The organism is Sporosarcina sp. resist, assembly GCF_014302295.1.
GTDB classification, from domain to species: domain Bacteria; phylum Bacillota; class Bacilli; order Bacillales_A; family Planococcaceae; genus Sporosarcina; species Sporosarcina psychrophila.
On record NZ_CP060287.1, the window covers coordinates 172282 to 229952 of the forward strand.

Genomic DNA, 57671 nt, shown 5'->3' on the forward strand with positions numbered 1-57671 from the left:
CTTTAACGCAATTAATCGGAAAGTATAAAAGTGAAGAATATATTTTAGGTGGTAAGGCACTGACTAAAGAAGATAGACGAGGAATTGAAAACGAGTTATTCAATGAATTTCATTACAACGGATATGATTACGACTTAAGTGAAGCGGACAATAAGCGCATCTTTAAAGAAGAATATGCAGATGACATCAATCGTAAAAAAGATGAACGCATGAAAGAACAGGTAAGAGAATTTTATCGGTTACTCAGCACACTAGAAGCATATGAAGGAAGCGTGTATTATGCGAGTGATGGTGAACATGTATTCTCCAATAGTGAACTAAATAAGAAAGAGCAATTTGAATCATTTGGTGCATATATGCTATTTGAGGATTATCAACAAAAGCTTTATCCAAATGAAGTGAAAGAAAGTCAATACCTCGATTACTTTACACACAATGTTGAAAAGTTGAATCCACAAAAAGACGTCATTTTTGTGGCGTTTAAAGAATCTTTCTTACAACAAAAAATGCAGGGATGGGAAAAAGACAAAGCGATTGCCAAAAGTTTTCTTAATGAATTAATTGTATTTCTAGCAGGATTTATTTTATCTTTTGTTTATCTAATCATGGTTATTGGAAGAACGTCATTTAAAGATAAAGAAATTCATTTTCATGTCATTGACAAACTATATAATGATCTCAATATTGTGATAGTCGTTTCTTTAACAGCGATGTGGATAGCGATGATTGTTGAAGTGTTGCACGATATGCACACGCTTCTCACGGCACCTATTTTTATCATTGCCTTACTGATGATTTTATCGCTCGTAAAGCATATCAAAAATAGATCATTACTTCAGCATACACTCATCTATCAAATTCTCAAAAAGGTTTTTCTTTCGGTGAAAAATGTATTTGATAGTGGCAGTATAGGTGTAAAAACTGTGCTGCTTGTCATCGGTTATCCAATAGTAGTTGCAGCAACGTTTTTCATGTTTCCCGTTACCATTGGTCTAGCTGCCTGGTTTGCGATGAAAAAGGTGAAGTCATTTAACCGCATTAAAGAGGGCGTAGAGCAAATTAAGAATGGGGATATTCATCATCGAATTGAAGTAGACGGAAAAGGGGAGTTTAGCCGACTCGCAGCGAATATTAATAGTATTAACGATGGGTTAAAAAAGTCAGTGGATAGTGAGATCAAGAGCGAGCGTTTAAAAACAGAGCTCATTACAAATGTTTCGCATGATATCAGAACGCCATTAACGTCAATCATTACGTATGTCGATTTATTAAAAATAGAAAACGACCCTGAAATAATTGCAGAATATGTAGACGTGTTGGATCAAAAATCGAAAAGACTTAAGATCTTAACGGATGATTTATTTGAAGCGGCTAAAGCGTCAAGCGGAAGTATGCCTGTTCAGTTAGAACGGATTGACATCGTATCATTACTAACGCAAGGAATAGGAGAAATGGATGAAAAAATTGAAGCGTCGTCATTAGATTTTAAGTTAGCTCACCCAACAGAAAAGGTGTATGTGAAGGCTGATGGTAAACTCCTATGGCGCTCCATCGAAAACTTATTCTCGAATATTTTTAAATACGCACAACCTGCATCAAGGGTTTATATTGATGTTGAAGATTTAGGGAATGAAATACTCGTGACATTTAAAAATATTTCAGCATATGAATTAAATATTTCAGTCGATGAACTAATGGAACGCTTTAAACGAGGGGATGAATCTAGATCAAGTCAAGGTAGCGGATTAGGGTTGTCGATTGCTGAAAGCCTGATTCACATCCAGCACGGACGGTTCTTAGTTCAAGTAGATGGCGATTTATTTAAGTCGATGATTTATCTACCGAAATTTCCAAATGAATAATGTAGCAAGGGAATAGGACATGTGAGTGTCCTATTCTTTTTCTGTGTATAGATGTAGCTAATAAAAGAGATAGAGATGTTGTTAAAGAGCTTCAACGTTCTTCAAGTTTAAAAAACATGCTTATGCTAGAGAATTAGAGAATTGCGGATATTTAGAAAGAATACTGAAGGTAAGTATTGATGTGCAAATCGAAAATAATAATCAAATTGTAAAAGTATCTTATTCATATGAAATGGACAAGGTACTTTTTCATAAAAAGCCGCACTTAGCCACATCACGGAGAGCAGTATCATAAGTAAGATAATTAAAAAATTACCCATTTCATTTGGCCGTCACTTGATTGAAGACATTCACACTGTCTATTTGACAGGGGGTAGCTCAAATGGAATCAACTTTTGAAATTTTTATATAACTATTTTTTCTTCGATTTCATGGATGTATGAATTTAAAATACCAATTTGCTCTTCTAATTTTTTCTTATGCTGAAATAAAATTGCTTTAGTATTCATATCTTCATATTCTAAATTTATATTTGAAATGCTTGCTCTTATATCTTCAATCGACATTCCTAGATGTCGGAAACATCTTATTAAATTAAGGATTTCAATGTCTTTATCATCAAAGGTACGATGTTCTTGTTTATTTCTTTTTATTGGAGGAATTAAATTTATTTTTTCATAATATCTAATAGTACTTGAAGGAATTTGAGCTAATAGGCTAGCTTTTTGAATAGAATACACAGCACGTCCTCCTTGACTTAAAGTATGGTTTAACCTTTAAGGTTCATAGTATCAAACAAAAAGGAGCATGTATAATGAAAAACATTTTAGTAGTTGTAACTAATATTTCTAAATATCCAAATCAGGAACGTGCAACAGGATTATGGTTAGGAGAAGCTGTTCACTTTGTAGATGAGATGGAAAAAGAGGGATATAAAATAGTTTACGTTAGCCCTAAAGGTGGATATACATCGATTGATCCACACAGCTTACAACCAGATCAAATGACTGAATTAGATTGGCAATATTATTCAAACGATGATTTTTTAAATAAGCTAGGTGCTACTTTATCGGCAGAAGATGTTAATCCTGAAGATTATGATGCCATCTATTATACAGGTGGACACGGTGTAATGTGGGATTTCCCTAATGATGAAAAGTTACAAAACATTGCTAGTAAAATATATGATAATGGCGGGATCGTCTCTGCTGTTTGTCATGGTACTGTTGGTTTATTAAATATTAAAAATGCGGTAGGTAACTATTTAATTGCCGGCAAAAAGGTTGCAGGTTTTGCAAACACTGAAGAAATCGCACTTGGATTAGATAAAATAGTTCCATTTTTAACAGAAGATGAACTTGTTAACAGAGGAGCCAATTACGTGAAAGGCGAAGACTGGGCAGCGTTCGCTGTAGTTAATGACCGTGTTGTCACTGGACAAAATCCAGCATCAGGTGGTGCAGTTGCCAAAGGGGTATTAAAATTATTGAAATCAGCACGATAATATAACACTCGAGCTTCTGAAAAAAGCACTTCCTTGATCATTGATTGATCAAGGAAGTGCTTATTTTTGCTTTCGAAACGGCGCTAAAATACTTCGGTTTAATGAAAGCTAGGGTGCTCGACTGTAATAGTAGATGCTTTAATTGGATTATATTCTAAGTAGTTGGTGTGATGTGTTTTCCAGTAACTGATTAATAGAAAACAATAAAAATCCGAGGTTTCTTTACGGTTGCTTTCATTTAATTTTCATATATAAAAATACACTCCGAGTGTATTGTGGAAATGAGCAACTTCTTCCCAATATACACTTTTTTATAATCAAAAAAGACGCATCTATGGCGCAATTTTGCGCATGAAACGTCTTTTGGATTCTTACCTGTTTAGTTTTTTTGATACACTGATCACTTTGGTGAAACTCTACTTAAATCTGCTCGTCAAAAGACGGGATTTGCAGAGATATCGTTCCTTCATGCTCTCTTTTTTATCCAGGAATGGCTTCACAACAAACCGTAAAGGTTTCTTTACGATCGGTTCCTGTTTAATATTGTATATAAAAATACACTCCAAGTGCATTGTAAAAATGCGCAAGTGTGCCTTTGGATTCGCCTTAAAAAAATTTTTTCAGTATGCCTGTTCTGCTCGTATGAATACGGGAATAGGCAATGCAAAATACTTCATGCCCTTTTTAATCTGCTCACGTCTCTACGTGGGATTTATAAGGACTCTCAAAAAATTAAATAACTACCTCTATTATACATAATTTTAGAAATAAAAGAAGCAGTAATATTTATTCCTACTTAAACGTTCCCTATTTATGAAATGAACGTTTAAAAATTAGTTGAGAACATCCTTCTTGATTTTTGTATGATATTCCGTATTGCGAATTTTGATAACTCGCCATGAATCGAATGAAGAAAGCCCCTGGTCCGATTTTTAATCACAGCAAAAAAAGAACTGTGTCTCAATCGGTCCAAAGACCTCTATTAGTCATCACCGATCCCGCATGGGTTCGGTATTAAAAGTTAAAGTAAGTTGATATGCAATAAGTTTATCATTTCATTTCGAAGTTTTCAATTGCTATATTGAATTGTTTTGAAATATAACAGCGACCCTGTTTTTGTTACCTTTTAACTCTCATATAGATGCGGTTGACATAACACCCGTTCACGGAAGTAGTTAACTTCATTTTTCAATAAGATAAAGCTGCCATGTAAAGGCAGCCGATTGTTGTAATTTAATTAATCCCGCAATTCATTTTTACTTTCTTTGTTCTTCCAAACAATAAAAACTAATATTCCAAAAAGAGTAACAGATGCCAAACTGAGGATCTTAACAAACCATATACTGTGACCGAATATTATTGCACAAACAAAATAAGCAATCCATATAATTACTGCTAATAACAGTAAACCTGGACGTCTTTCATTCATAATGTCCCCCTGCCCTTCTCAGTTAAAGAGTTTACCTACTAACGGTACGTGAAACCTCCGCAAACCTTCGAATTGATCGCTGAACAATTTTGTATAGTCCATACACAACAGGTTAACATAACACCAATTCTCGGCAGTTGTTTCCAACAGGCAACCCCTTGTCATGCCTCAGTTTCTCTCCTATAGCCCTTCCCTTTTTTATGCATCAAATTTTTATACATCGTTGAATTAACGGGCTTTCAGGTGGACGCTAGACGTGTCTAAACGAATAATTATACAAAATCCTTTCGCCATTTCCGCTGATCTTCTTCGGTTTTCTAAAAACGCTCACAGATAGTCTAGAATCATCCGTAAAAGAAGAGGTAAAGACATATACACCTATTTCCGTTTATCATTGGTCTATGAGCAACCTGTGCGTTTCTGTGGCTATATTTGATAGTCTGAGAGAGTAGGACTTGTCCTTTTTGAGGATTTATCCTCTTTTTTTCTAGTAAGATCCTATTGTGTCTAAGTGTAATAATTCGTCTTGATTTTTTATAGAAAAAGAGAAATGCATGTTAATTAGCGAATTCTATATAATGATTTTATTTAAAGACTTAATAGACTTAGTAACCTTTAACAGACTCATGAACCTAGAGCCACAAGGTATTGCGAGTTTAGGGTGGACCCTGCCGCAAGGGGGAAGTTTCGCTATTTGAGAAAACAGTAATATCCGAAAAAGCACATCAACGTATAAAGCTGATGTGCTTTTTCGGATAGCTTGCATTGATGTAATTGATTGTTACTCTATCTCCATTTGGTCAATGTCCTTTTTTACAACGAACCCCAAATGCCTCCCACATTGTCTATCCTCTCGATAAGAAAAACCATCTGGATCTACATACGTGCAAGTTCGATCAATCGCAATCCGCTCAGCTGGAATTCCCGCCAACTCACATTGCCTTTTCACGACGAGCTGATTATCGATGTGATATTTGTGAGTGTCGTCATTGTAATACATAAAATCATCCGCATAGCCAAGCGCTTTAAATTTTAAATAGACATCTTCATCGACTTCAAACTTTTCCTGGCTTAGCGCTGCACCAATCTGGACGTGAAAATCGCTCGGATTACAGCGTTCAACTTGTGTTAAATGTTCGAATAGTTTCGACGTGATTTCTTTGACTGTGCCTTGCCATCCAGAATGGATCACGCCGATGAGGCCGTTCACTTCATTGTAAAAAATCACGGGTACACAATCAGCAGTAAAGCTGCACAATACAAGATTGGGCTCATAGGTATACAGGGCGTCTGTGTCCGCAATGGCGGTGTCCATTCGCTCGGCACCTTGTCCTTTATCGTTGAGCGTCACGCGATAGAAATTGGCGCTGTGTGTTTGAGTGGCACAAACGAAGTCACTCAGCTCGAGTTGTAAGGAAACGGCTAATCTTTTGCGATTTTCGATTATATTATCGGTTTTTTTGCAGGCATGGAGCGCCATGTTGTTGTGTTCAAGTTCGGCTCCATCTTTCATGGTCATCCCTGCTATAAATTTGTCATTGTTTACGTAAATCTTTGTTTTCATATCATCACCTAGCTTTACTATACCTTACTATCTATTCAAAAAAAATCATGGCTATCGATAATGTTGATGAAGAAATTCACGAATTTTATGTTGCGGCTTACCGCTATAGACTAGGAACTTTAAATTTATAATTAGAATTCAATAGAAACTTTAATAATCTCCTTGTACGACGAAAGATTCTAGCGAAGGAGCGACAAGTGTGAGCCGAAGTAATGAGACTGACAGTGATCTTCTGGCGGGCTCATTACGGGAGGCCATCACCAAGCGACGAAGCGGTATTGGAAAATGCTCCCTAGTATTAAGCACAAAAAAACAACTTGCTTCCATTTTGTTAAGTACCGAGTATCTAGTTGCAAGAATGTGAAAATATGGTCACCCATTAAAGGATATAATTGTCCTTCAAATGGATGTCTGTTTACCTTGCGCTATCTGGTTGTCTTTAAAGGTGAATCTCAGTTAAATCACCTATATTGGTGACGAGTTCTCATTAAACTTCAAACTGTTCCAGAACCCCTACATTACCGAAAGCTTGTTTGGTATACTCAAGGTAATAAGCGAGAACCCGGAATCCGAAACGAGGGAGGAGGCAGACCAATGAATATAAAATTAAACCGAGAGTTAATTAAAGACAAGTGCGGTACAGTCTCCTTCAAAAGAGGTGAAGCTTTTTATCGGGCTAATAAAGTGACAGTTAAAAACTACGGTCCTAATGGTTGTGAAGCAACAGTTGCAGGAATGAATGATTTCCATGTCACCATTAAAAAGGATGAAAAAGGTGGTTTACTTACGAAATGTAGCTGTCCTGCACTAGCTTCCTTTCAAATGGATTGTCAGCATATTGCAGCCGTTTTACTATCGATTAATGCACTTCAGCGTCAGGAAATCCCCAATAGTCTAAGTGGATTCCAGTCTGATTCATTAACAAATCAAGAACTAACGGAAGGCTTACTGACACTTTTCAATGCCCAACCTAAACGCTCTAGCGGTCATCAGCTTCACTTTGAAAACAGGCAAGTGCTTGATGTGGAATTTACGTGCAAAGCCGTTACCCTAGGAGAGGGGCGGCATATATTTGGAATAAAGGTGAGGATTAGTCCGACTAATGTGCAGAATATCAGGGACTTTCTGAAGCATGTGAAAGACGGACATACTAGCGTGCTTTCTAATTCATTCACGTTTAACCCTAATCTTCATTGCTTTCAAAAAGAAACAAATGCTTTGATCCAGCAGCTTATCCAAGTAATTCATGATGAAGATGTATATGTTGATGAATTGTTGGGGAAATCAAATTATGTCAGCGATCATCATACACTACTGATTCCTCCATCTTCTTGGGACAGGCTATTTCCCATACTTGAGAGAGTACCATCGATTAAATTGGAATATGGCGGGAATATGTATGCCGGTCTTCGTGTATCGAACGAACCACTTTCTTTACAGTTTGACTTTGCTGAAGCTGAGGGCAAAGGCTATCAACTGAAGATCAAAGGGTTGAATCAAATGGTTGTGCTGAATTCATACAGCTCTGTCTTATCTGAAGGGAAACTAATCCAGCTGAAAAGTGAGGATTGTAAACGTCTCTCGGACCTAAAGGAGTTGCTTGATGGTTCAGGAACGAATCAAATTTCGATTCCTCAAGAGCAGGTTAGTTTTTTTCTAGAAAAAGTGGTGCCTGGTTTGAAGAAACTAGGCAATGTACAACTATCGGACAGTATGTATAAGCACCTTCTTAAGACACCGCTAATTGCTAAAGTGTACTTGGATCGTGTGAAAAACCGATTGCTCGTTGGGTTGGAGTTTCATTATGAAAATATTATGATCAATCCATTGGAACCTACTGGGGATATCCCGGCAAGCTCCACTTTTGTGAGGGATATGGATAAGGAAGAAGAGATCTTGCAGTTAATAGAAAAAAGCTTGTTTTCCAAGACAGACGGCGGTTATTTTTTGCACAATGAAGAATTGGAATATGAATTTTTGTATCATGTCGTTCCGAAGCTTAAAACGTTTGCGCAAATATATGCAACTACGGCTGTGAAAAATCGGATATTTAGAGGCAAAGCTCACCCGAAGATTACTGTGAAGATGAAAAAAGAGAGAACCAATTGGCTAGAATTCAAATTTGAGCTCGATGGTATCCCTGAAAAGCATATACGTGAAGTTCTATTGGCTCTAGAAGAAAAACGGAAGTACTATCGATTGGGTAATGGATCCATACTCTCATTGGAGACGAGAGAGTTTGAAGAAATGAACCGCTTCTTGAATGCACTTCCTGAACAGCATGAAGAATTGGAAAGCGGTTTGATATTACCATTTGCTCAAGGTCTTCAGCTTCTTGATTCAGTCGATAATCGTGATGTGTTCACGTTAGAGAAATCGTTCCTGCAATTTTTGGAGAACGTCCAAAATCCAGATAGTTTGGGGTTTGAAGTCCCAAAAAGTTTGGATCCAATATTACGGGACTACCAAAAAGATGGCTACAAATGGATGAAAACACTTGCTCATTACGGATTCGGTGGGATTCTTGCAGATGATATGGGGCTGGGTAAAACAGTGCAAAGCATCACGTTTATTTTATCCGAGCTTCCTAACATCCGTAAAAAGAAGCTCCCGGTTCTTATTGTCTGCCCATCATCTTTGACGTATAACTGGTTAAGTGAAATCATGAAGTTTTCTCCAGAGATTCAAGCTGTTGTGGTAGATGGTAATAAGACAGAGCGGAGCAATTTACAGAAGGATGTAATAGATATGGACGTTCTTATCACTTCCTATCCGTTGTTGCGCAGTGACATCATGTGGTACGAAAAACAGTTCTTTCATACCGTTTATTTTGATGAGGCACAGGCATTTAAAAATCCTGTGACACAAACAGCAAAAGCAGCGCGGAAGATACAGGCAGATAACCGCTTCGCCCTCACTGGTACACCGATAGAGAATTCATTAGAAGAGCTATGGTCCATTTACCGGGTTGTCTTTCCTGAATTATTTCAGGGTCTTAAGGAATTCAGTAATCTGCCAAGGAAAACGATTACTCGGAGGATTCGTCCATTTTTGCTTCGTAGGTTGAAAAAGGATGTCCTTGCGGAGCTTCCTGAAAAAGTCGAGTGGCTGGAATCGGTGGAGTTGCTACCTGATCAGAAGAAGCTATATGCTGCCTTTTTGGCTAAGCTCAGACACGACACACTGAAACATCTCGACAAGGATACACTCCGAAAAAACCGCATCAAAATTCTCGCTGGTTTGACTCGGTTAAGACAGATTTGCTGTCACCCAGCCTTATTTGTGGATGGCTATAAAGGGAGTTCGGGAAAATTTGAACAGCTAATGCAGATTATAGAGGAATCCAAGCTGTCGGGAAGAAGGGTGTTGATTTTTTCCCAATTCACGAAAATGCTTGGACTTATAGGTAGAGAGTTAGCGAATCAAGAACTGCCTTATTTCTACCTTGATGGACAAACGCCATCAGAGAAACGAGTGGAAATTTGTAATCGATTCAATGCAGGTGAACGTGATTTATTTCTCATTTCCTTGAAAGCAGGCGGTACAGGTCTCAATCTGACGGGAGCAGATACCGTTATTCTATATGACATTTGGTGGAATCCTGCGGTTGAGGAGCAAGCAGCTGATCGTGCGCATCGTATTGGCCAGACAAATGTTGTACAAGTCATCAAGCTTGTTGCCCGCGGTACAATCGAAGAAAAAATAAATGAATTGCAAGATAAGAAAAGGCATCTGATTGGAGAAATCATCGATTCTGAGGAGAAAGCGTCGTCTACTTTAACCGAAGAAGACATTCGGGAAATATTAATGTTATAAAGCAAGTTAAGAACAGTGTGAACTGGAAGATTGCGAGGTGGCAATTACTAGTGTTTACAAGGGAAAAGTCTTCAGTGACCTTTAAGATCTTAAAGAAAAGTAATGGTCGCAAACCCGTTTACTACAAATTAAAAAAGGTATCTGGTTCTGAAACAATTCTAAATCGCATCAGAACTAGGTACCTTTGTTTTTACTTCCATTATCTGAAGAACATGGTCAACGGTTACTGAAAATAGTGTGGGTATAAATTCTTGTGTGTCCAAATCCATTGTTTCATCTCTATGATCATATTTTCATAACTTGGTACTTTGAATGAAAAATCCTGTCGGTTATTTATCAATGTTTTATCAGCATTGACGGAATCGCTAGGCAAGATTGTTAACTCATCCGCTTTAAAATTTGCATTGAATTGATTTAATAAATCAAACTTACTTATACTCTGATTATTTACAAGGTGATATAACCCTGTTAAATCTTCGATTGCAGCCTTTTCCATAGCTTTTGCTAAAGTCAAAGTAGTGACGCCAGTCCAGATGGCTCCTGTAAATCCATTAATAGTTCCTTGTTGTTTCATAAACCAATCAAATAAACCAATTCCATTCCTTTTCATATCCGGACCAATAATTGAATTTCTAAAGGTTAAATTTTTATTATCATTAACTTCGCCCAAAGCTTTCGTTCTATCATAAAAAGTTTCACCATCACGAATGCTAGCTTCACAATAGGGTCCTGATTTACCTGAGAAAACACAATCTGTACTCATATGAATTAATTTAGTGTTGGTGTTTTTTAATTTATCGGCTATAAGGTGTGGTAAGTAACTATTTAGATAGACAGCTCTTGACGGTACTAACTCACACGCTTCGTTTAAAATACCTATGCAGTTGATCACTACGTCATAGTTTTCTTTTACTAGAATTGAATTCAACAAAAAATCATCCATAATATCCCCATTTATGTTCTTACAATAAGGAAATGCTGTTCTTGAAAAGGTAGTAACTTCATGCCCTTTCTCACTTAAAAATAATGAGATGGTGTGACCTGCCATTCCAGTTGCCCCAAGAACTAGGAATTTCATGTTATCCTCCATTCCATTTACGCAGTTCGTCTTTAACGAAATCTAGTTTTAACAACTTTTCTTTTATTTCATCTACTGAAAGGGTCTTTGTATTATTAGAGTTATATTCATCGGTTAACGTAATTTTAGGGGAACCTTCTTCGAGGTATTTCCCATAATTTAAATCTCGGTTATCAGCAGGAATTCTATAAAAATCTCCCATATCAATTGCTTTGGCTGCTTCTTCTTTCGTAAGAAGTACCTCGTAAATTTTTTCTCCGTGACGGGTACCAATGATATTAACTTCATTTTTCGCATTAAATAATTCAATCAATGCTTGTGCTAAATCTTTTATATAACAAGCGGGTGATTTTTGAACTACGATGTCGCCATTCACTGCATTTGTAAAGGCATATAACACCAATTCGACTGCTTCTTCAAGGCTCATCATAAAACGAGTCATTTTGGAATCAGTAACCGTTAACGGCTTTCCGTTCTTAATTTGTTCTATGAACAATGGTATGACTGATCCACGGGATGCCATCACGTTACCGTAGCGAGTTCCACAAATTAAGGTTTTGTCAGGAGTAACCATTCTAGATTTTGCAATGAATGTTTTCTCCATCATCGCTTTTGAAATCCCCATTGCATTGACGGGGTATGCCGCTTTATCTGTAGAGAGACAAATGATTTTTTTCACACCTGCGTTTATCGCTGCAGTTAATACATTTTCTGTTCCAAGAATATTTGTTTTTACGGCTTCTAAGGGGAAAAATTCGCAAGAGGGAACTTGTTTAAGGGCTGCTGCATGAAAAACGAAGTCTACATTGTACATAGCGTTATTTAAACTGCTACTATCACGTACATCTCCGATGAAAAATTTAATTTTGTTATTCTGATATAAAATGCGCATATCATCTTGTTTTTTTTCGTCTCTTGAAAATATCCTAATTTCCTTGATATCAGTAGTTAAGAATCTTTCTAATACAGCGTTACCAAATGAACCAGTTCCACCTGTTATTAGTAGTATTTTATCTTTAAACATATAGTTATAGGTCAACTCCTTTCATTGGAGAGGCTGTTCCAGAAATAGAACGACATTCATTTCCTTATTTCAGCCCTCTAAGATGCAAATCAGATTCGGAAGTTTCTCTAGGATAGTTATACCAATAGGCAAATAGTCCAGTATATTTACATTTGGGGTTATTATCCATTAATACTCTATTAAAATCCCAATCTCCGGCAAAATCTTTTCTCGTTGTGAACACTGCATCCCCTATAAAACTTCTTCGAATGATCTTAAATTGTCCACACCACGTATAAGCATCATCTTTACTTTTCACAAATTGTAGTCCGTGTTTCGTTAACATATTGTAGTAATAAATGTCATATTCACCGTCAACTTGTGCTAGTACATCCCGAATCGGAGGTAAATATTGATCATCGCTATCAATGATTGCTACATAATCCCCGGTTGCTTCAGCAATGCATCGATTATATGATTCACTAGCACCTCTATTTGCTTCATGCGTTATTATTTTTAATTGTGGACAAGTTTTTTCATATTCCTTTAGTAGTTCTACTGTTTTATCAGTTGAACCATCGTCGCAAACAATAATTTCATAAGCATATTCTTTCGGAATACTATCCAGCATTATCTTAATCCATTCTTCACTATTGTAAGCTGGAGTTAGAAAACTAATTTTCATTCAAAGACCTCATTCCTTTATTGATCAATTAATTAATACCAAGGTAGTAGAAAGCATGCATCATCTACCGTTAAATTTTCCAATTAGCGCAATTCGTAACAAGTTATTGTTGATACCTTGTTAAAAAGAAATCTCATACCTTATGCTTATCAAAAATACGTCTGTCCTCGATTAATATATGCGTGTGATTATTTAAACTTTAGGCCGATGCGTTTTCTGTAGCTAGAAATCGATTATGTATGAGGATGAGTAGCTGAGTTAATAACGTTTTAAGTCAAAATATCCAAAACAAATCCCCCTAGTCAGATGCTCATCTGACTAGGGGGAAACTGACAGGCACTGTTTTCAACGCTTTCTTTTGTTTTTCTTACCATCTAAATTTAAAAATTCGCTTTCACGTGCAAACTCAACATCGTCTTTCGGCTTTGTATCGTATTTGAGGGCATTCCGCTGTTTACCTTTGTCTTTGTTTTTGTTTTTATTTTCTTCCGACATGACTTGAACCTCCTTTTGTAGAATGATTTCATCCTAGCTATTGTGTCCAAGGTGCAGAGTTCTATGTAGGAGAATGCAAAATAGGTACCATTCCTTTTTGCACGATTTGCTTGGGTGATACGATAGACTATCAGAAACTCTATTGGTATTTCCTGTAATCGTATTGATTTCTTTCATTTTTCTCAGTTTCTCTACTATACTAATCATAGGCGTCATGAATGCTAAGAGACAGCATAGTAAAGGGGAATGAGTAAGATTCGAATCAAATGGAAGAGGCTACTTGTTCTTTTTGCTACAGTTTTCTTGCTGATCCAAATCATCGGCAGTTTCTTTTTTTATGAGCTAGCAGTTAAGCGGGGACCGAAAGATTTCTTGCAGAAGAATGCAGATTTGGAAGTGTCCGATAAGGCCATGAACCTCTTTTTGAATGGAGATTGGATAGGTTGGGTCGCGGATCAAAATTTTGAACGACTCACTTTAACGTCACGCGACGGACTGAAACTGTCAGGTTACTATTTGGCGGCATCCAAGCCAACGGATAAATTGGTCATTTTAACGCATGGCTATTTAGGAAACGCGAAGCAAATGGGGCTATTCGGACAGCATTATCATAACGATTTGAATTATAATATTTTCATGCCTGATGCACGAGGGCATGGAAAGAGCGAGGGTAATTATTATGGATTTGGCTGGCCAGATCGGCTCGATTTGATCGATTGGACACAACTATTGGTGGAGAAGCTTGGAACTGATATCAAAGTGGCCTACCATGGTTTATCGATGGGTGCGGCTACCGTTTTGATGGCTAGTGGAGAAGAAGAACTTCCTCGCCAGGTCAAAGCCATCATAGCGGACAGTCCCTATGCGTCCGTCTATCAATTATTCCAGTATCAAATGAATCGGATGTTTCATCTGCCGGCATTTCCATTGTTAGATAGCACCAGTGTGTTAACCAAAATCAGGGCAGGTTATTCATTCAGAGAAGCGAGTGCACTAAAAGAGGTGGAGAAAACGAGTGTCCCGATCCTGTATATTCATGGGGAAAGCGATACATTTGTTCCAACAGAGTTGACAAAGGATTTGTATCGACATACTTCAAGTGACGCAGAACTCTATCTTGTCCCGAATGCAAACCACGGTGAATCCATTGCATTGGACGAAGACAAATACAATATGAAAATAGATCAGTTTCTTAACCGTTATATTGAATTAAAATAGGTGCCACTGGTTCTAAAACAATTTGAGTTGTTTTCAGAACCGGGCACCTATTTTTTACTATCTACTAGTTAACTGAAAACTTACCATCAACTTCAACCGTCTCATAAATATTAATAAATGCGTCTTCATCATGCTTTCGGACAATCTTTTTAACATGCAGCGTTTCGTAACGCGTGACGACCATCATTAAAATGTCTTTCTTCTCTTGAGTATAGCCCCCGTAACCTTCCGTAATCGTAATACCACGATAGATGGATCCCAGTAACTCATTGCGTATTAAATCACCTTTTGTCGTGACAATCTGCATCGTCAGTTTGACGTGATCTGTGAAGATTGTATCGATCATTTTACCAGTGATATAGATAGACAACAGGGTATATAACGCGATTTCCCAGTCAAAGACAAATCCTGAAAGTAGCACGATTACGCCATTCATCCCCGTGAGGAGAAGGCCGATACTGAAAGAACTTGTACGGGAAACGATAATCGCAATAATATCCAAACCGCCAGAAGTTCCTGAGTATTTGAGGATAAGACCAACACCCATACCACCAATGCCGCCACCGAAAACCGTTGATAACAGGATATTATCTGTCACAGCAACGACTGGTATCACGTATAAGAATGCCGAGAGCGACACGACGCAAACCAGTGTGTTAATGGTAATTGTTTTTCCGAGTTTGTAGTAGCCTAAAACAATCAAAGGCAAGTTAAGGACTAGATTTAATAGACCGGTATTAAATGGGCTGATTAGGCCGAGTAAAATTGCGATTCCGCTAATACCACTACTTAAAATCCCGAAAGGAACGAGAAAGCAGTTAAAAGCAAATGCAATAATGAGTGAACCTAAGACGACAATTAAATTTTTCATAACTAGTAAATCTCCTTCCAGCTTTGGCAAATAAAAAAACTCGACCCTAAAAAAGGGACGAGTTCGTGCTCGCGATTATACCCATAACTCCGCAGGTTTCTAAAAACAAACGGCTTTCAGTCAACGTATTCTCATACGTGCCCCAGATAACGGTGGAAAACCGTCAAAGCTAACTGACTTATCGGCTTTGTATCTCAGAGATGAATTTCGGATAAGGGCTGTTCGTCGACTTTCACTAAGCGCCAACTTAATAGGGAACAGGGACCTTTTCGTACTTTTTCTCGTCATAGACTTTTAGTGTTAGATGTTAATTTAGCAGAGAAAAATTGACGTGTCAATACGTGTTTACCTGCCTTACTATGAATTGAATACCTTTTGCTATCAAACGGTCATGATTATTTAGTGTGCAATGTCTAAAGGGGTGGAGAAGAACTTCACATACCGTCAAGAAAACCCAGTTTCGTTCACAGGCACCCGCATACTAAGTCGAATTTTTTTAATTAATCATACATATAAACCTGCTAGAAAAATCCCTAACGTCTCTTGATAAATTTCATCGAACTGGTCCAAGGGAAGCGGGTTTTTTCCTGAACCAAGTTCAACTGTGAATCCAGGTCTCCGCCATTCCTGAATAAACCAATCCTTATATCCAGCATAGCTTTCAATTGTTTGAACTGATTCGTATCCGCTGACCCTACTGAACTCGTTAACAAGAACTTCAGACTCAGGAGGTTCAAGGTTCTCGTACCCCCAATAAATAACTTCTCCCTGTGTATGAAGAGCGAGTACTCTTGCAAAATCCCGCCTTCTTGTCAGGTCCGCAATTGCAATTGCCTCAGGTTCGGACAAAGGACGCTCACCGCCATAATCTCTTGGACCCGGATACTTAGGATTACGAGCTCTTTCCCGATCCCAATTGGCAGGAAATTGATCATTCAGATCCACACCCCTTATATTGGCTTTCCAGTCCGTAAAGTCCAAGCTACCATTATTCAATTCAACAACTCTGCTTCGCCATGGGTCATTTGCAGGCGGACCATTTAACACCAAATTAACTCCGTCCGGATTGACCATCGGAACAATGGATAATGTCGTTTGTCGGTAAAAGGGGAATGTAAAAAGACCGCGGATAGTAGTTTGGTTAGTTAATGAAAGCAAATAATCATTTAAAAAGGTCAAAATGATAGGGGTAGTAATCCATTCATTCGCATGAAATGAAGCATTATAATGAACTCGTTTAGTTCCACTACCAACCAAGATTTCTGGTATTTCTCGTTTTAAAACGGAATTTCCGATAGGAGCGGTTTGCAAAAATGGATAAACGGCTAGTAACCTTCTGATATCATTCATCATAATGTCGTAATCAAAATTTTGTTTCCCGTTTATAAGCCTCCAGGTAATCCTCTGAGGAATTTTAATCATCTGTCCAACTTGCAGGCGGTTCGGTTCAAGATTAGGGTTGACAAGAAGAAGTGAATACAAAGGAAGATTTAGTCTTTGTGCGATCAAACATAAAGAATCTCCTGTTTGAATTTTATAATTGGTAGCAACAAATCCAGGGATTTGAATTCGCTGACCTGTCGTAAGTATTTGTGTGTTGATGTTTCGGTTGGAATCGATAATCAGTTGAAGAGGCATCTTGAATACCTGGCTGAAATTCCAAAACGAATCTCCAGGTCTAGCAAATATGTCCATGCATTTCCTCCTCTTAGTTGGAAATACTCAGTAATAAGAGTATGTGAAGTATTGCTTAACAATTACATAAAACTAAAAAGGGAAATTAAAAATCTATATACGTTGAACAAATGAATACGGCATATGCGCTTTATAAGGGCTTTTGTGAGGCCACTGAAACAGCCCTTGTACTTGGAATGAATTAGGATTCCCCACTAATCCCGCTTCGACTACCACGAAGACGCGCCTGCGCTGGATGGTCTATGTGAGAAAGAGTATTTCATTATTAGTGATGAAATCTGCAACCTGGATTGCGGATTTCTTGACTATAATTATACAGTTAATGCCAAGAGGTTATTCCAGATAGGTTAAAGAATACCTCATCTGGCTTAAGGCGAGATGCCTCCCCTAGCGCCGTAGCGGTTCAATGGAAATAAATCTACGTGGAAATGAAAACGATAAACAGGCACTAGGAAAGATTCCCTAATGCCTGTTTATTTTCTTTAAGCTTTACAGATTTTCATATGAAGTCATCTTATCCATATTACTCGCAACCAAAGCAATGAGTGTGCTCGCCTCTTCTTTTGTAAAGACGAAGCTGCTTTCCTCTTTGTGAAGCTCGTTGCCTTCCGACCAAAAGCGCTTGACCCTTCGAAGAACACCATCTCCAGTAGCGTTGACTACCCCAAATTGATGCGTTATTTCTATTGCATCTTCGATTTGGAAAGCAGTGACTTCAGGTGTTTCCCATTCGACGCTCAATTCCTCAAACTCTGTATCAGCAATTTCACCCACGTAGTATTCTCCACTATTGACGGCGTCTAAAACGAACTCCTCGTCAAGATCATCTAGTTCATCATCACTGATGAAATCATGGAAGATATCATGAATAGCGTCAATTATATCTTCAATGTCAGTAAGAATGATTCTGGTTTGCTGTTCGAATTCAAAGTCAAAAGTTTCCACGTAAAACTCTGCGTTATGTGGATCAAAATGAAGGGTACAGAAGTAATCCCTTTCGTCGTCCTCCGTTTCGACAAAAAATTCGATACGTGGATGTTTTGCACTTTGGTCAATCGACATATGACCGACTTGATCATATTGATCGCAAATTGAATTCAGATGATCATGAAGCTCAGTAGTTACTCTGTTAAACCATTCCATTGACATGCTTTAACCGCCCCTTTATTTTTATTCCTCAATTCATATCTTTTCCCAATTCGTGTATTTTATCTAAAAAAAATAAATAAAAAGTGTAAAATGTTCAAATGAAGCAAAAATCATGAAAATGGTGCAACTCATATCACGAAAATCACAAGAAATCGTTAGTAATTGGTTGGTCATATAATCAGATGAATACTTGAATTCACGATCGATCCGTTCGAATAGTATCGCCCCAGATTGCGCAGGCTTGGTAATTGGCAAACATCATAGAACGTTTCAGCCGCCAAAATTGCATCTTTGGCGGCTTTTCTCCAGTTAATAAGCCAGCTATTCTTTCATACCAAAGAGCTTCAGCACTCTGTGTACTTATACATTCAGACATCTCGGTAATCGTAATAGAAGTCATTCAATCCGAAGTAATCCAAAAACGCGACTATACAAGTAGTGCTAAGGGGGGAATCAAGTTATTTACTGGTTGATTTGGTTAATCAGCACGTGTGGTAGGTGTTTTTTTAATGGAACAATGCATTAGAGTTGCTTAACATATAGATGCAGAATAAAGTAAATAGGTAAGTTGTTGCTGAATAAAAGGAGGAGTTGGGATGCTTTATCTGAATTCAGATCATTTTATGTTGAAACCATTTTTGGCCACTATTCATTGTGAACCGAGCTGGCAATGGAAAAAACGTGATAAACCAATTCCCAACTATGATTTATTTTATGTTTGGGCTGGGGAAGGGACAGTAGTGCTCAATGGTAAGCCATATAATGTAGAAAAAGGGCATTGCTTTCTTTTTAAACCCGGCGATGAGACAACAGCCACACATAATCCGCAAAATCCCCTCGTGTTAACTTACATTCATTTTGATATAACTGAACCGTTCCAATTGGTACCTTCAGGTCACCGGGTCTTCAAAAATACCATTACCTTTGAATCGCTTTTAACTCAATATGTTCGATTATTTCTAGTGCAGGCATTTGGTGCAAAAATTGAGGCCCAGCTAATCTTGAAGCAATTGATGATCCATTTATTAAGAGAAGAACGAGGACAAGAAAAACAAATGACTAATACGAGCAATAAATTACTAGAAACGATTCGAGAAATTGCCAATTATATTCAACAAAATCCAGGGTCGCCGCATACGATTAATAGTTTGGCTGAACGTGCAAATCTATCTCAACGGTATTTTTCACAGAATTTTAAACAAGTCATCGGCCATACCGTCAAGTCTTATATTGTCTATTCTCGTATAAAGCGAGCTGAGCATTTATTGCTTTTTACAGGACTCACAGTGACAGAAGTTGCTGATGCTCTAGGATATAACAACATCCATTTTTTCAGTAGACAATTTAAAAAGTACACTGGTAAAAACCCCTCAGAGATACGATAAGCATATTCGGAAATCTACCCATACGTTCAAGAGCCAGGCATTTAGTTGCCTGGCTTTTATGTATTTCATGAACTTTATCTATGAACATAAAAGTGTAAATGTTTGATCAGATAATCTAAATATCTTGGATCCTCTGGCTGATAGTATTGAAAGAGAAAAGGAGTTGAGGAAGATAGCCAATGAGCCAGTAAGTTTTTTTTACGAATGTTTATTCAGAGTTGTTGCTTGAGGATTTGCAATACTGGCGAACATAAAAGGGGGAGTATCCAGTACAGTCATGGCGCAAGCATGAACCGCTCTTGAAAGACTTAAGTGCTATTTATTGAGCACGTACTATTATCATTCGTGTCTTATCAAAGTTTCTGGGTTCGGCCTGCTCATGATAGGATCATAGCTCATTGCCTGCCTAAAGCAAATCAACATGTGGCTAAAACATTAACATAGTAACGGTATTGAAAACTGAAAGTGTCCTGGTGCTAGTTCCGCGTCACAAATAAATTAGAAGTATTAAAAAATAGGAGGAGGGAATTTTAGATGGATAACTTATTCTTATTAAATAGTGTCTGGATTATGTTGGGCGCTATTTTAGTCATTTTGATGCAAGGTGGATTTATATTATTGGAAGCGGGCTCGACAAGGATGAAAAATGCTGGTCACATTGCCGGTAAAACTATATTTACATTTGGAATTGCCTCACTTGTTTTTTGGGCAGTTGGTTACGGATTTATATTTGGTGAAAATGGGAACTTTTTTGTAGGGTGGTCTGACTTCTTCTATTCAGGCTATGAAATAGAGGGAAGTACCTATTCGACTGCCGTATTCTTTGTATTTCAGCTTGCATTTGCGGGCATTTCATTAGCAATTGCATTCGGAGGCTTTGCAGAGCGGGCTAAACTTTCCACCTATCTTGTCTTTGCCTTGCTGTTCTCAATTATCGTTTATCCGGTAGTAGCCCACTGGATCTGGGGCGGTGGATGGTTGGCAGAGCATGGAAAACAGGATTTTGCAGGGTCAACAGTCGTCCATTTAACAGGAGCAATGGCAGCATTGGCAGCTACGATTTTATTGAAGCCAAGAGCTGGAAAGTACAACGTCGATGGGACTGCTAACAACTTGAGCGGACATAACCAGGTTTACACTACTTTAGGTGTCTTGATCTTATGGGTAGGTTGGTTCGGTTTTAACGCTGGAAGTACACTTGGAGTAGAGAATGGATTCTTCGGATTTATTGCCTTAAATACTAGTTTGGCAGCATCAGCGGGAGCGATAAGTGCGTTGCTTATCTCATGGGTTGCTTTAGGAAAATCCGATGTTCCGACAATGCTGAACGGGACATTGGCCGGACTTGTTGCGATTACTGCTTCATGTGCTTTTGTAGAGACATGGGCGTCGGTAATCATTGGCCTTGTTGCCGGAATACTGGTATTTTATAGTGCTAGATTTTTTGAAAGACGAAAAATAGATGATCCAATATATGTGCTTTCAGTTCATGGTATTGCAGGCGTATGGGGGACCTTATCAACTGGGTTTTTTGCCTCACCCAGATTGGCAACTGTTGGGCATGAGGGGTTATTCTATGGTGGAGGATTCACTCAACTTGGGGTCCAGTTCATGGGCGTGACCGTATCGGCTGCCTATGCGTTTTGCGTATCCTTCGCAATTTTGTTTGTCATGAAAAAGGTGATGACGGGATTGAGGGTGACGGCAGAACAAGAAACAGTCGGTTTGGACTATAGTGAACATGGAAGCTTCGGATATCCTGAAGCATTATCGATTACAGGGAAACTTGACGAAATGAACACGATATCTCCGTACGGAATTGAAACGCCTGTTCCTAAACCGATAACATCAAGTTCACTAAAAAAACCACCGAAAAAGGCACTATCAGTCAGTCCTCTTAGCACGCTAAATAAGTAGCCAGGTAAATGTTAAACTGCTTTCTCTTTTGGGAGTTGAACAGAATTACGTAATACCTAGCGTGCAAAGTTTCTTAAATTGCATATTCACAGAGTAGAGGTTAGATATGTACGTTATATCTAATCTCTATTTCTTTTCTTATTTTAGGAAGTGTCACTTTCTATAGGGGCTTACATGATGTGGAGTATAGGTCTTACTAAAGAACACATTGTACAATCTTCCTCGTTCGTACAAGATCCTATCAACGAAAAAATCAACATTATAAAAGTAGGAAATATAACAGTTTTAAATTTAATAGAAATCACCACCATATTATAATTTTGATGGAAAAAATTTTTCAGTGAAATGGGGAGGGTTATTCTTCCTTGCCCACGCTAAAGTCTAATTTGAAAAGTGTCCCTTTGATTTTAAGTGAGATACTTTTTGTACTTAATCCTTGTATAAAATAGGTCAAGTATATAAGAATTTTTTATTCAAAAGAAGCCTACTTTACCATTTTAACTAACAAGTCTTCACTTTTATCGTCCCATTTAATGGTTATTGGAATTGGCATATTTTTATGAACGGGCTGAGTATCGCCATACATCTGTAAATACATTTCATTATCATCATCGAATGAACCCTCTTCTTCAAAAGTATTAGGGGCTTTAGGTTCTATTTCATAAGTAAAAGTTTCCGGACGAGTACCTTCTCCAACATAAAAAAATCTATATGTTAAAGCACTACCGGGAGTTGCAAGCCTCTCTACTTCTAATTCTACTCGCCAATTTTCACTTTCACCTTCAAAAGCAACTCTTACTAAATCTTCCTCGTTGGTACAAGCTGTCAACGAAAAAATCAATATTATAAAAGTAGATAATATAACAGTTTTAAATTTAATAGAAATCACCACCTTATTGTAATAGGAAACAAAATTTCCAGTAAAATGAAAGAGTGAAGAAGGGTTTTTCAGTGTTTATCTAATTTTACAGTAACAGAAGAAAGAAATGAATGAATAATTTATTCTTGAATTATGGTAACTTGGTTAGAAAAACAGAATAGTATGCTATAATACATATAACTTTAAAAGAGGAAGGAATGACGTGTGGACAATGAAGTACTAATCTTTTGATTCCGGAAACTGAATTTTTTATTCGAACGGAAAATAGGATTAGTCTGTCCACATTTAAATAAGTTCCTTCCTCTTTGCACGAACAAGAGGCTTTTTAGAGAACTTTGAATTTGGATGAATAATGACTAATCCTTCCGATTTTATGTCGGAGGGATTTTTGTATTCCCTCCGAACTTGGAGGAATGGATATGCTTATTGGAACATTAAATCAAGTATCAGTAGCACATGGTGAAACGGTAATCTTTGATGGAGTGTCTGCGGATATTCCGGAAGGAGCGTGCATTGCGATTGTTGGGGCGAATGGTGCGGGGAAAACGACACTACTGTCATTACTAGCAGGGGAGAGAGTGCCAACGTCAGGTTCAGTTAATTGGAATGGCAAGCCGCCGTCCATCACCTGTTTTAGGCAGGAACAGGAAGACGAAGGGACAATCGATTGGGAACGGGCAGAAACCCATACGTACCGGCGGAAGTGGAAAGTACCGGAGCGTGCTGAATATAGTTCTGCAAGCGGCGGGGAGCGGATGAAGATGCGGCTGTCGTCTGCGCTCACTGAGAAGAGCAGGCTGAACCTTTTGGATGAACCGACGAATCACTTGGACAGTGACAGTCTGGAAGAATTGATCCGGATCATCAATGAGGATGTTGGTACGTATCTGATCGTCTCCCATGATCGGCATTTCATCGACAGAACGGCGGATTTCGTATTCGAAATTGAGCACGGCAAACTGACGGTCTACAAAGGAAACTATACGCAATACCGGAATCTGAAGGACGCGAATCGGGAAGTCCAGTTGAAGCATTATGGACAGCAACAGCGAAAGATTGAGCAAGTGGAAGAACAAATCGCCGAGTTGGAAAATTGGTCTGCGAAGGCACATGCGGAATCGACGAAAAAGGGCGGAAGAATGATGGGGGCAAAGGAATACTTCCGGATGAAGGCGAAAAAACGCGATGTCCAAATCCGTTCGAAGCATAAACGGCTAGAAGGGGAATTGGAAAAAGATCGTATTGAGAAGCCTAAAGATGAAATTGGCGTGTCTTTTGACGTCAAAGGTAGGAAGAAAAAAGGGAAGCGAGTCATGGAGTTAAAAGATGTCCGAAAGTTATTCAGCGGGCATGAACTTTTTGCAGACGTCTCGTTTACTGTACAAGCGGGTGAGAGGATTGGTCTTATCGGTCCAAATGGTGCAGGGAAATCGACGCTTTTCCGGATGATACTTGGAGAAGAGAATTATAAAGGAAATCTCTGGAAAACGAACGGAATGACGATTGGTTATTTGAGTCAGACAGCAACTGACTTTCCAAAAGACATGACGATGGCGAATTATTTTCATGTGGATACGTTCCGCGAACAGGGAGTAATCCGTACACATTTGACAAACCTTGGATTTTCAAAGCAACAGTGGGACCTGCCGTTGTCGGACCTCAGCGTTGGCGAGCGGGTGAAGGTTAAATTGATGCAGTTCATTGTCGAGGAAACGGATGTATTGCTGTTGGACGAACCGACGAATCATCTTGATTTACCTTCTAGAGAAGAGCTAGAAAAGACACTGGAGACGTTTCCAGGAACGTTGCTTTTCGCCTCACATGACCGTTATTTCACAGAGCGGATGGCAGACGGGCTGCTTCTATTCGAGCAAGGGACAGTGCGGAAAATACCGCTGACATATGCTGAATGGCAAGAGCGCAGTGCCATAGTGCAACCTGAAAAGACTGCTGATGAACGTTTGCGGCTTGAAACGGAGCTGCAGGCAGTGCTGGGACAGTTGAGTATGATGAAACAAGGGGATAAAAGGTATGCTGACCTCGATAAGGTTTTTAATGAGTTAAGTAGAAGATTAAGGGCATTGAAGTGAATGGAGAACTCTATATGTTGAACAAATGAATAGGGCGTATACGCTTTACAGGGGATTTTGGGAAGCCACTGAAAAAGCCCTAGTACTTGGAATGGTTTAGGATTCCCACTAATACCGCTTCGACGCTTTGTGGATGCCTCCCGCGATAAGCCAGAAAGAAGACCGCTTTCAGTCTTATCGCTCCGGCTACCACGAAGTCGCGCCTTCGCTGGATGGTCTATGTAGAAAGTGCATTTCATTATCTGGGATGAAATCTGCAAGCTGGAGTGTGTCTTTCTTGAATATAATGAGTAGCAAAAAGTAGTCACATTATATACATCTCAAATTCACATTTCTCTCGATAATGAACACCCTAGCGCAGGCGCGGCAAAGGGGTCGCCGAAGCCGTAAGACTGGATGCGAAGCGCTAATCCAGGCTTACGGTGAGAGGCATCCCCAAAGCGCCAAGCGTTCTACAATCCATACCCCGAATTACAACTCTCTGATTATTGAGCACCACAGTAGATTCAGTGGTCTTCTTTAATTCAACATATATTGACAATGTTTTTTCCGAAACAAATAGTCTAGTAGTGTGAAGATAGTGGAAACAAAGTGTTTTGTGGATAGAGACCACTGAAAGGGTTCTGTATTTGCTTTAAATGAAAATAGTCATTCAAAACAGCGTCTGCCAAAAAGGGACGCTGTTTTTCATTCCATAAAAAAGTTTCAGCATCTAATGGCGAATACACAAGTTTCTGTAGATAAAACTTTCCGCTAACAAGTAAGAAAAGGTGGTGTCCATTTGGTATAATTTGAGTATAAGTAAAAATGAGCGGGGTATGGAAGACCAGTCTTGTCAAAGGGGGAGTAAATTGTGGAACGGTTTCCGGATAACATCCAATTCTGTTATGAGTGGCGTTCATATCAGAGACGCATACTGAACGAACTGGAAAGTCATCTTGTGAATGGGCATCTTCATCTCGTGGCGCCACCGGGATCTGGAAAAACGGTCCTAGGTCTTGAAGTTATGCTTCGGCTTGATCGACCGACCTTGATTGTTGCGCCGACCGTGGCCATTCGGGCGCAGTGGATGGAGAGGTTCACCGAGCTATTCCTTGGAAATGAACTTCCTACCTGGATGTCGACTAATTTAAAGGAACCTGCATTTGTCACGGTGACGACCTATCAATCGTTACATAGTCTATTTAATAGACGAGAAGAAAAAATAACCGATGATGATGAAGGTCAGACTGACGATGAAACGGTAGAAGACAGTTTTACTGGAAGTGGTGACGATCTAATCCGTGAACTGGATCAGATTGGTTTTGGCGCACTAATATTGGATGAAGCACACCATCTTCGCACATCTTGGTGGAGGACGATGATGGATGTGAAGGAGAGACTTGGTGAACCTGTTGTCGTTGCGCTGACCGCTACACCGCCTTTCGATGTAGGTGCTGCAGAGTGGCAGCGTTATGTCGCATTGTGCGGACCGATTGATCTGGAAATATCGGTACCCGAGCTTGTGAAAGCGTCGGAACTTTGTCCACACCAGGATTTTATTCACTATTCAATTCCCGAAGCGGATGAAATGATGCGAATTCTAGAGTTTCGTGACGAAGTGGATAAGTTCATCGAGCAACTGATCAAGGATAAAGAATTTGTGATGTATCTCGAAAAGCATCCATGGATAGCTGAACCAGAAGCACATGTAGAGCAGATTTTGTCCAGTCCAGGTGTTTTTTCCAGTATGCTTTTGTTCTTGAAAAATAACGGTTCACAAGCATACGTCCATGCCCTGCCTATCATCGGAATGAAAGATGAGCAAATGCCGGAGTTGTCGCTTCCTTGGCTTGAAGAGTTGCTTACGGGCTTGTTATTTCAGGTGGATGATAAAGATGTCATTTTAAAGGACATACGAAAACGTTTAACGCGTATCGGGGCGGTGGAACGTCGGAAAGTCGTACTTCTTTCAAATGCGTCCATAAAGAGGGGACTCATACATAGTGCATCAAAATTGAAGAGTATAGAAGAAATTGTGAAAGCGGAAAAAGCGCTTCTCGGTGAACAGCTCCGCATGGTTATTTTGACAGATTACATTCGAGCTGCGGATATGCCATTAAAAAAAGGAGATGAGCGTCCATTTGCTCGCCTTGGTGTCGTCCCCATATTTGAAGTGCTGCGTAGAAACCTCGGTCTGTACGTTAAACCGGGGATCCTAACTGGATCGATTGTCGTCCTGCCATTGAGTGCTTGGCCTATATTTGAAGAGGAAGCAAATAACCGCGGGTTGACAGTCGTTGCATCGCCGCTTGAAGTTGATGCGTCCTTTATCCGAATTGAGGTGAGCTCGGCTGATCGGCAACAGATGGTCGCAATAATGACCGAAGTTCTCAAAAGGGGCGGCGTGGATGTACTAACGGGGACGGCCGCGCTCCTTGGTGAAGGATGGGATGCACCTTGCATAAATTCACTTATTTTGGCGTCTAATGTCGGTTCCTTTATGCTGTCAAATCAAATGCGCGGACGTGCGATTCGGACAGATCGAAATGATCAGGCTAAAACGTCTTCCATCTGGCATCTGGTCTGTGTGGATAGAAGTGATGCAGGTGGAGGAGCGGATTATGATAATCTAACGCGGAGATTTCGATCACTAATTGGCATAGGAGCAAAGCGAGATATCATCGAAACGGGCATTGCTCGACTGGAGACTGGGGCTCCCCCAGGCACGGTGGAGCGCGTTACCATGTTAAATCATGAAATGGTACAACGTGCAAGCAAACGGGACACTTTTTTCGTCCGTTGGCAAAGAGCCATTGATGGAGGCCGTGAAATGACCGAGGAAATCGTGGCGGATAAACGCTCCTTGCCGCGTCCATATTATTTAGATAACACATTGAGAGGTCTTTTGTGGATCACGGGGTTTATCGCTTTAGAAGCAGTAGTCGATTTTAGCAATCTTTTCCGAAAGCTTGGTGCGTTTTCATTCGGAGAAGGAATGGCGATTGCGACAGTGCTCGGGCTCCTTTTTGCAGCACCTTCTTGCTATAAAACGGTGAAGTTGTATAGCAAGCATCCTTCCATAGAAGCGAGTATGAAAGAGATTGCGGAAACTGTCTATGCATCCATGCTTCATGCAGGTGCTGTTATAACGCCACTCCATAACAAGATGATCCGGGTGACGCGAGACGGCGGAGGGACATATACATGCTGGCTTGAAGAAGGGACGACGCATGAGAAGACAATCTTCATGACCGCATTGAAGGAATTTCTTAATCCAATTGAAAATCCACGATATATACTAATTCGTAAGGCGGGAAAACTTTGGAAGAGATCTGATTATCATGCTATCCCGCAAGTAATCGGACAAAAGAAAGAATATGTGAACTTTTTCTTGGAAGAGTGGAAACGTCGGGTTGGAAAGTCAGACTTCATCTACACAAGAACTGTCGAGGGGCTTCTTAAACTGCTAGAAGCGAGGATGAAGGCATTATCCAGTTCGTTCGTACCAACAGTAGAACGGACCAGTGGATGGCGATAAGAAGGCATGTATATATGTTGAATTAAAGAATCCCATTGAATCTGTTATGGTACTCAATAATGAGAGAGTTGTAATTCGAGGTGTGGATTGTAGAACGCTTGGCGCTTTGGGGATGCCTTTGCCGCGCCTGCGCTAGGGTATTTATTATCGAAAGAAATGTGATTTTGAGATGTACATGGCGAGATTGTAAGGTGATTACTAGTTGATACTATATAAATTGAAATAAAGAATTCCATTGAACCGCTACGGCGCTAGGGGATGCCTCCCGCCATAAGCCAAGCAGCTTCGCTGCCAGTCTTATGGCTTCGGCTACCCCTGTTAAGGCGCCTTCGCTCAATATATATACCGGATTCAACATATATAATTATATTCAAGAAAGACATACTCCAGCTTGCAGATTTCGTCACAGATAACGAAATGTGTTTTTCACATAGACCATCAAGCGAAGGCGCGACTTCGTGGTAGCCGGAGCGATAAGCCACTGAAAAAGTTCTTTTTTATAGTAAGAACTAGTTGATTGTAGTGAAGAGCGGCGACTCCGGCGGGAACAGCGCGAGCTGAAGACCCCGCAGGAACGCAGTGACGAGGAGGCTGAAGCCGTGCCCGCGGAAAGCGTCCGCTCGGAACGGAAATCAACGGGATTGAAGGAAATTATACTTTTTCAGTGCCCTGGCTTATCGCGGGAGGCATCCACAAAGCGTCGAAGCGGTATTAGTGGGAATCCTAATTCATTCCAAGTACAAGGTTTTTTTCAGTGGCCCACAAAAGCCCTTGTAAAGCGCATACGCGGTATACATTTGTTTAACATATATAGATAGTAGTTTTAAGTCGAAGATAGTCGCTAAGAATTAGCTCCAATTGGTGTTAAAGTAAACGAAGAGGTCAAGTAAGAAGAATGCAGAATGGAGGCTGTTCATGAAAACGATTACGATTGAAGAGATAGTCAATACGTTTTCCTTGGAAGTGTTAAGCGGACACGACCAATTGCATCGTATTATAAAAAAATCCAAAGTACGTCGTCCAGGATTAGAGTTTATGGATATATTTGACTTTATTGCAAAAGAACATATTCAAATTTTGGGGAAAAATGAAGTTAATTACCTTCATACGCTGACGTTTGAGGAATGTAAGCTACGGATTGCAAATATTGTTCAATATGCGCCCCCATGTATCATCATAACATCCCAACAGGAAGAGCCACTGGGCCTGATTCAATACTGTACGGAAGAGAAAATCCCGGTGTTACGCACTCGTGATTCCACGAGTGAATTGAGTGCGAAATTAGATGCGTATGTTGTGAAAGCAATGGCTCCAGAAATTGCAATACACGGCGTTTGCGTCAATGTATCGGGAATGGGTATTCTACTCCGCGGCAAGTCTGGTGTAGGGAAAAGCGAGACGGCTCATACATTGATTGGTCGGGGACATCGGCTTGTGGCAGATGATGTAGTGGTGTTGAAAAAGCTTAGCCCACAAACCTTGCTCGGGACGCACGACGAAAATAGCAAAGAATTTCTTGCGTTGCGTAGTATTGGCTTGTTAAATGTGGTGCGCCTTTATGGAAGAGCCGCTTTCCAGGATGAAACGCGGATTGCACTGGACATCGAATTGACTAAGTGGAAAGAAAATGACTTGAATAATGAATTAGAGCAGGAAACGAAGTTTGTGGAATACATGGACGTCCAGATTCCGCATATCCAAATTCAACTTCAACCGGGGCGTGATATCGCAGGTTTGATTGAAGCCGCGGCGAATAACTGGTATTTAAAGCAGCAAGGTTATAGCGCAGTAGAGGAATTCATGAAACGGATTGAGTCAGATACGCCTTAGTATTGAGTAGCAACGTTTGATGGGTTTGGAATAATTAGTAGGAGTACGTAAAAACGTGAAAATGAGTAGACATTCAAATAGATGTCTACTTTTTTTCGTGTTTTTTATTTTGGTGTATGAAATGGTTGTCATTTTGTCTTATTCGGCCACCTATTATTAGTCAGGTTATTCCTAGATGTAGCTGGGGGCCTGGAGTGTGGCGTAAGCTAATTGGTGATTAATGATACTATTTAACCCGTAAAGGCATGTTAGAGGCGAAACTGAGAAGCCGAAATTGCTTGGTCAACAGCTCGCATGCTTGTAATGAAGGTGGGAACAGATCGAATAACAACTTATAATCACTGGCACTTTAGAAAAGTAAGGGAATGTCTAATGGGTTTTATTTGTGAAATACCCTTTTTATTGAATGGTAAGCAAGCTCGGCTTCAGCTTGAAGTTAGGAAGGGAAGGGGAAGGAGGGCTTATATCGAACTTGAGTAAACGTCCATCTTAACTATTTTTGTGGATGTATACATTACAGTGTACTTGTACACATTAATGTATACATTTGTAAACATTAATGTGTACAAGTGTACAAACACGTACGCAACCAGTGGTGGCGGGTGTATACGTTAATGTGTACAAGTTTACAGCTGGGTACACAATATTACATTTGTGTGTTAAATAGTTGAATTGGATTGACCTGCCAACAAAATTCCAGTACCATTTCAATAGAAAGATAGAATAATTGGGGAGGATGATTTTTATGACAGAAACACGTATTGCAGCAATTGACGTAGGAAACGATTCATTAAAAGCCATTTTCGGTAAATTGGAAGCAGAACTCAATATACCCAATGTAATTGCACAAGATATTGCAGATCGTCCGATTATCGGCATTGAAGAACTAGACAACCAAGAGCCTACTGATGGCATTCATATTCGTTTGCACTCTCCAACATTAAAAGATAACAACGCTATTTACCGTGTTGGGAATCTTGCTACGAAAAGTGGTAATTCAACTGAACTAGATCCAGGTAGCAACAAATCTGAGGAAGATCAAACTTTGGTGATGTTGTTCGCGGCACTTGCAATAGATGCAGCTCGTGATGAGAATAAAGGTATTTTTAAACGTAATAATAATGTAATTGAAGCTACGTATACACTAGGTACAGGACTTCCACTGAGAGAAGTAAAGGAAGGGAAAGACGTTGGTTATCGTTCCCAATTGCTTAGCTCTGTTCACCAAGTAGAGTTTTTGGTTACACCTAAATATCAAGGTATAAAAGTAAATATTAAATTTGATGAAGTAAAGGTTTATCCGGAAGGTTTTGCTGCGTTTATCAACCTTGTAATGGATAATAATTTAAACATCATTAATAAAGAATTAATCGATAAACAAATCTTGATACAAGACATCGGTGGGTTATCAACGGATGTTGCGGTTATTAGGAATCGTAAAGTTGATGATGATAAGGCACAAGGCTTCAACTTGGGTGTTTCAGAGTCTCTGGATGCTATTCGGGAAGAAATTTATGTTAGACATGGCGTAGAGTTGGACAGTCGTCTAGATGTTGTGGACATTATAACGAAGAAAAATAACCGTAATCATATTATGGTAAAAGGAAGCCGGACAAGTGTTCATGACATTGTAGACCGGATTCTCTTGGAGCTAGCGAAAAAGCAATACCGCCATTTACGGAATGTATGGGCAAGAAACTCGCAATCTGAGATCTGCTATTTCATCGGCGGAGGCTCTATTGTCCTTAAAGACTATCTTAAAACGTTAAATAATAGCTTAGATGGTTATAATATCGATTTCTTTGAAGATGAAAAAGAAAGTGTTTGGATGATGGCCAACGCTTATTACAAGTTAATTTCAGACTTTGCGAAAAAAAATCAACAAGTCAAAATTAAAGAAGAAGAAAAGTTAGTTAAAACAAAGTAAGGTGACTATGCATGAATGACGCGGGATTAAAAAGGGGACAGCCCATTACATTTCGTCTCCCATCAGATACATCTGACCACACACTAAAGCAACTGCAAAAGTTAAAAGAAGTCGAAAGAAGAAACTTTTCCAGTAAAATTGCGGAGTTCGTGATAGATGGGGTGAATGACTCACTTTTAAAGCATAGAGAGGCCATAACAATTCCGCTCCCAAAAGGGTTAACTAAAGCGCAACGTGATTGGTTAAAGCACGAACATTCCGAGGCGCTACTAGGGAGTATCGTCTATCAGTTGATGTCCGATCCAATCCGCACAGCTTCTCTCTTTGCATCATTGAACAGCAATGCAATAGATGTAAATGCAGCATTATATTTGCAGGAAGAAACGAGCGCTGCCGTTGAGGTGGAAACAGAACATCAATTGATTAACATAGAGGATGATCTGGATAATTTTGATTGGGAACAGTTAAAGGAGCCAGAAGAAACCTCTGTTGTAGAAGAGGAAGACCCTTTAGCTGACTTCCTTGCCCAGATGAATAAATAATAGTGAGTGCCTGCATAAGAAACCACCATGAATGCTTAAATTTTCATGATGGTTTATTGTACAGGCACTTTTTGTTGTGATTTCTAAGGAATCTAAAACATTGAGATGTTTTCTTTGGAGCATACAAGGGAAAAAGAGTAATAGGGATGACTACAGCTAGTTTGCGAATGGGTTGTATGTCTATTTAGTAAGAAGAATGGGGTGAAGCGGGTATGGAAAAAGTTATTTACATCGTGCGTCATTGCTCCGCAGAAGGGCAGGCACCACACGCGGAATTGACTGCTGAAGGGATTCTGCAGGCGGGTCAGCTTGTAGCGTTTTTCGAAGATATCGAAGTGGATCGGATTATTACGAGTCCGTTTTCTCGTGCACGTCAGACGGGCTGGCCTATAGCTGAGCGGAAGAAGTTGCATGTAGAGGTGGATAGTCGGCTTATGGAGCGCGTGCTAAGTTCAATGGATTTCGAGGATTGGTTGATAAAGCTGGAAGATACGTTTTTTGACCTTCATCTAAAATATGAGGGTGGGGAATCTTCGAGTGAAGCGATGTCGAGGGTCTGTGATGTTGTGGATGAGCTGGGTGACGGTTCGCGGACAGTGCTTGTGACACACGGGAATTTAATGGCGCTATTATTAAGTTGTTATGATGAACGATTCGATTTTGGGCAGTGGCAGGCACTGACGAATCCAGACGTGTATGTTATACGGATTAAGGATGGGGACTCAGAAGTGGAAAGAATTTGGGGTTCTGAATAAAAAAACAGGCCGCTGTGATGTCGGCCTATCTAGGTTTTAGTGAATGTTAACCCATTGTAAGATTAGTAATAATGACCACTGCAATAATAACGAGTGCCCCGAAAAGACTGATCCACATGGATTTGTCGGGATTATTCGGTCTGCTGTCTGCTTTATGCATAAACTGCGCCTTCTTTCTGTTTATGTCATTAACTATACTCTTATCGACGATAGAATGGAATAAACTGTTACCACGTGAAACGAGTTTATTATATATATTGAACCTATTTGATGGAGTTTTTTATTTCCATTACTCTATGCTTCTATTGAAAATGGACCAAACATTCCCACAATCTCACACTAGATATGTTACACTTGCTACAAAGCTGAATAGTTTAACAACCACTAGGGGAGCCTTTTTTAGGCTGAGACGTGCATGAATGCGCGGACCCTTGGAACCTGATCCGGATTATACCGGCGTAGGAAAGTGGGTACGCCTTTTACGAATAGTTAAATGGCTAGCCGCTTTCTTACGCCACCGGGAAGCGGCTTTTTAGTATAAATAAAAGGGTGGCGAATCGAATGGTACGTGTGGCATTGACAATTGCGGGGTCGGATAGTGGTGGTGGTGCGGGTATTCAGGCAGACTTGAAGACGTTCCAAGAATTGGGTGTTTTCGGTACGTCGGCACTGACAGCGGTGACAGCGCAAAATACATTTGGAGTGACGGCGATACAGCCGGTTGACACCGCTATTATTAAAGCGCAAATACAGGCAGTTATTGAAGATTTTGATGTTAAAGCGATTAAGACAGGGATGCTCTTTTCGACAGAAATTATCTATGCAGTGGGAGAGGCGTTTCATTGGAGCGGAATTCCACTTGTCATTGATCCGGTGATGATTGCGAAAGGGGGTGCTTCATTGTTAGAAAGACAGGCGGTTGAAGCGTTGAAGACTGTACTGGTACCTCTTGCAGCTATTGTTACACCTAATATTCCAGAAGCAGAAGTGCTTGCAGGAATGGAAATAAAGACGAATGAAGACATAGAACGAGCGGCGAAACATATAATAGCGTTGGGCGCGGGGGCGGTTCTTATTAAAGGGGGCCACCGGAAAGAAGCGCCTTATGCGGAAGATCTGTTCATGGGGGCTGACGGGGAACGGTTCTCGGTTCGCGCACCATGGATTGATACGAAAGATACGCATGGAACAGGGTGTACGTATTCGGCGGCACTGACAGCGTTTTTGGCAAATGGGGAAACGGCAGCGAATGCAGTTGTTTCTGCAAAATGTTTTATCCACGCAGCAATTGAAGATGGACTTAAAATTGGTGGCGGCCATGGTCCGACGAATCACTGGGCATATGGACGCCGCGGTAACAAGACAATGGAAGGGGTTGTAGTTTATGGATAAGCAAACAGTTAACTTATATTTCATCATGGGTACAGTGAATTTGGCGGGACGCGACCCGTTACATGTCTTAGAAGAGGCGCTAAAGGGTGGTATAACGAGCTTTCAATTACGTGAAAAAGGGCCTGGTGCATTAACGGGTGAAGAATTGAAGGCATTTGCACAAGCGTGTCAGCAATTATGTGAACAATATAGTGTACCTTTCATTGTCAATGATGATATAGGTCTTGCGATTGAAATTGGTGCAGACGGTATTCATATCGGGCAGGAAGACGGATATATTTCAGCAGTGCGTGACAAGGTTGGTCCAGACATGCTAATAGGTGTTTCTACGCATAATGTAACAGAAGCGATTGCGGCAGCTGATGCTGGGGCTGATTATATCGGTCTAGGTCCAGTTTATGAGACACAGACGAAAATGGATACGCAACCGGTTATTGGTATCGAGACAATTAGGGAAGTGGCATCGTTGTTACCTGGCTTACCAATTGTTGCGATTGGCGGAATTTCAGAACGCAGAGCCGGTGCTATCATTAAAGCGGGTGCGTCAGGGGTAGCGGTTATTTCTGCAATTTCTGGAGAAGAAGATCCTGGAGAAGCAGCAAGTCGTTTAAAAGGTGCGGTCCTTCTTTCATTAACAGGTATTGAAATGTAATGTTTAACTGCTCGCGAAATATACCACACTTCCAAGTAAGGGGTGTGGTGTGCGGATGAAAAAGAAACTGTTTGAAATACAAACCGTTTTGCATAAGGCAGATCTAATCTATTTCACATGGAATGATGTCGGCGGAACCTACAAAGTCTATAGAGACGGGCATCATTTGTATGAAGGAACGGTCTCTGAATTTAGTGACGGTGATTTCAAGCATGCGAAACTATATAATTACTTAATCGAACGTGTTGAGGATGGTATTGTGATTGACGTTATTGCATTGCAAACGTCAGCATTTGCTGAACAGAAAAACAAAGAAAGTCCGCTTCAGTCACTTGTCATGACAACGATTGTCGCAAAGACGCAAATTGCATTGTCTTGGGAGGAAATTAAAGATGTCGCTGAATATGATGTCTACCGAAATGGGACGCATATGACAACGGCGGTCGGTAATTCTTACATCGACAGGGATTTTTCGTTGGATGAAATCTATACGTATACGATTAAATCTAAGCGGTCACTTGCGAAGTCGGAAGAACGATTCAACGTCTTTCAGTCGATTGTCTCCACTGTTTTTGGGCTGTTGAATCCGGTTTCGTCGAAGGCAGAAGCGGCGATTGAACAGTTTTCGGTGACAAAATCCATTGCCAAGCCGAGGGAGTTGCTGACGCCTGTTCAAGACAGAGTTCGTCTTCCGAATGTAGATAGGTGGGGATTCCGCTACATGACGTTTTTGCAGGATGACTGGGTGCTGAATCCGAATCTTTTATCGCGAAATCGTTATTTTAAAGGGGATGACAGGGGATTCGATTCAAATGGAGCCAGTTATCGGACCCGAGTGGACGTCGAACTGGCATATGACCTTGAACGTTCTCCGTTGACGTTTACAAGGGATGTTGGGCCATCGATTGTCTATGATGCTTTTAAGCGCTTTAGGAAACAAGCAACCGCTTCACACGATGGGATTACGTTGAAACGGACAAATCACGGGGAAGACGAAGCGGGATTTCATCTTCTGCATGCTGTCGGCAATCCCCTTACAACGGCCCCTGACATTAACTATGAAGTGCGAGCAGTTATGAGGCGGGACGGAACGTTTGATATGACGGGTTACCACGATCAGGCGCCCCATCATGAGATTTACCTGATGCGCGGTGAAGAGAATGAATGGAAACCAATTCACCAAGCGGAAAGTAAGGGGCTCGCGTGGATGTCCGAGGTAATTGCTTGGCAGTACTGGCGAATCTCTAATTTTGAATAGTAAACAATGAACTCCTTCCGTTGTCATAAATGGAAGGAGTTCATTGTTTATCCGGAAAGGAAAAATATGAGTTGCGTAGATAGCGAATTATGCATCCCTACTATTCGATAGGATGAACCTTGGTAATAATGAATGTACTGTGACAAGAGGCTATCTGAACTATCTCGGATAGCCTCTTTATTCACTTTTAAGCGTTTATTGTTGAACAAGACGGGCGGTGACTCGTTTCTTACATCCGATTTATATGCTTCAAGCCAACTCGTTGACAAAGAAAACTCTGCTTGGTATGATTACCTTGAATTCAAGATAAATAACTTTCTACTAATTCGAGGAGAGAATTGATATGACGAAAAAATCAATGGGCATTCACCACATAACTGCAATCGTCGGACATCCGCAAGAAAACGTCGACTTTTACGCGGGTGTTCTTGGGTTGCGTCTTGTCAAGAAAACCGTCAACTTCGATGATCCGGGGACGTATCATCTTTACTTTGGTAATGGAAACGGTGCACCGGGTACGATCATTACGTTTTTCACATGGGCTAATGCTCGCCAAGGAACAATTGGGGATGGTCAAGTCGGTGTTACGTCGTACGTAGTACCGGTCGGGGCAATGACTTTCTGGGAAAACCGTCTTGAGAAATTTAAGATTGCGTTTAGCAGATCAAACCGCTTTGGTGAAACGTATGTATCATTTGATGATCCACACGGTTTGAGAATTGAGATTGTCGAGCGAGAAGATGGGGTAAAGAATGAATGGATGGTTGGTGAAATAACAGCGGATGTCGCTATAAAAGGGTTTGGCGGCGCAACGCTATTATCTACACAACCTGAAAAAACGGCTCATCTTCTTGAACAAGTTATGGGGCTTGAAAAAATCGGTGAAGAAGGCGAATACATCCGGTTTCGCTCAACAGCGGACATTGGCAATGTCGTCGATTTGAAAACAACATCATCAGGTCGTGCACAAATGGGTGTCGGCACAGTACACCATATCGCTTGGCGCGCTGAAGATGATGCGGATCAACTGGACTGGAAATCACTTGTTGAAGAGAATGGTTATGGCGTGACTCCGGTGAAAGACAGAAACTATTTCAATGCGATTTACTTCCGAGAACACGGAAATATTTTGTTTGAAATTGCAACGGATGCACCAGGCTTTGCACATGACGAGTCCGTGGAGACGATGGGAGAAAATCTTATGCTTCCAACGCAATATGAGCACAGTCGCGAACAGCTGGAATCTTCTTTGATCCCTTTTGAAGTGCGAGAAATTGATTGATACGAGGAGAGATATACTATGAAACATATTTATAAACCAGGAAAAAATGCTTCAAAACCGGTGTTACTTTTGCTTCACGGCACAGGAGGCACAGAACAGGATTTACTGGGACTTGCCGACTTAATTGACCCCGATGCTGGGGTACTAAGTGTTCGAGGAAATGTCCTTGAAAACGGCATGCCGCGTTTCTTCCGTAGATTGGCGGAAGGGGTATTCGATGAGGAGGATTTAATCTTCCGTACGAAGGAATTGAATGCGTTTCTGGATGAAGCTGCAAAAGAAAATAGTTTTGACAGGTTGAATGTCGTTGCGGTTGGTTATTCTAATGGAGCGAACATCGCAGCAAGCCTGCTGTTCCATTATGCAGAGGCTTTGAAAGGCGCAATTCTTCATCACCCGATGGTACCGAGGCGTGGAATCGACTTGCCAGATTTAGCCGGCATTCCGGTGTTCATCACCGCAGGAAAAAATGATCCGATTTGCCCTGCGAAGGAGTCAGAAGATCTCAAGGAATTATTGGCAGGCGCGGGCGCAGTGACGGAAGTTCACTGGGAAATGAATGGTCATTCGCTAACGCGTACGGAAGTGGACGCAGCGGCAGAGTGGTACAAAACAACATTTGTGAAATGAAAAGAGAAGCGGAGATAAAAAAATGAGTTTTTTAGACAGGTTATTCGGCAAAAACACTACAACAAGTAAAGAGGAGACGGTAAACATGATAAAAACAAAAACAGCAATCGTATATTACAGTTCAGGCGGTACGAACTACCAATTGGCACAGTGGGCTGCAGAGGCGGCTGAAGCAGCAGGTTCTGAAGTACGACTGATGAAAGTGGCTGAAACAGCTCCACAAGCTGCAATCGATTCATCTCCGGGCTGGAAAGCGCATGCTGAAGCAACGAAAGATGTACCTGTTGCAACAGGAGAAGATCTTGAGTGGGCGGACGCGATTATCTTTAGTGTACCGACACGTTTCGGTAATGTACCTGGGCAAATCCAGAGTTTCATCGATACATTAGGTGGTCTTTGGTTCCAAGGCAAGCTCGCTAATAAAGCAGTAAGCGCAATGTCTTCAGCACAAAACCCACATGGCGGTCAGGAAGCAACAATTCTTTCCTTATACACAACAATGTACCACTGGGGAGCAATTGTTGCGGCACCAGGTTTCACCGACGCAGTTACATTTGCAGCTGGTGGTAACCCGTACGGTACAAGCGTAACTGTCGGACAAGATGGAAAAATAGCGGATGACGAAGCGGCAATTAAAGCGGCAGTTGCTCATCAGGCGGGACGTACAGTAAAAGTTGGAACAGCATTGAAAAGTATGAACGCATAACACGTAATACGAAGAAAGCCGACCTTATGATGGGTCGGCTTTTTCGATTTTTATACATAAGTAGAACGTAGATGACAGGCTAGGTGTATTTTCAAGGAGTCTTCATTGTCGTTTAAGTCGAGTTGCAGTACGTGTTCAATTTTCCGAATGCGCTGGTATAGTGTGTTGATGTGAATATGTAGTTTTTCAGCTGTTTTTGTAGCGGAACGGTTTGATTCAAAATAGGTCAGCAAGGTTTCTTCCAACTCGGACTTTTTTTCATGAGGGTAGGATAGGGGAAGAAAGACCTCATCGATAAATTGTTGGATTTCCCTGGGCGACTGATTTAAAAAGAGCTTGTTTAACCCAATGTTTTCGTAACGAATGATATCTAGCCGATTACGTGAGGTTAGGTATGTCAGTGTTTTGTTCGCTTCTTCGTAAATCTTTTTAATGGCGTGTAATCCTTTATAAGTCGAGCTAATGCCAGCGCGGAAAGAATGTTGATCCTTCGCATCCCACTCTTCTTTGACGACGTTGAACTTTTGTTGGAAGATCTTAAAGTGGCTGGATTCTGTTATAGAGGCGAAGAAGATGACTCGATTTTGTAACCCATAAATCATTGTTTCAGTCTTGGGTAGTTCGTTTTTTAATTTCAGTACTAGATGGTGAATCTTGATTTCCAGTAGCTGCAAATCTGTGTAATTCGGTATTTCAAAAATCGCCATAAACCAATATGTGGAGGCGTTTAGACCGAACTCCTTTGCTAGTGTTTCAAGATGTTCATCGTTTTTTGCGTTTAACAGCGCAAGGAATTGTTCGTGCGTCTTTTTATAAAAGTATTCAGTGACGGTTTGATTTTTGATTAATTCCAAAGCTAATATGGAACTCCCTTGTTCGAGTGCAATTCGGTCTGACTCGGAAATTTCTTCGCTCACGTGAATCAGGAAACACCCAAGAAAAACAGGGCCATTATAAACAGGGTAGATATAATAGGTTTTTACGGAAGGGTGATTCGCTTTGAGGTGGATAGGTTTCCTTCTTGTTAAAAAGATTTTTTTCAGTTCAAATTGATCGAAATTAGGTATTTCATTAGGGTCATGTAAATAGAATTTGTCTTCAATGACGTTGAAAAAGGTAACGGGTGAATTGAGCATTAGGTTGAATTCATGGACGATTGCCTCGAGACCTTTATTCTCCAACGAAATAGTGGTCAATGTTTCATGCACTTTATGCCTTTTTTGAAGTTGAATATTTCGTTCTTCCAGCTGCGCACTTAATTGTGTGATTTTTTCGATTCGATTATTTGCTTCTGTAAAGTACTGTGCATTTTGAATGGCGATAGCGGCTTGTTCAGCAAACGCCTGCAGTAGGAGAAGATCATGTTCATCTAACACTTTTTTTCGATGCCATTGATGAGTAATCATGATGCCAATCCTTTTGTCTTCAATGGAAATGGGTACGCAAATAAGTGCTTCTGGGATGTTTGCGGATGAAATAATATGATGAAAGTTCGATTTTGAAACATGGTGATAATCCATTGCCTTGAGTATTTCTTCTTTGGAATTGAATATCAGTCCTAGCCCATCCTCGAATACAGTCCCTGTAATAGATTCTCCTGGTTTCACTTTGAAATTGTAAATGTTGTCATTAAACCCAAGTGGTGCTTTTACTAGTAGCCGCTCTGTCCCCACGTCGTAAAGCATTAAATACCCTGCATCTGTAGCTGGAATCACTTTGAGTGCATTCCGCATGATTTCCCCCAAAACTTCGTCAAGGTCCAAACTGGAAGTGATTGAACGAATGCTGTCGACTAAAACTGTCAGTTCGACATCCCTTAACTTCCCTTGTAATAAAGGATTAGTTGTCTTATCTGTTTTCATCTCTTTTCTCCTTTCGGTGGTGTAGAAATATCTATATAATTCACTAAAACAGTGTATGAATGAACATTGTTATCACACTAATTCCAGTGTATAGTAATGAACATAAATTGAAAAGAGTAAAAATTCTAACAATGTGAACGCTTTATTATTTACCCTATGAATTAGTTGTAATACGAAAATAGTAACCGTATAAAATTGCCGGTGACAAAACGTAATGAGGAGGAAAGAAGATGGAACAAGTTTTGAAAGTAGCAAACAGCTTCCCAATATGGATTATTGCGGCTCTCGTCATTGGTATTGTTATATTTCAAGCAGTTGTCTTCATCAGGCTTGCTTCAAAAACAGCTCCCTCTGTTGGACTGACAACTTTGGAGGTGAAGTCGGTCGTGCGGACGGGGGCAATCAGTTCGTTAGGGCCTTCTTTTGCAATTATTATCGTGGCGATTTCCTTAATTACTTTCCTTGGAAATCCGGTTACACTCATGCGAATCGGTATCGTCGGATCGGCACCAATCGAAACGGTCGGCGCGAGTCTAGGAGCACAGGCGGCCGGCTCGGAACTGGGTTCGTCGACATTTACTGAACAAGCATTCACGACTGCAGTTTGGGTCATGTGTCTTGGTGGAATGGGCTGGTTATTGGTTACTGCGTTATTCACGAAATCACTAGGTAAGTTTCAAGAGAAAATTTCGAGAAAAAATAGCAATGTTAAACTGTTGAGTATTGTTTCGACTGCAGCAATGATAGGGGCTTTTGGTTATTTTGGTGCAGGGCAAATGATAAGAGGGATCAATGAGACGGTGGTATTTATAGCTGCATTTCTTGTCATGCCGGTTATCATATGGGCTTCTAATAAGTTTAAAATGAATTGGTTAAGAGAATGGTCTCTCGGATTAGTGATTGTTGTGGGGTTATCAATAGGACTGTTACTAACTTAACGAGGAAGGCAGGAGAAACGGTATGACGATTATGAATGAAGGGGAAACTGAAGTGATGATGCAAGGGGATTTACGGACGGACGAGACAGATGCAACACTCGACTTTGCAACGTTTCATGCTAAATCACATTTTTGGGGACGCTTGACGATTTGGAGTGTTATCGTACTGACGTTGGCTTTGCCTCTCTATCTATCGTTTGGTCTTGATTTTCATCCGGGATGGTCACCAATACTGTCCGGGTTCCTTGCTTATGCATCGATTATTGCGGTAGTCTGGTTTATTGAGCCAATTAGTTATTATCCGATTTTGGGTGTTTCGGGCACTTATCTTGCTTTTTTAACTGGCAATATAGGTAATATGTGTCTGCCAAGTGCATCAATTGCTCAAAGTGTAGTCGGTGCGGAACCTGGGACGAAAAAAGGGGAAGTAACAGCAACGCTCGCTATAGCAGCGGCTTCCATCGTCAATACAGTCATTCTTGTGTTCGCGATTCTTTTCGGTTCATATCTAATTGCACTGTTGCCGGCAACATTGACCGCTAGCTTCCAGTTTGTCCTGCCAGCCATTTTTGGTGGTGTTATTGCTCAATTTGCCATTAAGAAACCGCTATGGGGCATCGTTGGATTGGCTTTTGGACTACTGGTTAACTTGGGCCCAGTGCCGGCTTCAATGAAAACGTTTCTTTGTATACTAGGAACAGTCGTTGCTTGTATACTTCTTGAGAAGTTAAAAAGCAAAAAGGCAGCAGAATAATAAAGGGGGCTACTAGTTATGAGTCAACGAGTAGAAGAAGTAATTGAGACGAAAAAGGAATTAATGCAACTGCTAGAAAGTCGTAAAGACGAAATGATAGCAATTCGACGCTTTTTACATGAGAATCCGGAACTGTCTTTTAAAGAAGAAAAAACTGCACAATATATCGCTGACTTTTATAAAGGAAAAGATGTAGAAGTGCAGACGAATGTTGGCAATGGATATGGAATCATCGTAACAATTAAAGGGGATAAGCCCGGTAAGACAATCGGACTCCGTGCTGACTTTGATGCGTTGCCGATTCATGAAGCGACAGATGTTCCGTTCAAATCGAAAAATGACGGCGTGATGCATGCATGTGGACATGACGGGCATACCGCGTACATGTTAATTCTTGCGGATTGTCTCATTCAGATGAAATCATCGATTGCGGGTACAATTAAAATTATTCACCAACATGCGGAGGAAACGCCGCCGGGTGGAGCAAAGAGTATTGTTGAATCAGGTGTGCTAGATGATTTGGATCTGGTTTTTGGGACGCATTTATTCCCTTCGCATTCAACAGGTACGATTGGTTATCGCAGCGGCTTTGCAATGGCGGGGAGAACGTATTTTAAATTGGTGATTCAAGGAAGTGGCGGTCATGGATCATCCCCGCATCAGTCGAACGATCCGATTATTGCAGGTGCTCATTTTGTAACGGCAATCCAGACCATTGTCAGTAGGCGTTTAAATCCGTTTGAAATGGGTGTTGTTACAATCGGTTCATTTGACGGAAAAGGTTCGTTTAATGTTATCAAAGATAGCATAGAGCTTGAAGGTGATGTCCGGTATATGAATGAGGATACCCAGCAGTTAATTTCCCGGGAAATTCATCGTATTGTTAGCGGCATTGAACTGGAGTTTGACGTCACGTGCGAGTTGACGTATACGGCTGATTATCCGCCGCTTTATAATGACCCAGCGGTGACTGCAGAAGTTGTCTCCATTTTGAAAAAATCAGATGATCCGGATATCAAAGAAGTAGTGGAATTCCCCGTCTTTTCGGGGTCAGAAGACTTTGCGTATTACTTGGAAAAAGTTCCAGGCATTTTCTTTAATATCGGTTGCAAACCTAAAGGCGTAGAAAGGGCGTTCATGAATCATCACCCAAAATTTGATATTGATGAAGATGCCCTTCTGGTTTCAGCAAAATCTGTTGCTGAAGTAGTTTGTAGTTATTACGATATTGATTAATGAGACGAAAGCCGGCCTATTGAATAGGTCGGCTTTTTTGTTTGGAAACTAGTTGATCTTTGGTGAAAGAATGGGTGATCATAAAACCTCAGTGCGTCCGAGCGTATATGTTGTGAACCAAGCATAACCCCGGTGTGGCCGATCATATATGTTGTGAACCGAGCATAACCCCGGTGTGACCGATCATATAACAAGTGACCGGATCATAACCCCGGTGTGACCGATCATATATGTTGTGAACCGAGCATAACCCCGGTATGGCCGATCATATATGTTGTGAACCGAGCATAACCCCGATGTGGCCGATCATATATGTTGTGAACCGAGCATAACCCCTGCGTGACCGATCATATATATTGTGAACCGATCATAATCTCGTGAGTCCGATCATATATCAAGTGACCCGATCATAACCCCGTGCTTCCGATCATATAACAAGTGACCCGATCATAACCCCGTGCAGCCGATCATATAACAAGTGGACCAAGCATAACCCACGCGCGACCGATCATATAACAGGCGAACCGAGCGTAACCTGGAGCGCCCGATCATATAACAAGTGACTCGATCATAACCCCCGCGCGTCCGATCATATAACAGGCGAACCGATCATAACCCCCATGCGTCCGATCATATAACAAGTGACCCGATCATAACCCCCCGCGCGTCCGATCATATAACAGGCGAACCGAGCATAACCCGTGAGCGTCCGATCATATAACAAGTGACCCGATCATAACCCCGTGCAGCCGATCATATAACAAGTGACCCGATCATAACCCCCGCACATCCGATCATATGCCTTATAAAAACCGAAGTATGTCTAGGCATCTGGAGTACTATTAAACGATTAGAACAAAAATAAGTAACTTCATTGCAAAAGCCGATCTTTCGAAAAGATCGGCTTTTGTAATTAGCTTATTTAACTTTCTCTGGACGCGGCCAGATGAAGTACGAAATAGAAATGACAAAGTCAATCCCGAGGACGAGTGCCCATACTTTCAAAGTAGAGGATAGTACTTCTGTCCTTGCTGGATCACCAATGAAATAAATCATTGCGACAAGGAAAGCACCGCCGATAATATAAGCGAGCAGATGCTGCAATGTGCCTTTCATCGAGTGTCGAGCGTATTCAAATCCGGCTTTACGTACCGGTTTTGTGCCCGTTTTTTGAATGTAGTAACGAAACCGTTCATCAGCCCAGCGGATTATGCTTTTGCCGAACGCGATAGAAGACCCGAGATAGATTGCCGCGATTGCGTGCACTTGTGTTGCGGTTGCCCCGTTGTATAGATCAGTTGCTGTGACGATGAGTAATAGTAAATCGATAACTGGTGTCAAAGCAAGGAAGAAAAAACCGAGCTTTTCGCGTTTGAAAATATAGCGGGTGATAAGTCCGAGAGCAATGACGACCCAGAAACCAATTTCGCACGCAACGATTGTCCAAGCAATGAAATTCATAGGAACACCTCTTTTCAATCGAGTTGTAGTGAGTAGATTTATCATAGCACACCGATTATATGACTAACTGCAACAAGATTATCACCGCCGCGGAGTATATTGTCACCGACACAACTGTGTTTATCACCGGCATGGAGCGTGTTATCACCGACTCAACTGTGTTTATCACCGCCAAGCACAAAAAAACGGAAAAGCCAAATCGGCTTTTCCGTTCCTTCAATTAATCACTTATTCAAATAAGCCCATGCATACTGCGCATATAGTTCTGCTCCAGTAACGAGCGCATCTTCATCAATATCGAAGTTGCCGTGGTGATGTGACCACTCCGTATCTTTTTCAGGATTACCACTACCAACAAGTGCAAAACTGCCAGGCGCTTTGTCGAGGAAGAACGAGAAATCTTCGGCGCCCATCGTCGGTTTTTCATCATAGACAACGTCTGGACCGAATGCTTCAGTTGCAACTTGTTGAACAAGGTTCGCACTCTCTTCGTCGTTGATAACCGGTTGTGTTCCACGGATATACTCAACTTCCGCAGTTGCGCCGTACATGTCAGCGACGCTTTTGGCGTATTGTGAAATGCTTGTTTCGATTTGATCGCGGACGTCTTGATTGAACGTACGAACGGTTCCTTCAATCAGAGCATTCTCAGCGATAATGTTGAAACGCGTGCCGACCTCCATTTTACCGACAGTCAGGACCGCTGCTTGTTGCGGGTCAATCGTCCGTGAAACGACAGTCTGGACATTCATGACGAACGAAGAAGCAACGAGTGCTGCATCGATACAGTCTTGAGGCATGGCACCATGTCCGCCTTTACCTGTGAAGTGGACTTTGAAAATGTCAGCTGCAGCGAATGAGGGGCCTGGTGTACAAGAAACTTTATGCGTCGGCATTTGCGACCAAATGTGGATGCCGAAAACATTGTCGACGCCGTCCATGGCGCCTTGATCGACCATCGCTTTTGCGCCTTGCGCAATTTCTTCTGCGGGTTGGAAGAGCAGGCGTACGTTACCCGGCAGTTCATCTTTCACATCGGATAATGCTTTTGCAGCGATTAGCAACATCGATGTGTGTGCATCATGGCCGCATGCATGCATTTTCCCTTCAATCTTGGAGGCATAAGGTACATGCGTGTTTAATTGTTCAACAGAGAGTGCATCCATATCGCCGCGCAGTGCGACTGTTTTGCCGCCCGCCGCGCCTTTAATTTCAGCAATAACGCCTGTAGGTTCAGTCTTGCGGTAGGGAATACCGAGTTCGTCTAGATAGGCGCAAACGAACGCTGTTGTTTTTACTTCTTCGAACGACAGTTCTGGTCCGCTATGTAATTTGCGTCGCAGTGCCGTCAGTTCGTCGCTATAGTTTGTGATAGCATCTTTTATTTTTTGATTGATCATGTTGTTTTAGCCTCCGTTAATCGCTTTACCGCTTCATAGATAATAGTCGTGCCGTCTGCAAGGTGACCTGGATCCGACCATTCTTCCGGACAATGACTTAGCCCGTCTTTGCTTGGGATGAACACCATTCCGCAAGCCGTATAATCTGAGAATACCATTGCATCGTGGCCCGCACCGCTATTAATTGAACAATAAGGAATTTCAAGATGGTCGCTCGCTTCTTTTAATAAAGAGCGGATGCTGCTATCGAGTTCTTTCGGTTCAATGTAGAGTTGCTGTTCAATTGACGTGCCAATACCATTGCCATCTTGTTGTACAATCAATTCTTCCACTTTGCGAACTGCATTCAATACATGCTCTTCTTTACCTGAACGAATGTCTACGCTGAAGACAACTTTATCTGGGATAACATTTGCGCCATTCGGAAAGACATTCAATCGACCCGTTGTAATGACCGTTCCTTGACCTTCACCGCTTGCAATACCTGGCAGGGAGGCAATGATTTGTGCCGCGGAAACGAGTGCATCGGAGCGTCGATCCATTGGTGTTGTACCGGCATGTCCAGCTTGGCCTTGTACAGTCACTTCTAATTGAGTCAGCCCAACAATTGCTTCAACGACACCAATTTGAATGTTTGTCTCCTCGAGAATAGGGCCTTGTTCGATGTGCAGCTCTAGGAAGGCTTTAATCGTTTTAGGATCTCGTTTTTTCGCTTTCGCTGGGTTGACCGAGATATCTGCCATCGCATCTACTGCTAAAACGCCATCTTTATCAGCAAGTGTTTTGAAATCTTCTTCTGTCAATAAACCCATCATCCCACGGGAGCCCATTAGGCCACCGCCAAAACGGGAACCTTCTTCTTCAACAAGTGCGATGATTTCAAGCGGGTAGGCTGGCTTAAGGTTGTTCTCTTTGAACAATGCAGCAACTTCTAATCCGACAACAACACCTGCAGCGCCATCATAGGCTCCACCGTTTGGAACAGAGTCAAAGTGAGAGCCGACGATAACGGAAGGGGCGTCAGGTAAAGCTCCTTCAAGCTTGCCGAAGATATTGCCGAGCCCGTCTTCCGTCACTGTTAGATCGTACTCCACCATTTTTTCTTTAATGTAATTCCGAGCCTGTAAATCTTCTTGGCTATATGTAAGCCGCGTTACACCCGCACCTGGTGTAGCTGTAAATCGGCTCAACAATTCGATATGTTGTTCAATCCGTTGTTGATTGGCTGTCATATCTAGTCCTCCTCGTTTGATTAGTTTCTAAATTAGCTCATTACAAGAATCCGACGAAGAGGCCCGCAAGGATAACCGAAACCATCGTGACACTTATAAATCCACCGACGAGCATTGGCGGTAACATATGACTTGTCAGTGCTTCTCTTTCTTTTTCATCTTCTGTTAATGAATTGATGACTTCGTTGGTAATAATATAGTCCGCTGGGAAACCGTATAACGCGGTTAACGAAACGGCAAATGCCATTTCTTTACTGACTTTCAGTACTTTCCCCATGAACAACGAGAAGATGTACATACCGACGACGCCCAATACGATACAGCCGACGAGTGGATACAAAATTTCCATCATCATGGAAGGTGTCGCTTTTTTCAAACCGTCAAAGATAAACAGCATAAGTGCCATCATTGCTAATCCAAACCCATTTGCTTTTTGCAGTACGTGACGTTCCAAAAAGCCGATACTTGTTGCAATAATACCAAACAATAAGCAAAGCACATAAGGACTAATTACCACAATAGGTGCCAGCAATGTAGAAACGAGATACGCAAGGAATCCGACGAGTGCGAGTCGGAAAAACTTAAAGTAGTCTGTATTGAATTTATCCGGCATCTTCTTAAATAGCTTAAGTTCATGTCGTTCTGAAACTGAAGCTTGAGTACTGGTTTTTTGTTCTTTCAGTTCGCCTTTACGATACTTTTCAAGAAGCATTTTACCTTCTTTTTTAAGAACAATTGACGTAAGAGGATAACCCGCGAAGCCTTGCATCACGTAAATGACAATCGCGAATACAGCCAATGTTGCGAGTCCGGCGTTGGCAGCGCCTTCTGACATGATCAACGCAGATACAACACCGCCGACGAGAGGTGGAATTGCAACGATGATTGTTTCAATACCAAATAGCATTGTACCGATTCCGAATAGGGCAACGACAATCCCTAAAATTCCAGCAAGGGAAATTAAAATGGTTTTCCATTGTTCTTTCAGTTGTTGAAGTGATAGCAATGTACCCATATTGGTAATGAGTAAATAAATCATCATTGATGCGACAGTAGGCGGTACGCCGGCAAGCGAAACAATATCTTGCGGGAAAAACGTCCAATAACCTAGCAGGAACAGGACAGCGCAGACGAAAACGGATGGAATCCACGCTTTCGTCCGGACAGAGACGACATCTCCGATATATAAAATAGCGACCAAGATAACTAAAGCTAGCATTTGAGACATAGTATTCTCCCCTTTCAGACAATATAGAATTTTAATTAGAATAGCATAAAATTCTGTCGAATAATAGCGAAATTTATACATTGCATATAATATATCGCAAAGGAAGTGAGTGAAAGCGCTTTCTAGTGAGTTGTAGTAAATCGACTATTTTTGTAGGTGAAATTCATCTGAAATGAATCAAATTGTTATGGATGTATAGCATATTGAAGGGTTTTATTATTCGTTCAACTATGTAAGCAGAACGAATAATAAAACCCTTCAACGCAGTATCTATCATTCTGCATTGAAGGGAGTCCGTTTTTTCGATATTTAACTTATTCTGTGAGTAACGAATTCTTGATTTTATAGTCTGATTTTACTTCATCTAACCAATTAACGTACTCTGCTTGTACACCTTCTTCTAGTAATAGCCCTTTTATTTCTTCTTTATGATCATCAAATGTTGCAGCTATTGCTGCTTTCTTATCGGTTACATGAATAATATGATAACCGTGTTCTGTTTTTATAGGGTCGCTAATTGCATCAACTTTCATGGAGAATGCTGCTTCTTCAAATTCGGCTACCATTTTTCCACGTGGGAAAAAGCCTAATTCTCCGCCACTTTCTGCACTCATTGTATCTGTTGAGAATTCTTTTGCAAGTGCTGCGAAATCCTCACCAGCTGCAAGTTTCTTCGCAACTTTTTTCGCTGTGGCTTCATCTTCCACTAAAATATGGCTGGCTGCGACTTGTTCTTCCTCGTTAAAGGATTCTTTGTTTTCTTCGAAGTACGCTTTGATGTCCTCGTCAGTTATTTCAATACGTGGCTCAATTATTTTTCGGATAGATAAATAATCAATAATATTCTCTTTGAATTCTTTCTCAGTCATTGTATTCTGCTTAAGTGCTGCGTCAAACGCTTCTTGTCCACCTGCATTTTCGATATATATTGCAAGTTCTGCATCTACTTCTTTATCTGAAATAGAGATTTTTTCTTTTTTCAACTCAAGTGCAACGACTTTATCGTCAATCATTGCAGTAAGTGCTTCTTTTCCAGCAGATTGAACGAGAACTTCATATAATTCATCTTTCGTAATTTTTTCATCACCGACAGTTGCAACAGTTTCATCTGCCGCCTTTGAATCTTTTGAGCAGCCTGTTGTGACAGTTAGAATAATTGCGAGTAGACTGACTGCTAACAATGGGAATAACCTTTTTTTACGCATTTTTTAATTCCTCCAATGTTTGATATAACTTCATTCTACAGGAGAAATATGAACAAACTATTACGGAGAATAAAAAGACTGAACGAAAAAACAGATTCGTTTTTTCGTTCAGTCTTTTTATTCTTGGGTATTACTTTTTTCTGTTACTTGTGATTTCCCCTCATTGTCGTCTTTGTCATGTTCACGTCCACCTTCAAAATGTTCTCCTTTACCACTACGTGGTCTATCGAAGAAAAAGTCTTTTTCTACCTTAGAAGGGAACAAGTCCAAATCTTCAACTTTGTCGGCGTAATTTGTACGGATTTCATTCATTAGTTCACGTGCGGATTTGTTCGCTGTATCGATGCCAAGTTTTTCAGCAGCATTGAAAATTTCTTTGTCGCGTACTTCTTTCATTAAGTCATGATGATCTTTGTCATCTGTTTCAATACCCAGTTCTTTTGCTTTTTTTAAAACTTTAGCCTGCCCAACTTCTTTTGCAAGTGCTTTGAATTCTTTGCCAACAGTGGAGATACCAAGCTCTTTTGCTTCTTTCGTAATTTGTGCTTCGCGAATTTCTTTTGCTAACATTTCATCGTCCTTGCCAGTTGCATCAATGCCTAACTCTGTAGCTGCTAGTTGAAGTTTCGCATTCCAAATTTCTTTCTGAAGGGCTTTTATTTCTTTACCTTCAGTATCAATGCCAAGTTCTTTCGCGTGTTTTAGGGTCATGGCTTTTTGTACTTCTTCGAAAATTACTTTCGTGTCCTTGCCGTCAGTTTTAATACCAAGTTCTTCTGCCTTCTCAGAAATAAACTTTTTAGCATCTCCTTGCTCCCCATGTTTATGTTCGAATGAAGGGGAGCTTTTCGTCGTCTCGCTGTCCTCTTTCGCATAGGCAGTTACCGACCCAATTACACCTAGAGTCAATACCGTTGCTAAAACATATTTCATTGCATTATTCTTCATTTATTTTCCTCCTTCATGGATCTGATTAATTTTAGTATGCCCGAAGAATATGAACGAATTATGACAGGGGTATGAACGAGATATTAAAAAAACTGCTATGCACAATGCAGAGCAGCTAAAACAGATTTTTAGTTTTCATTTTGTACAGGGAACGACAGCGTAAACTTTGTACCTTTTCCTTTTTCGCTTGTTACATCGATTGCGCCGTTATGCATCATGACGAGACTTTTTACAATCGACAAGCCAAGTCCGAATTCGCCGTATGGATTCGTTGTTCTAGATACAATGGCTTTATAAAAACGACCCCAAATTTTCTCGACATCATCAGGGTCAATCCCAATACCTGTATCTTCGATTTCAATGATACAGTTTGTATTGCTCATATAACCGCGAAGATAGATCCTACCGTTGTCGGTGAATTGGATACTATTTTTTGTGATATTGATCAATATCTGGGTGAGTCTGTCGTAATCTGCAAACACCAATATATTTGGGTCTACAGCCACAAAAATCTCGTTATTTCGTTCCGCCGCAACGCCCTCGAGCTGATCTTTGATGATTTCTAATAGTTCAACGAGCTGGATGTCCTGTTTAAAGAGTGTGACTTGGTTGGAGCGGATTTTTTCGTAATCCAAGTTTTCATTGACCAGACGGATAAGTCGCAACGTTTCATTAGTGGCGAGTTGCAATCCCTTTTCTTTTTCAGATTCAGGAATCATATTATTTTTTAGTCCTTCAATCATGCCTCTTATTGTTGTAAGGGGTGTTCGTAATTCATGTGACACATCGGCCATGAATTGACGACGCCTGTTTTCGAGATTTTCAATTTCCTCCATTGAGGCATCCAACTTTTCAACCATCTCGTTGAAATCACCCGCAAGTTCACCGATTTCGTCAAAATCCGAGGAGGGGATGCGTACTGAGTAATCACCTTGTGCGACGGCAGAAGTTGCATCTTGAAGCCGTTTAATACGCCTAACGTGAAAAGTCGATAAAATCCAGCTGAGAAGAAGCGAAATGGTCAGTGCGATGAACGTTGTAATAAGCAAATAAGTATTCATTTGAGAAATAACTTCACGTGAGCCTTTTATGGGTGACGTCAAAAGTATACCGCCGACAAATCGATTGTTTTGGACATAGGGAAGAAGAACAAATGTGACGGCTTCGTTGAATCGTTTGAAATCCTGCTTCACAGTTACAGGTTGACCATTTTTAATATCGTGCCATTCTTTTTCACTCAAACTAATGAGCGGCGTTTTTATGCCTGTCGAATAAATGATGGCCGAGTTTTCGTCGAATAAACTATATTGAATATCCCGACCATTTAGGACTTGTCCATAAGACTTTAGGATCCTGTCAGAACTTCGCTGGTCTTGTTGGATGTCTCGTAAAATAGATTGCCCATATGTCTGAAGTTCTTCTGTTTTATTAGCATAGACAAATTGCTCGATATAGTGTGAAAATAGCAAGCTTAATAATAAAAAGGCAATGACGATTACGCTGAAGTGACTGACAAGTTGCTGGTATAAGTATTTCACTTTCACTTTGAGTCACCTATGGTTTCGTCGAATCGGTAACCGACACCCCAAACAGTATGGAAAAAAGGTTGTTCATCCGTCGAGACTTTCGTGCGAAGCCGTTTGATATGCACGTCGACAGTTCGGTCATCACCATAAAAGTCATATCCCCACACGTTATCCAGCAATTGTTCGCGTGAGAAAACTTGTTTCGGATGCTGGACAAAATGGTACAGTAGATCGAATTCTTTTGGAGTCAGGTTTTGTATTCGTACGCCATCGAGCAATACGTCACGTGTGTTAAGGTTAATCTTAAAATGGGCGGTTTCGACGACACCGTCCTGCAGTGGTTTGTCTTTTAGCGTTGAATACCTGCGTGTTACCGCCTTAATGCGAGCCATAAGCGCCAGTGGACTGAAGGGTTTTGTGACATAATCATCTGCACCCATTTCAAGTCCGAGCACTTGGTCTGATTCACCGTCTTTTGCGGTTAGCATAATAATGGGCGTAGCAATGTTTGCTAGCCGTAGTTTATGGCAAATCGAAATCCCATCCATGCCAGGCAACATCCAGTCAATAATGATGCAATCCCATCCGCCTTGCTTCGCAATTTCGAAACCTTCCAAACCATTTTTTATGAATGAACCATCGATTTCTTCCTTCAAGAAGAATAGCTCAATCATGGAAGATACACTTTCATTGTCTTCAATTACTAAAATTCTCACTAAAACACGCCTCCTGTTGCACTGCCATTCCTTTCAAGGTAAATCGAAAACGAGAAATTAGCAACTGCAAACACCCCTCCCATGGAATGAAGGAGAGGTGTTTGGACGAATATATTAATTTGCCGTGGATACATTGCTCGTAAGTAAAACGTCAACCGTTTTCAACTCGGAACCGCGATAAATCGTAAATGTTGCTTTGTCACCGACAGCAAGATTCGTGTACAAGAACTTCCGTAGCTCTGTTGAGTTCTTCACTTCAGTACCATTAATCGCTGTTATTATATCTTCTACATCGAGGCCCGCTTTTCCTGCTGCGGATTCAGGATCAATATTTGCAATTACCACGCCAGCTTTTATTTCACTCGGAAGACCTTGCAAGTAGGTCCGTGGCACCTGATCAAGATCCGCAAGTCCAATCCCGATATATGGGCGTTCAACTTGTCCATTTGTTGTCATTTCTTCAATTAATGGAATGACTTCGTTACTTGGAATCGCAAAGCCAAGTCCTTCGACACCACTTTCAGAAATTTTTAAGCTGTTAATGCCAATGACTTGTCCTGCTGCATTGAGGAGTGCGCCACCGCTGTTCCCGGGGTTAATGGCTGCGTCCGTTTGGATTACATTCATTTCCCATTCGCCCGCAGAAGTCTTCACGTTGATGGACCGATTGACTGCACTCACAATCCCTTGGGTTACTGTACCGGAGAAGTCGAGGCCAAGTGGATTACCGATGGCGATGACATCGTCTCCTGCACGAAGTTTATCGGAGTCGCCGAATTCAAGGGAAGTGTCTGCATACTTCGCATCGATTGTTAGAACAGCAAGGTCACTTAGTGCATCTTTCCCAACGAGCGTAGCCGTTGTTGTCTCTCCGCTTTCAAGTGAAACCTCAAGCTTTTCTGCGCCTTCGATGACGTGGTTATTCGTCACGATAAATGCTTTGTCACCTTCTATTTTATAAATGACACCCGAACCGGAACCGCTCTTGGTACTTTCAGCTTGCTGTGAAAAAGGATTATTCCCTTTTTGGTAATTGACAATCCCAACAATTGCACCGGAAGACTGTTCTACCATATCGGAAAGTGACGGTATATCTTTAGTGCTTGTTTGCTGTACATTATAGGGAACCGTATCCGTAGTGACAGGTACCACTTCGGCGGAATCGCCTTGTAGTAGATCTGTATTGACTACGACCGCTAACGTTAATACCGAACCAATAACACCTGCTCCTATTGTTGCTAAAAATCGTTTACCCGGTTTGTTTCTATTTTCTGTCTCCATGATAATTCCTCCCGTTTCATCTGATACACTTTATTCTAGTTGGAAGATATGAACAAACTATTACCAAGAAGTTAACGATTGATGAAGTAGCTGTTTTGAGGGTATAGTTGAATCAATAATATGATTCCAAAGGTGTGAGTGAAGTGCAAAAGTTAATTACTGCGATGGATGTCGCAAAACATGCGGGCGTATCTCAATCGTCTGTGTCCAGAGTTTACTTTGAAGGTGCCACAGTGTCTGCGAAAACAAGGGAAAAGGTGCTAGCTGCCGCGAAAGAATTAGGCTATCGGCCAAATGAGTTGGCGAGGAGTTTAATTACGAATCGAACGAAAATCATTGGTATAGTGATGAAGGGTATTCAAAATCCTTTTTATCCTCAAGTTTTAAAGCAATTTACAACGACCTTTAAAAGTTTGGGCTATAGCATTATGTTTGTATACACGAATAATGACGAAATACAAAAAGAAGATATCGATATTTTATTTAATTATAATGTTGCAGGTGTCATTATTACAGACGCGTCACTGTCTTTAAATGCTATAGAAGACTTTAAAAGATATAAAATTCCTTTGGTGCTTTTTAACAGAAAAATCGCGAGTAATGATTTTTACTCTGTGTGTTGTAATAATTTAGAGGCAAGTAAGGAAATTGCACAATTTCTTGTTGATAAAGGTAGTTCGGATATCATTTATATTGCAGGGAATCAAAATACATCGACAAGTAAAGAGCGGGAACAAGGCTTTACTGAAGCTCTTACGAAAAATAACATTGCCCTGAAAAGGATTGGATCGGATTATACATATGAGGGTGGATATAAAATTACCCAGCAAGTGATAAATGAAAATGGAATTCCAGATTCATTTTTTGTGGCGAACGATATCATGGCGTTAGGCGTGTTGGATGCACTTCGTGAAAGTTCGATTGCTATTCCGGAAGCTACGAAAGTAATTGGGTTTGATAATATTGAAATGGCTTCGTGGCCGACGTATAGTCTAACGACTTGGGCACAACCGATTAATGAAATGGTAAATCAAACAGTCAGTTATTTAATGTCGGAAATAGAGGAGTACACAGGTTTTGCTGACAATATAGAGGTAAATGGGATTTTAATCGAGCGTAAAACGACATAAAAAAAGGTTGACTTCCTAGAGTATTTGAAATACTCTTTACCTATAAAGTGCTTTGCATACGTATGCAAGAAAGAAAGAGGAGGAAATAAAATGGTTAGAGTATTGAAAGCTGGTAAATCACAAGAAGAATTGACTAAAAACAATCTTGAAGTATCGAAAATTGTAGCGAATGCTATTCAAGAAATTGAGAATAGAGGAGACGAAGCGGTTCGTGAGTTCTCCGAGAAATTTGATAAATGGTCGCCTGAGGCATTCAGATTAACCGAAGAACAAATTAAAGAAATCGTAGCGCAAGTACCTGCGGAAGTAATCGAGGATATTAAATTTGCTCAAAAGAACATTCGTGAATTTGCAGAAGCGCAATTAGCGTCAATGAACGATGTAGAAGTAGAAAACATTCCAGGCGTTATTTTAGGGCATAAAAATATCCCTGTAAGCAGCGTCGGCTGTTATATTCCTGGTGGACGTTACCCTATGGTTGCTTCTGCTCATATGAGCGTGTTGACAGCAAAAGTTGCTGGTGTCAAACGTGTAATCGCTTGCACGCCGCCAATTAACGGTGAAATCCCGAATGCAACAATCACGGCAATGTATTTGGCGGGTGCGGACGAAATCTATTTATTAGGTGGAATCCAAGCGATGGCTGCTATGGCGATTGGAACTGAAACGATCCAATCTGTCGATATGATTGTCGGGCCTGGAAACGCTTTCGTGGCAGAAGCAAAAAGACAACTATTTGGTCGCGTAGGAATTGACTTGTTTGCTGGACCTACTGAAACATTAGTTGTTGCGGATGAAACAGCAGATGCTGAAATGATTGCTACGGATATTCTTGGACAAGGTGAACACGGTCCAACATCTCCGGGTGCCTTAATTACGACTTCGGAAAAACTTGCTTATGAAACTGTAGAAGAAATCGAAAGACAACTTAAAGTATTACCAACGGCTGACGTTGCACGCGTTTCATGGGATGATTACGGCCAAATCCTGTTAGTGGATAGCATTGAAGAAGCGCTTGTAGAAGCCGACCGACTAGCGTTTGAACACGTTGAAATTCTAACAGCAGATCCGAATTATTTCTTAGAAAACATGACAAATTACGGTTGTCTATTCCTAGGGCCTGAAACGAACGTTGCATACGGCGATAAAGTGATTGGAACGAATCATACATTACCAACAAAAGGTGCAGCTCGTTATACAGGCGGTCTATGGGTAGGTAAGTTTATCAAAACGGTAACGTACCAAAAAGTGACACCTGAAGCGAGTGCTTATATCGGCGAATATGCAGCGCGTCTCTGTCAATTGGAGAACTTTGCAGGTCATGCTGAACAAGCGTTATTACGAGTAAGAAGGTACGGAAAGAAAGCATAATTTCTTTTCTGCAGAGGGGGCAGGCGATTCGATGTTAGGGATGATAGGGTTATTTGGGGGACTAGCATTATTGATTTATTTGACAATGAAGGGCATGAACTTACTAATTGCTGCTCCGCTGTCAGCGCTCGTTGTTGCACTATTAAGTGGCCTTCCATTATTTCCGGGAGTACCGGATGAAGGGATAGCTAACTTTGTAACAAATTATATGGGCGGTTTTTCAAGTTTCATCGGCTCATGGTATTTAA

The 57671-nt window shown here is 40.8% G+C and carries 45 protein-coding genes and 1 riboswitch (2 of these 46 only partly in view); of the genes, 24 read left to right on the forward strand and 21 right to left on the reverse strand.

Annotation, left to right across the window (positions count from 1 at the left end; translation table 11 throughout):
• Positions 1-1862, forward strand: the 3' portion of a protein-coding gene (locus H7992_RS00830) for a HAMP domain-containing sensor histidine kinase (RefSeq protein WP_222618000.1). It extends 187 nt beyond the left edge of the window; the window shows 1862 of its 2049 coding nt (coding positions 188-2049); the start codon falls outside the window, past its left edge; it ends in the stop codon at positions 1860-1862.
• A gap of 404 nt (positions 1863-2266) precedes the next feature.
• Here H7992_RS00830 and H7992_RS00835 read toward each other — a convergent pair whose 3' ends face one another.
• Complete coding sequence (locus H7992_RS00835; protein WP_187046409.1) at positions 2267-2602, reverse strand: MerR family transcriptional regulator; 336 nt, start codon at positions 2600-2602, stop codon at positions 2267-2269.
• Between the two features lie 74 nt (positions 2603-2676).
• Between H7992_RS00835 and H7992_RS00840 the strand changes: the two genes are divergently transcribed.
• Positions 2677-3366, forward strand: coding sequence for a type 1 glutamine amidotransferase domain-containing protein (locus H7992_RS00840; protein WP_187046410.1), 690 nt, complete (start codon positions 2677-2679; stop codon positions 3364-3366).
• 1237 nt (positions 3367-4603) lie between these two features.
• On the opposite strand, the gene H7992_RS00845 is transcribed toward H7992_RS00840, so the two are convergent.
• Positions 4604-4795: a hypothetical protein gene (locus tag H7992_RS00845; protein WP_187046411.1), complete on the reverse strand. Its 192-nt coding sequence runs from the start codon at positions 4793-4795 to the stop codon at positions 4604-4606.
• A 781-nt stretch (positions 4796-5576) separates the two neighbouring features.
• Positions 5577-6359 carry a peptidoglycan editing factor PgeF gene (gene pgeF / locus H7992_RS00850; RefSeq protein WP_187046412.1) on the reverse strand — a complete coding sequence of 261 codons (783 nt, stop codon included), beginning with the start codon at positions 6357-6359 and terminating at the stop codon, positions 5577-5579.
• 594 nt (positions 6360-6953) lie between these two features.
• On the opposite strand from pgeF, the gene H7992_RS00855 reads away from it, so the two are divergent.
• A complete protein-coding gene (locus H7992_RS00855; protein ID WP_187046413.1) occupies positions 6954-10175 on the forward strand; it encodes a DEAD/DEAH box helicase in 3222 nt (1073 codons plus the stop codon).
• A 223-nt stretch (positions 10176-10398) separates the two neighbouring features.
• Here the strand turns inward: H7992_RS00855 and H7992_RS00860 are convergent, their stop codons facing one another.
• From H7992_RS00860 to H7992_RS00875, 4 genes are all read right to left on the reverse strand, one after another.
• Positions 10399-11253, reverse strand: coding sequence for an SDR family oxidoreductase (locus tag H7992_RS00860; RefSeq protein WP_187046414.1), 855 nt, complete (start codon positions 11251-11253; stop codon positions 10399-10401).
• A 1-nt stretch (position 11254) separates the two neighbouring features.
• Positions 11255-12277 (reverse strand): polysaccharide biosynthesis protein, encoded by a 1023-nt coding sequence (locus H7992_RS00865; RefSeq protein ID WP_067204520.1) that lies wholly within the window; start codon positions 12275-12277, stop codon positions 11255-11257.
• A gap of 64 nt (positions 12278-12341) precedes the next feature.
• Positions 12342-12941 carry a glycosyltransferase family 2 protein gene (locus H7992_RS00870; RefSeq protein ID WP_067204523.1) on the reverse strand — a complete coding sequence of 200 codons (600 nt, stop codon included), beginning with the start codon at positions 12939-12941 and terminating at the stop codon, positions 12342-12344.
• 345 nt (positions 12942-13286) lie between these two features.
• Positions 13287-13436, reverse strand: a complete 150-nt coding sequence (locus H7992_RS00875) for a hypothetical protein (protein ID WP_187046415.1) — start codon at positions 13434-13436, stop codon at positions 13287-13289.
• 246 nt (positions 13437-13682) lie between these two features.
• Between H7992_RS00875 and H7992_RS00880 the strand changes: the two genes are divergently transcribed.
• On the forward strand, positions 13683-14654 hold the full coding sequence (locus H7992_RS00880; protein WP_187046416.1) for an alpha/beta hydrolase: 972 nt from the start codon (positions 13683-13685) through the stop codon (positions 14652-14654).
• Between the two features lie 64 nt (positions 14655-14718).
• Here H7992_RS00880 and H7992_RS00885 read toward each other — a convergent pair whose 3' ends face one another.
• From H7992_RS00885 to H7992_RS00895, 3 genes are all read right to left on the reverse strand, one after another.
• Complete coding sequence (locus H7992_RS00885) at positions 14719-15525, reverse strand: YitT family protein (RefSeq protein WP_067204532.1); 807 nt, start codon at positions 15523-15525, stop codon at positions 14719-14721.
• Positions 15526-16029: 504 nt separating this feature from the next.
• Positions 16030-17220 (reverse strand): M14 family metallopeptidase, encoded by a 1191-nt coding sequence (locus H7992_RS00890; RefSeq protein ID WP_187046417.1) that lies wholly within the window; start codon positions 17218-17220, stop codon positions 16030-16032.
• A gap of 489 nt (positions 17221-17709) precedes the next feature.
• Positions 17710-18369: a hypothetical protein gene (locus tag H7992_RS00895; RefSeq protein ID WP_067204537.1), complete on the reverse strand. Its 660-nt coding sequence runs from the start codon at positions 18367-18369 to the stop codon at positions 17710-17712.
• 596 nt (positions 18370-18965) lie between these two features.
• Here H7992_RS00895 and H7992_RS00900 point away from each other — a divergent pair.
• Positions 18966-19754, forward strand: coding sequence for a helix-turn-helix domain-containing protein (locus H7992_RS00900; protein WP_187046418.1), 789 nt, complete (start codon positions 18966-18968; stop codon positions 19752-19754).
• 534 nt (positions 19755-20288) lie between these two features.
• Entirely contained in the window at positions 20289-21671 is a 1383-nt protein-coding gene (locus H7992_RS00905; RefSeq protein ID WP_187046419.1) for an ammonium transporter, read from the forward strand.
• Between the two features lie 484 nt (positions 21672-22155).
• Here the strand turns inward: H7992_RS00905 and H7992_RS00910 are convergent, their stop codons facing one another.
• Positions 22156-22560 (reverse strand): hypothetical protein, encoded by a 405-nt coding sequence (locus H7992_RS00910; RefSeq protein ID WP_187046420.1) that lies wholly within the window; start codon positions 22558-22560, stop codon positions 22156-22158.
• 410 nt (positions 22561-22970) lie between these two features.
• On the opposite strand from H7992_RS00910, the gene abc-f reads away from it, so the two are divergent.
• The 12 genes from abc-f (at position 22971) to wrbA (ending at position 39135) form a co-directional block, all read left to right on the forward strand.
• Positions 22971-24641, forward strand: a complete 1671-nt coding sequence (gene abc-f, locus H7992_RS00915; protein ID WP_187046421.1) for a ribosomal protection-like ABC-F family protein — start codon at positions 22971-22973, stop codon at positions 24639-24641.
• Positions 24642-25494: 853 nt separating this feature from the next.
• Positions 25495-28161: a DEAD/DEAH box helicase family protein gene (locus H7992_RS00920; RefSeq protein ID WP_187046422.1), complete on the forward strand. Its 2667-nt coding sequence runs from the start codon at positions 25495-25497 to the stop codon at positions 28159-28161.
• 915 nt (positions 28162-29076) lie between these two features.
• Positions 29077-29991, forward strand: coding sequence for an HPr(Ser) kinase/phosphatase (hprK, locus tag H7992_RS00925; protein WP_187046423.1), 915 nt, complete (start codon positions 29077-29079; stop codon positions 29989-29991).
• Between the two features lie 745 nt (positions 29992-30736).
• Complete coding sequence (locus H7992_RS00930) at positions 30737-31918, forward strand: ParM/StbA family protein (RefSeq protein ID WP_067204556.1); 1182 nt, start codon at positions 30737-30739, stop codon at positions 31916-31918.
• A gap of 11 nt (positions 31919-31929) precedes the next feature.
• A complete protein-coding gene (locus H7992_RS00935; protein ID WP_187046424.1) occupies positions 31930-32460 on the forward strand; it encodes a hypothetical protein in 531 nt (176 codons plus the stop codon).
• Positions 32461-32672: 212 nt separating this feature from the next.
• Positions 32673-33215: a histidine phosphatase family protein gene (locus H7992_RS00940; RefSeq protein ID WP_187046425.1), complete on the forward strand. Its 543-nt coding sequence runs from the start codon at positions 32673-32675 to the stop codon at positions 33213-33215.
• A gap of 376 nt (positions 33216-33591) precedes the next feature.
• Positions 33592-33697, forward strand: a riboswitch (TPP riboswitch).
• 79 nt (positions 33698-33776) lie between these two features.
• Positions 33777-34607 carry a bifunctional hydroxymethylpyrimidine kinase/phosphomethylpyrimidine kinase gene (gene thiD, locus H7992_RS00945; protein ID WP_067204574.1) on the forward strand — a complete coding sequence of 277 codons (831 nt, stop codon included), beginning with the start codon at positions 33777-33779 and terminating at the stop codon, positions 34605-34607.
• Entirely contained in the window at positions 34600-35259 is a 660-nt protein-coding gene (thiE, locus tag H7992_RS00950; protein WP_067204577.1) for a thiamine phosphate synthase, read from the forward strand. Before thiD ends, thiE begins: the two co-directional genes overlap by 8 nt.
• 55 nt (positions 35260-35314) lie before the next feature.
• On the forward strand, positions 35315-36517 hold the full coding sequence (locus H7992_RS00955) for a DUF3238 domain-containing protein (protein ID WP_187046426.1): 1203 nt from the start codon (positions 35315-35317) through the stop codon (positions 36515-36517).
• A 343-nt stretch (positions 36518-36860) separates the two neighbouring features.
• The gene (locus H7992_RS00960) at positions 36861-37799 is read left to right on the forward strand and encodes a ring-cleaving dioxygenase (RefSeq protein WP_187046427.1); all 939 of its coding nucleotides are present in this window, start codon (positions 36861-36863) and stop codon (positions 37797-37799) included.
• A gap of 18 nt (positions 37800-37817) precedes the next feature.
• Positions 37818-38429: an alpha/beta hydrolase gene (locus H7992_RS00965; protein ID WP_187046428.1), complete on the forward strand. Its 612-nt coding sequence runs from the start codon at positions 37818-37820 to the stop codon at positions 38427-38429.
• Between the two features lie 22 nt (positions 38430-38451).
• Positions 38452-39135 (forward strand): NAD(P)H:quinone oxidoreductase, encoded by a 684-nt coding sequence (gene wrbA, locus H7992_RS00970; protein WP_187046429.1) that lies wholly within the window; start codon positions 38452-38454, stop codon positions 39133-39135.
• A 50-nt stretch (positions 39136-39185) separates the two neighbouring features.
• On the opposite strand, the gene H7992_RS00975 is transcribed toward wrbA, so the two are convergent.
• Positions 39186-40997: a helix-turn-helix domain-containing protein gene (locus tag H7992_RS00975; protein WP_187046430.1), complete on the reverse strand. Its 1812-nt coding sequence runs from the start codon at positions 40995-40997 to the stop codon at positions 39186-39188.
• 230 nt (positions 40998-41227) lie between these two features.
• On the opposite strand from H7992_RS00975, the gene H7992_RS00980 reads away from it, so the two are divergent.
• From H7992_RS00980 to H7992_RS00990, 3 genes are read left to right on the forward strand one after another with little or no spacing between them, the layout of a single operon-like run.
• Positions 41228-41935 (forward strand): DUF5058 family protein, encoded by a 708-nt coding sequence (locus H7992_RS00980; RefSeq protein ID WP_187046431.1) that lies wholly within the window; start codon positions 41228-41230, stop codon positions 41933-41935.
• A 22-nt stretch (positions 41936-41957) separates the two neighbouring features.
• Positions 41958-42689, forward strand: a complete 732-nt coding sequence (locus H7992_RS00985) for a small-conductance mechanosensitive channel (RefSeq protein ID WP_255428551.1) — start codon at positions 41958-41960, stop codon at positions 42687-42689.
• 18 nt (positions 42690-42707) lie between these two features.
• Positions 42708-43925 carry a M20 family metallopeptidase gene (locus H7992_RS00990; protein ID WP_187046432.1) on the forward strand — a complete coding sequence of 406 codons (1218 nt, stop codon included), beginning with the start codon at positions 42708-42710 and terminating at the stop codon, positions 43923-43925.
• Positions 43926-44843: 918 nt separating this feature from the next.
• Here H7992_RS00990 and H7992_RS00995 read toward each other — a convergent pair.
• The 9 genes from H7992_RS00995 to H7992_RS01035 all read right to left on the reverse strand — a co-directional run bounded on the left by H7992_RS00995 (position 44844) and on the right by H7992_RS01035 (position 54922).
• Complete coding sequence (locus tag H7992_RS00995) at positions 44844-45386, reverse strand: hypothetical protein (RefSeq protein WP_187046433.1); 543 nt, start codon at positions 45384-45386, stop codon at positions 44844-44846.
• 224 nt (positions 45387-45610) lie between these two features.
• Positions 45611-46786: an amidohydrolase gene (locus H7992_RS01000; RefSeq protein WP_187046434.1), complete on the reverse strand. Its 1176-nt coding sequence runs from the start codon at positions 46784-46786 to the stop codon at positions 45611-45613.
• Positions 46783-48018, reverse strand: a complete 1236-nt coding sequence (locus tag H7992_RS01005; RefSeq protein ID WP_187046435.1) for a Zn-dependent hydrolase — start codon at positions 48016-48018, stop codon at positions 46783-46785. The genes H7992_RS01000 and H7992_RS01005 overlap by 4 nt, the downstream gene beginning before the upstream one ends.
• A gap of 40 nt (positions 48019-48058) precedes the next feature.
• Positions 48059-49246 carry a hypothetical protein gene (locus H7992_RS01010; protein WP_187046436.1) on the reverse strand — a complete coding sequence of 396 codons (1188 nt, stop codon included), beginning with the start codon at positions 49244-49246 and terminating at the stop codon, positions 48059-48061.
• Between the two features lie 314 nt (positions 49247-49560).
• Positions 49561-50451 (reverse strand): peptidylprolyl isomerase, encoded by an 891-nt coding sequence (locus H7992_RS01015; protein ID WP_187046437.1) that lies wholly within the window; start codon positions 50449-50451, stop codon positions 49561-49563.
• Positions 50452-50568: 117 nt separating this feature from the next.
• On the reverse strand, positions 50569-51399 hold the full coding sequence (locus H7992_RS01020; protein WP_187046438.1) for a hypothetical protein: 831 nt from the start codon (positions 51397-51399) through the stop codon (positions 50569-50571).
• A 128-nt stretch (positions 51400-51527) separates the two neighbouring features.
• Positions 51528-52943, reverse strand: coding sequence for a sensor histidine kinase (locus tag H7992_RS01025; protein ID WP_187046439.1), 1416 nt, complete (start codon positions 52941-52943; stop codon positions 51528-51530).
• Positions 52940-53641 carry a response regulator transcription factor gene (locus H7992_RS01030; RefSeq protein ID WP_187046440.1) on the reverse strand — a complete coding sequence of 234 codons (702 nt, stop codon included), beginning with the start codon at positions 53639-53641 and terminating at the stop codon, positions 52940-52942. The genes H7992_RS01025 and H7992_RS01030 overlap by 4 nt, the downstream gene beginning before the upstream one ends.
• 114 nt (positions 53642-53755) lie before the next feature.
• Positions 53756-54922, reverse strand: a complete 1167-nt coding sequence (locus H7992_RS01035; RefSeq protein ID WP_187046441.1) for a S1C family serine protease — start codon at positions 54920-54922, stop codon at positions 53756-53758.
• Positions 54923-55065: 143 nt separating this feature from the next.
• On the opposite strand from H7992_RS01035, the gene H7992_RS01040 reads away from it, so the two are divergent.
• The 3 genes from H7992_RS01040 to H7992_RS01050 form a co-directional block, all read left to right on the forward strand.
• The gene (locus H7992_RS01040) at positions 55066-56052 is read left to right on the forward strand and encodes a LacI family DNA-binding transcriptional regulator (protein ID WP_187046442.1); all 987 of its coding nucleotides are present in this window, start codon (positions 55066-55068) and stop codon (positions 56050-56052) included.
• 90 nt (positions 56053-56142) lie between these two features.
• The gene (gene hisD, locus H7992_RS01045) at positions 56143-57423 is read left to right on the forward strand and encodes a histidinol dehydrogenase (protein WP_067204627.1); all 1281 of its coding nucleotides are present in this window, start codon (positions 56143-56145) and stop codon (positions 57421-57423) included.
• 31 nt (positions 57424-57454) lie between these two features.
• On the forward strand, positions 57455-57671 hold the beginning of the coding sequence (locus H7992_RS01050; RefSeq protein ID WP_187046443.1) for a GntP family permease. It continues 1097 nt past the right edge of the window; only the first 217 of its 1314 coding nucleotides appear in the window; the start codon lies at positions 57455-57457; its stop codon lies off the right edge, out of view.

Bases quoted from the DNA above. Each gene is read 5' to 3' on its own strand.
- H7992_RS00840 (WP_187046410.1), top strand. From the start codon at position 2,677: ATGAAAAACATTTTAGTAGTTGTAACTAATATTTCTAAATATCCAAAT.
- H7992_RS00845 (WP_187046411.1), bottom strand. From the start codon at position 4,795: ATGAATGAAAGACGTCCAGGTTTACTGTTATTAGCAGTAATTATATGG.
- pgeF (WP_187046412.1), bottom strand. From the start codon at position 6,359: ATGAAAACAAAGATTTACGTAAACAATGACAAATTTATAGCAGGGATG.
- H7992_RS00855 (WP_187046413.1), top strand. From the start codon at position 6,954: ATGAATATAAAATTAAACCGAGAGTTAATTAAAGACAAGTGCGGTACA.
- H7992_RS00860 (WP_187046414.1), bottom strand. From the start codon at position 11,253: ATGAAATTCCTAGTTCTTGGGGCAACTGGAATGGCAGGTCACACCATC.
- H7992_RS00865 (WP_067204520.1), bottom strand. From the start codon at position 12,277: ATGTTTAAAGATAAAATACTACTAATAACAGGTGGAACTGGTTCATTT.
- H7992_RS00870 (WP_067204523.1), bottom strand. From the start codon at position 12,941: ATGAAAATTAGTTTTCTAACTCCAGCTTACAATAGTGAAGAATGGATT.
- H7992_RS00875 (WP_187046415.1), bottom strand. From the start codon at position 13,436: ATGTCGGAAGAAAATAAAAACAAAAACAAAGACAAAGGTAAACAGCGG.
- H7992_RS00880 (WP_187046416.1), top strand. From the start codon at position 13,683: ATGAGTAAGATTCGAATCAAATGGAAGAGGCTACTTGTTCTTTTTGCT.
- H7992_RS00885 (WP_067204532.1), bottom strand. From the start codon at position 15,525: ATGAAAAATTTAATTGTCGTCTTAGGTTCACTCATTATTGCATTTGCT.
- H7992_RS00890 (WP_187046417.1), bottom strand. From the start codon at position 17,220: ATGGACATATTTGCTAGACCTGGAGATTCGTTTTGGAATTTCAGCCAG.
- H7992_RS00895 (WP_067204537.1), bottom strand. From the start codon at position 18,369: ATGTCAATGGAATGGTTTAACAGAGTAACTACTGAGCTTCATGATCAT.
- H7992_RS00900 (WP_187046418.1), top strand. From the start codon at position 18,966: ATGCTTTATCTGAATTCAGATCATTTTATGTTGAAACCATTTTTGGCC.
- H7992_RS00905 (WP_187046419.1), top strand. From the start codon at position 20,289: ATGGATAACTTATTCTTATTAAATAGTGTCTGGATTATGTTGGGCGCT.
- abc-f (WP_187046421.1), top strand. From the start codon at position 22,971: ATGCTTATTGGAACATTAAATCAAGTATCAGTAGCACATGGTGAAACG.
- hprK (WP_187046423.1), top strand. From the start codon at position 29,077: ATGAAAACGATTACGATTGAAGAGATAGTCAATACGTTTTCCTTGGAA.
- H7992_RS00930 (WP_067204556.1), top strand. From the start codon at position 30,737: ATGACAGAAACACGTATTGCAGCAATTGACGTAGGAAACGATTCATTA.
- H7992_RS00935 (WP_187046424.1), top strand. From the start codon at position 31,930: ATGAATGACGCGGGATTAAAAAGGGGACAGCCCATTACATTTCGTCTC.
- H7992_RS00940 (WP_187046425.1), top strand. From the start codon at position 32,673: ATGGAAAAAGTTATTTACATCGTGCGTCATTGCTCCGCAGAAGGGCAG.
- thiD (WP_067204574.1), top strand. From the start codon at position 33,777: ATGGTACGTGTGGCATTGACAATTGCGGGGTCGGATAGTGGTGGTGGT.
- thiE (WP_067204577.1), top strand. From the start codon at position 34,600: ATGGATAAGCAAACAGTTAACTTATATTTCATCATGGGTACAGTGAAT.
- H7992_RS00955 (WP_187046426.1), top strand. From the start codon at position 35,315: ATGAAAAAGAAACTGTTTGAAATACAAACCGTTTTGCATAAGGCAGAT.
- H7992_RS00960 (WP_187046427.1), top strand. From the start codon at position 36,861: ATGACGAAAAAATCAATGGGCATTCACCACATAACTGCAATCGTCGGA.
- H7992_RS00965 (WP_187046428.1), top strand. From the start codon at position 37,818: ATGAAACATATTTATAAACCAGGAAAAAATGCTTCAAAACCGGTGTTA.
- wrbA (WP_187046429.1), top strand. From the start codon at position 38,452: ATGAGTTTTTTAGACAGGTTATTCGGCAAAAACACTACAACAAGTAAA.
- H7992_RS00975 (WP_187046430.1), bottom strand. From the start codon at position 40,997: ATGAAAACAGATAAGACAACTAATCCTTTATTACAAGGGAAGTTAAGG.
- H7992_RS00980 (WP_187046431.1), top strand. From the start codon at position 41,228: ATGGAACAAGTTTTGAAAGTAGCAAACAGCTTCCCAATATGGATTATT.
- H7992_RS00985 (WP_255428551.1), top strand. From the start codon at position 41,958: ATGACGATTATGAATGAAGGGGAAACTGAAGTGATGATGCAAGGGGAT.
- H7992_RS00990 (WP_187046432.1), top strand. From the start codon at position 42,708: ATGAGTCAACGAGTAGAAGAAGTAATTGAGACGAAAAAGGAATTAATG.
- H7992_RS00995 (WP_187046433.1), bottom strand. From the start codon at position 45,386: ATGAATTTCATTGCTTGGACAATCGTTGCGTGCGAAATTGGTTTCTGG.
- H7992_RS01000 (WP_187046434.1), bottom strand. From the start codon at position 46,786: ATGATCAATCAAAAAATAAAAGATGCTATCACAAACTATAGCGACGAA.
- H7992_RS01005 (WP_187046435.1), bottom strand. From the start codon at position 48,018: ATGACAGCCAATCAACAACGGATTGAACAACATATCGAATTGTTGAGC.
- H7992_RS01010 (WP_187046436.1), bottom strand. From the start codon at position 49,246: ATGTCTCAAATGCTAGCTTTAGTTATCTTGGTCGCTATTTTATATATC.
- H7992_RS01015 (WP_187046437.1), bottom strand. From the start codon at position 50,451: ATGCGTAAAAAAAGGTTATTCCCATTGTTAGCAGTCAGTCTACTCGCA.
- H7992_RS01020 (WP_187046438.1), bottom strand. From the start codon at position 51,399: ATGAAGAATAATGCAATGAAATATGTTTTAGCAACGGTATTGACTCTA.
- H7992_RS01035 (WP_187046441.1), bottom strand. From the start codon at position 54,922: ATGGAGACAGAAAATAGAAACAAACCGGGTAAACGATTTTTAGCAACA.
- hisD (WP_067204627.1), top strand. From the start codon at position 56,143: ATGGTTAGAGTATTGAAAGCTGGTAAATCACAAGAAGAATTGACTAAA.